This window comes from Aeromonas eucrenophila (assembly GCF_000819865.1).
Lineage (GTDB): Bacteria > Pseudomonadota > Gammaproteobacteria > Enterobacterales > Aeromonadaceae > Aeromonas > Aeromonas eucrenophila.
Genome location: NZ_CDDF01000005.1, coordinates 426,206 through 483,476 on the forward strand (window position 1 = coordinate 426,206; position 57,271 = coordinate 483,476).

At 60.0% G+C, this 57,271-nt stretch carries 50 protein-coding genes, 2 tRNA genes and 2 pseudogenes (1 of these 54 only partly in view); 34 read left to right on the forward strand and 20 right to left on the reverse strand.

Features of this window, described 5'->3' with window-relative positions:
- Positions 1–57 precede the first annotated feature (57 nt).
- The 6 genes from trpA to BN1124_RS05980 form a co-directional block, all read right to left on the reverse strand.
- Positions 58–864, reverse strand: coding sequence for a tryptophan synthase subunit alpha (trpA, locus tag BN1124_RS05955; protein WP_042640047.1), 807 nt, complete (start codon positions 862–864; stop codon positions 58–60).
- On the reverse strand, positions 861–2,054 hold the full coding sequence (gene trpB / locus BN1124_RS05960; RefSeq protein ID WP_042640049.1) for a tryptophan synthase subunit beta: 1,194 nt from the start codon (positions 2,052–2,054) through the stop codon (positions 861–863). The genes trpA and trpB overlap by 4 nt, the downstream gene beginning before the upstream one ends.
- Positions 2,055–2,127: 73 nt before the next feature.
- The gene (gene trpCF, locus BN1124_RS05965; RefSeq protein WP_378051295.1) at positions 2,128–3,549 is read right to left on the reverse strand and encodes a bifunctional indole-3-glycerol-phosphate synthase TrpC/phosphoribosylanthranilate isomerase TrpF; all 1,422 of its coding nucleotides are present in this window, start codon (positions 3,547–3,549) and stop codon (positions 2,128–2,130) included.
- 62 nt (positions 3,550–3,611) lie between these two features.
- Positions 3,612–4,625 carry an anthranilate phosphoribosyltransferase gene (trpD, locus tag BN1124_RS05970; protein ID WP_042640052.1) on the reverse strand — a complete coding sequence of 338 codons (1,014 nt, stop codon included), beginning with the start codon at positions 4,623–4,625 and terminating at the stop codon, positions 3,612–3,614.
- Between the two features lie 10 nt (positions 4,626–4,635).
- Entirely contained in the window at positions 4,636–5,235 is a 600-nt protein-coding gene (locus tag BN1124_RS05975; RefSeq protein ID WP_042640053.1) for an aminodeoxychorismate/anthranilate synthase component II, read from the reverse strand.
- A complete protein-coding gene (locus BN1124_RS05980) occupies positions 5,228–6,880 on the reverse strand; it encodes an anthranilate synthase component 1 (protein ID WP_042640054.1) in 1,653 nt (550 codons plus the stop codon). Before BN1124_RS05980 ends, BN1124_RS05975 begins: the two co-directional genes overlap by 8 nt.
- 424 nt (positions 6,881–7,304) lie before the next feature.
- On the opposite strand from BN1124_RS05980, the gene rnm reads away from it, so the two are divergent.
- The 7 genes from rnm to BN1124_RS06015 all read left to right on the forward strand — a co-directional run bounded on the left by rnm (position 7,305) and on the right by BN1124_RS06015 (position 13,006).
- On the forward strand, positions 7,305–8,186 hold the full coding sequence (rnm, locus tag BN1124_RS05985; protein WP_042640055.1) for an RNase RNM: 882 nt from the start codon (positions 7,305–7,307) through the stop codon (positions 8,184–8,186).
- 134 nt (positions 8,187–8,320) lie between these two features.
- On the forward strand, positions 8,321–8,941 hold the full coding sequence (locus BN1124_RS05990; RefSeq protein WP_042640058.1) for an L-threonylcarbamoyladenylate synthase: 621 nt from the start codon (positions 8,321–8,323) through the stop codon (positions 8,939–8,941).
- Positions 8,934–9,818: a segregation and condensation protein A gene (locus BN1124_RS05995; protein WP_042640060.1), complete on the forward strand. Its 885-nt coding sequence runs from the start codon at positions 8,934–8,936 to the stop codon at positions 9,816–9,818. Before BN1124_RS05990 ends, BN1124_RS05995 begins: the two co-directional genes overlap by 8 nt.
- On the forward strand, positions 9,802–10,386 hold the full coding sequence (gene scpB / locus BN1124_RS06000) for an SMC-Scp complex subunit ScpB (protein WP_042640062.1): 585 nt from the start codon (positions 9,802–9,804) through the stop codon (positions 10,384–10,386). Before BN1124_RS05995 ends, scpB begins: the two co-directional genes overlap by 17 nt.
- Before the next feature lie 95 nt (positions 10,387–10,481).
- Positions 10,482–11,405: a 23S rRNA pseudouridine(2605) synthase RluB gene (gene rluB / locus BN1124_RS06005; RefSeq protein WP_033129894.1), complete on the forward strand. Its 924-nt coding sequence runs from the start codon at positions 10,482–10,484 to the stop codon at positions 11,403–11,405.
- Positions 11,406–11,659: 254 nt separating this feature from the next.
- Positions 11,660–12,532, forward strand: a complete 873-nt coding sequence (gene tesB / locus BN1124_RS06010) for an acyl-CoA thioesterase II (RefSeq protein ID WP_042640064.1) — start codon at positions 11,660–11,662, stop codon at positions 12,530–12,532.
- A 114-nt stretch (positions 12,533–12,646) separates the two neighbouring features.
- Positions 12,647–13,006, forward strand: coding sequence for a glyoxalase superfamily protein (locus BN1124_RS06015; RefSeq protein WP_042640066.1), 360 nt, complete (start codon positions 12,647–12,649; stop codon positions 13,004–13,006).
- A gap of 58 nt (positions 13,007–13,064) precedes the next feature.
- Here BN1124_RS06015 and BN1124_RS06020 read toward each other — a convergent pair whose 3' ends face one another.
- The 3 genes from BN1124_RS06020 to BN1124_RS06030 all read right to left on the reverse strand — a co-directional run bounded on the left by BN1124_RS06020 (position 13,065) and on the right by BN1124_RS06030 (position 15,810).
- Positions 13,065–14,246, reverse strand: a complete 1,182-nt coding sequence (locus BN1124_RS06020) for a dicarboxylate/amino acid:cation symporter (protein ID WP_042640068.1) — start codon at positions 14,244–14,246, stop codon at positions 13,065–13,067.
- Positions 14,247–14,441: 195 nt separating this feature from the next.
- Positions 14,442–15,008 carry a class I SAM-dependent methyltransferase gene (locus BN1124_RS06025; RefSeq protein WP_082041438.1) on the reverse strand — a complete coding sequence of 189 codons (567 nt, stop codon included), beginning with the start codon at positions 15,006–15,008 and terminating at the stop codon, positions 14,442–14,444.
- 160 nt (positions 15,009–15,168) lie between these two features.
- Complete coding sequence (locus tag BN1124_RS06030) at positions 15,169–15,810, reverse strand: TetR family transcriptional regulator (protein WP_042640070.1); 642 nt, start codon at positions 15,808–15,810, stop codon at positions 15,169–15,171.
- Positions 15,811–15,972: 162 nt separating this feature from the next.
- On the opposite strand from BN1124_RS06030, the gene BN1124_RS06035 reads away from it, so the two are divergent.
- The 19 genes from BN1124_RS06035 to BN1124_RS06115 all read left to right on the forward strand — a co-directional run bounded on the left by BN1124_RS06035 (position 15,973) and on the right by BN1124_RS06115 (position 35,916).
- The gene (locus BN1124_RS06035; RefSeq protein ID WP_042640072.1) at positions 15,973–17,166 is read left to right on the forward strand and encodes an efflux RND transporter periplasmic adaptor subunit; all 1,194 of its coding nucleotides are present in this window, start codon (positions 15,973–15,975) and stop codon (positions 17,164–17,166) included.
- 18 nt (positions 17,167–17,184) lie between these two features.
- Positions 17,185–20,334: an efflux RND transporter permease subunit gene (locus BN1124_RS06040; protein WP_042640074.1), complete on the forward strand. Its 3,150-nt coding sequence runs from the start codon at positions 17,185–17,187 to the stop codon at positions 20,332–20,334.
- Positions 20,327–21,742, forward strand: a complete 1,416-nt coding sequence (locus BN1124_RS06045) for an efflux transporter outer membrane subunit (protein WP_033129888.1) — start codon at positions 20,327–20,329, stop codon at positions 21,740–21,742. Before BN1124_RS06040 ends, BN1124_RS06045 begins: the two co-directional genes overlap by 8 nt.
- A gap of 340 nt (positions 21,743–22,082) precedes the next feature.
- A complete protein-coding gene (locus BN1124_RS06050) occupies positions 22,083–23,078 on the forward strand; it encodes a sulfate ABC transporter substrate-binding protein (protein ID WP_042640076.1) in 996 nt (331 codons plus the stop codon).
- Positions 23,079–23,525: 447 nt separating this feature from the next.
- A complete protein-coding gene (locus BN1124_RS06055) occupies positions 23,526–24,878 on the forward strand; it encodes a tyrosine-type recombinase/integrase (RefSeq protein WP_042640077.1) in 1,353 nt (450 codons plus the stop codon).
- 139 nt (positions 24,879–25,017) lie between these two features.
- The gene (locus tag BN1124_RS06060) at positions 25,018–25,518 is read left to right on the forward strand and encodes a hypothetical protein (RefSeq protein WP_042640079.1); all 501 of its coding nucleotides are present in this window, start codon (positions 25,018–25,020) and stop codon (positions 25,516–25,518) included.
- Positions 25,519–25,725: 207 nt separating this feature from the next.
- Positions 25,726–25,998, forward strand: coding sequence for a helix-turn-helix domain-containing protein (locus tag BN1124_RS20685; protein WP_082041440.1), 273 nt, complete (start codon positions 25,726–25,728; stop codon positions 25,996–25,998).
- 19 nt (positions 25,999–26,017) lie between these two features.
- Positions 26,018–26,527, forward strand: a complete 510-nt coding sequence (locus BN1124_RS20525; RefSeq protein WP_052445575.1) for a replication protein — start codon at positions 26,018–26,020, stop codon at positions 26,525–26,527.
- The gene (locus BN1124_RS20465) at positions 26,524–26,964 is read left to right on the forward strand and encodes a hypothetical protein (RefSeq protein WP_156128089.1); all 441 of its coding nucleotides are present in this window, start codon (positions 26,524–26,526) and stop codon (positions 26,962–26,964) included. Before BN1124_RS20525 ends, BN1124_RS20465 begins: the two co-directional genes overlap by 4 nt.
- Positions 26,964–27,626: a replication protein P gene (locus BN1124_RS06070; protein WP_048822929.1), complete on the forward strand. Its 663-nt coding sequence runs from the start codon at positions 26,964–26,966 to the stop codon at positions 27,624–27,626. The genes BN1124_RS20465 and BN1124_RS06070 overlap by 1 nt, the downstream gene beginning before the upstream one ends.
- A gap of 212 nt (positions 27,627–27,838) precedes the next feature.
- On the forward strand, positions 27,839–28,144 hold the full coding sequence (locus tag BN1124_RS06075; RefSeq protein WP_042640081.1) for a hypothetical protein: 306 nt from the start codon (positions 27,839–27,841) through the stop codon (positions 28,142–28,144).
- A 280-nt stretch (positions 28,145–28,424) separates the two neighbouring features.
- Positions 28,425–28,494 (forward strand) — tRNA-Ser (locus BN1124_RS06080).
- A gap of 213 nt (positions 28,495–28,707) precedes the next feature.
- The gene (locus BN1124_RS06085; protein ID WP_231553604.1) at positions 28,708–30,921 is read left to right on the forward strand and encodes a nuclease-related domain-containing protein; all 2,214 of its coding nucleotides are present in this window, start codon (positions 28,708–28,710) and stop codon (positions 30,919–30,921) included.
- Between the two features lie 198 nt (positions 30,922–31,119).
- Positions 31,120–31,719, forward strand: coding sequence for a recombinase family protein (locus tag BN1124_RS06090; protein ID WP_231553605.1), 600 nt, complete (start codon positions 31,120–31,122; stop codon positions 31,717–31,719).
- 145 nt (positions 31,720–31,864) lie between these two features.
- Positions 31,865–32,218 (forward strand): BON domain-containing protein, encoded by a 354-nt coding sequence (locus BN1124_RS06095; RefSeq protein WP_042640086.1) that lies wholly within the window; start codon positions 31,865–31,867, stop codon positions 32,216–32,218.
- Between the two features lie 153 nt (positions 32,219–32,371).
- On the forward strand, positions 32,372–33,505 hold the full coding sequence (locus BN1124_RS06100; RefSeq protein WP_042640088.1) for an ABC transporter permease: 1,134 nt from the start codon (positions 32,372–32,374) through the stop codon (positions 33,503–33,505).
- 1 nt (position 33,506) lies between these two features.
- A complete protein-coding gene (locus tag BN1124_RS06105) occupies positions 33,507–34,298 on the forward strand; it encodes an ABC transporter ATP-binding protein (protein ID WP_042640090.1) in 792 nt (263 codons plus the stop codon).
- Positions 34,295–35,248 (forward strand): MlaD family protein, encoded by a 954-nt coding sequence (locus BN1124_RS06110; protein WP_197066168.1) that lies wholly within the window; start codon positions 34,295–34,297, stop codon positions 35,246–35,248. Before BN1124_RS06105 ends, BN1124_RS06110 begins: the two co-directional genes overlap by 4 nt.
- Positions 35,245–35,916: an ABC-type transport auxiliary lipoprotein family protein gene (locus BN1124_RS06115; protein ID WP_042640092.1), complete on the forward strand. Its 672-nt coding sequence runs from the start codon at positions 35,245–35,247 to the stop codon at positions 35,914–35,916. The genes BN1124_RS06110 and BN1124_RS06115 overlap by 4 nt, the downstream gene beginning before the upstream one ends.
- Before the next feature lie 62 nt (positions 35,917–35,978).
- On the opposite strand, the pseudogene BN1124_RS21200 reads toward BN1124_RS06115, so the two are convergent.
- Positions 35,979–36,116 (reverse strand): annotated as a pseudogene (locus tag BN1124_RS21200) (IS5/IS1182 family transposase); the annotation flags it as partial.
- A 202-nt stretch (positions 36,117–36,318) separates the two neighbouring features.
- Here BN1124_RS21200 and BN1124_RS20690 point away from each other — a divergent pair.
- From BN1124_RS20690 to BN1124_RS06125, 3 genes are read left to right on the forward strand one after another with little or no spacing between them, the layout of a single operon-like run.
- Positions 36,319–36,471, forward strand: a complete 153-nt coding sequence (locus tag BN1124_RS20690; RefSeq protein ID WP_197066169.1) for a DUF3309 family protein — start codon at positions 36,319–36,321, stop codon at positions 36,469–36,471.
- Positions 36,472–36,512: 41 nt separating this feature from the next.
- Positions 36,513–36,929, forward strand: a complete 417-nt coding sequence (locus tag BN1124_RS06120) for a BON domain-containing protein (RefSeq protein WP_042640094.1) — start codon at positions 36,513–36,515, stop codon at positions 36,927–36,929.
- 28 nt (positions 36,930–36,957) lie between these two features.
- Positions 36,958–37,245, forward strand: a complete 288-nt coding sequence (locus BN1124_RS06125) for a sll1863 family stress response protein (protein WP_042640096.1) — start codon at positions 36,958–36,960, stop codon at positions 37,243–37,245.
- A 281-nt stretch (positions 37,246–37,526) separates the two neighbouring features.
- Here BN1124_RS06125 and BN1124_RS06130 read toward each other — a convergent pair whose 3' ends face one another.
- From BN1124_RS06130 to BN1124_RS06140, 3 genes are all read right to left on the reverse strand, one after another.
- Positions 37,527–37,937: a low affinity iron permease family protein gene (locus BN1124_RS06130; protein ID WP_042640098.1), complete on the reverse strand. Its 411-nt coding sequence runs from the start codon at positions 37,935–37,937 to the stop codon at positions 37,527–37,529.
- Between the two features lie 33 nt (positions 37,938–37,970).
- On the reverse strand, positions 37,971–38,426 hold the full coding sequence (locus tag BN1124_RS20695; protein WP_082041446.1) for a VOC family protein: 456 nt from the start codon (positions 38,424–38,426) through the stop codon (positions 37,971–37,973).
- Between the two features lie 164 nt (positions 38,427–38,590).
- Positions 38,591–38,842 (reverse strand): GlsB/YeaQ/YmgE family stress response membrane protein, encoded by a 252-nt coding sequence (locus tag BN1124_RS06140; RefSeq protein ID WP_042640103.1) that lies wholly within the window; start codon positions 38,840–38,842, stop codon positions 38,591–38,593.
- 24 nt (positions 38,843–38,866) lie between these two features.
- Between BN1124_RS06140 and BN1124_RS21205 the strand changes: the two are divergent.
- A pseudogene (locus tag BN1124_RS21205) lies at positions 38,867–39,020 on the forward strand (IS66 family transposase); the annotation flags it as partial.
- 217 nt (positions 39,021–39,237) lie between these two features.
- Entirely contained in the window at positions 39,238–39,555 is a 318-nt protein-coding gene (locus tag BN1124_RS06145; protein WP_042640877.1) for a BON domain-containing protein, read from the forward strand.
- A 182-nt stretch (positions 39,556–39,737) separates the two neighbouring features.
- On the opposite strand, the gene BN1124_RS06150 is transcribed toward BN1124_RS06145, so the two are convergent.
- The gene (locus BN1124_RS06150) at positions 39,738–40,046 is read right to left on the reverse strand and encodes a hypothetical protein (protein ID WP_042640104.1); all 309 of its coding nucleotides are present in this window, start codon (positions 40,044–40,046) and stop codon (positions 39,738–39,740) included.
- A 525-nt stretch (positions 40,047–40,571) separates the two neighbouring features.
- On the opposite strand from BN1124_RS06150, the gene BN1124_RS06155 reads away from it, so the two are divergent.
- On the forward strand, positions 40,572–41,228 hold the full coding sequence (locus BN1124_RS06155; protein ID WP_231553606.1) for a Crp/Fnr family transcriptional regulator: 657 nt from the start codon (positions 40,572–40,574) through the stop codon (positions 41,226–41,228).
- Between the two features lie 58 nt (positions 41,229–41,286).
- Here the strand turns inward: BN1124_RS06155 and BN1124_RS06160 are convergent, their stop codons facing one another.
- The 5 genes from BN1124_RS06160 to BN1124_RS06180 all read right to left on the reverse strand — a co-directional run bounded on the left by BN1124_RS06160 (position 41,287) and on the right by BN1124_RS06180 (position 52,633).
- A complete protein-coding gene (locus BN1124_RS06160; RefSeq protein ID WP_231553607.1) occupies positions 41,287–49,863 on the reverse strand; it encodes a GH36-type glycosyl hydrolase domain-containing protein in 8,577 nt (2,858 codons plus the stop codon).
- A gap of 506 nt (positions 49,864–50,369) precedes the next feature.
- Entirely contained in the window at positions 50,370–50,750 is a 381-nt protein-coding gene (locus BN1124_RS06165) for a VOC family protein (protein ID WP_042640108.1), read from the reverse strand.
- A gap of 134 nt (positions 50,751–50,884) precedes the next feature.
- Positions 50,885–51,100, reverse strand: a complete 216-nt coding sequence (locus BN1124_RS06170; RefSeq protein ID WP_033131793.1) for a glycine zipper 2TM domain-containing protein — start codon at positions 51,098–51,100, stop codon at positions 50,885–50,887.
- 630 nt (positions 51,101–51,730) lie between these two features.
- A tRNA-Thr gene (locus tag BN1124_RS06175) sits at positions 51,731–51,806 on the reverse strand.
- Between the two features lie 86 nt (positions 51,807–51,892).
- Positions 51,893–52,633 (reverse strand): phosphatase, encoded by a 741-nt coding sequence (locus tag BN1124_RS06180; protein WP_042640111.1) that lies wholly within the window; start codon positions 52,631–52,633, stop codon positions 51,893–51,895.
- 461 nt (positions 52,634–53,094) lie between these two features.
- Here BN1124_RS06180 and BN1124_RS06185 point away from each other — a divergent pair, with 461 nt between their 5' ends.
- Both BN1124_RS06185 and BN1124_RS06190 read left to right on the forward strand, forming a co-directional pair.
- Positions 53,095–53,748, forward strand: a complete 654-nt coding sequence (locus tag BN1124_RS06185; RefSeq protein ID WP_042640113.1) for a TetR family transcriptional repressor PsrA — start codon at positions 53,095–53,097, stop codon at positions 53,746–53,748.
- Between the two features lie 47 nt (positions 53,749–53,795).
- Positions 53,796–56,120: an acyl-CoA dehydrogenase gene (locus tag BN1124_RS06190; protein WP_042640115.1), complete on the forward strand. Its 2,325-nt coding sequence runs from the start codon at positions 53,796–53,798 to the stop codon at positions 56,118–56,120.
- Between the two features lie 201 nt (positions 56,121–56,321).
- Here the strand turns inward: BN1124_RS06190 and pyk are convergent, their stop codons facing one another.
- A protein-coding gene (gene pyk / locus BN1124_RS06195) for a pyruvate kinase (protein WP_042640116.1) crosses the window boundary here: on the reverse strand, positions 56,322–57,271 show its 3' portion. 490 nt of this gene lie beyond the right edge of the window; only the last 950 of its 1,440 coding nucleotides appear in the window; its start codon lies beyond the right edge, outside the window; the stop codon is at positions 56,322–56,324.

Consider the following 57,271-nt stretch of genomic DNA (forward strand, 5'->3'; position numbering starts at 1 on the left):
TGGCTGGCTGGCTGGCTGGCCGGTCAGGGTCAACGGCATCTGACCCTATGCCTGTCCCTACTTATTGGTCGCCGCCTTCATCCCTTCCACAAACTCCTTGAGGCGAGTGAGCATATGCTCCGGGTTCTGGTGGTGGGTCTCGATGATCTTCACCACGGCGGAGCCGGAGATGGCACCGGCGGCGCCGGCCTTGATGGCGTCACGCACCTGAGCCGGCTCGCTGATGCCAAAGCCGAGCAGGGCGGGGGGCGCATTGAACTCGCGCAGGGTATTGATCAGCCCATCCACCGGCATGCCGGCCTTGGTCTCGGCGCCGGTGACGCCGGCGCGGCTCACCAGATAGGTGTAACCACTGCCGAGTTCCGCCACGGCCTTGAGGGTCTCGGCATCGCCGTTGGGCGGGGCGATAAAGATGCTGTCGATGCCGAACTTGTCGGCGGCGGCCTTGTAGGGCTCGCACATCTGCACCGGCACGTCTGCCACCAGCACGGAATCCACCCCCGCCTGCTGGCATTTCTCGTAGAAGCCGTCGATCTTGCGCACATAGACCAGGTTCGCGTAGACCAGCAGGCCAATGGGCAGCTGCGGGTACTTGGCGCGGATCCGGGTCAGCAGTTGGAAGCAGTCATCCGGGGTGGTATGGCTGGCAAACGCCCGCAGGGCCGCCCCTTGGATGGTGGGGCCGTCTGCCACCGGATCCGAGAAGGGAATGCCGAGCTCCAGGGCATCGGCGCCCCCTTCGACCAGGGCATCGACGATGGCCAAGGAGAGTTCGGGAGTGGGGTCACCCAGCATCACGAAGGGGACGAAGGCGCCCTGATTGGCAGCATCCAGCCGGGAGAAGAGTTGTGCGTAGCGATTCATGACAGGGTTCCTTCTTTTTCGAAGATGTCGGCGACGGTGAAGATGTCCTTGTCGCCACGACCGGAGAGGTTGACGATCAGCACCTGCTCTTTCTCAGGTTCGCTGCGCGCCATCTTGAGGGCATGGGCCAGGGCGTGGGAGGATTCCAGCGCAGGAATGATCCCTTCGGATTTGGCCAGCTCCTGGAAGGCGTCCAGCGCCTCCTTATCCGTGATGGAGACGTAGTCTGCCCGGCCGATGGCGGCCAGATGAGCGTGCTGTGGGCCGACGGAGGGGAAATCCAGTCCCGCCGAGACGGAGTAGGACTCCTGAATTTGGCCCTGCTCGTCCTGCATCAGGTAGGAGTGCATGCCAAAGAAGACCCCCTTGCTGCCGTGACCGAGCGGTGCACCGTGCTCGCCGCTCTCGATGCCGTGACCACCGGGCTCGACGCCGATCAGGCGCACCGATTCATTCTCGATGAAGTCCGCGAAGATACCGATGGCGTTGGAGCCGCCGCCGACGCAGGCGATCACCGCATCGGGTAGGCGCTCCTCCTTCTCGAAGCACTGGGCCTTGGCCTCTTCCCCTATCATCTTCTGGAATTCCCGCACTATCGTGGGGAAGGGGTGGGGGCCGGCGGCGGTGCCGAGCAGGTAGTGGGCGCTGTCGTAGTTCGCGGCCCAGTCCCGCAGTGCCTCGTTGCAGGCATCCTTCAGGGTGCTGGAGCCGGAATGCACCGGTATCACGGTGGCGCCCATCAACTTCATGCGGAACACGTTCGGCTTCTGGCGCTCGCAATCCTTGGCCCCCATGTAGACCCGGCACTTGAGGCCGAGCAGGGCGCAGGCCAGGGCGGTGGCGACCCCGTGCTGACCGGCGCCGGTCTCGGCGATGATCTCTGTCTTGCCCATGCGCTTGGCGAGCAGAGCCTGGCCCAGCACCTGGTTGGTCTTGTGGGCGCCGCCGTGCAGCAGGTCTTCCCGCTTCAGATAGAGCCGGGTCTTGGTGCCCTTGGTGAGGTTGCGCGTCAGGGTGAGGGGGGTCGGGCGACCGGCGTACTCGGTCAAGAGCTCCTCAAACTCGGCGACGAAGGCCGGATCTTCCTTGGCATCGACGAAGGCCTTCTCCAGCTGGAGCAGGGCGGGGATGAGGATCTGGGGTACATACATACCGCCAAACTCACCGAAGAACGGATTAAGCAGTGTCATGGTCTATTCCTTGTATCTATAGGCGAAAGCGATTCATCAATTTGGTGCATGTTCACAGGGCCGCAGGGCACTCTCACAGTTGGCGCAGGGCGCCAAAGGCCGCGGCGAGCTTCTGGGGATCCTTCTGGCCCGGGGCCGTCTCCACCCCGGAGTTGAAATCGAGGCCCAGACAACCGACTCGGGCGGCCTGCAGGGCGTTGTCGGGATTGAGCCCTCCCGCCAGCATCAGCCGGGATTTGTCGAGCCCCGCCAGCAGGGACCAATCGAAGGCCTGGCCGGTGCCGCCGCTCTGGCTGCCGACTTTGGTGTCCAGCAGCAGGCGATCCACCGGGTAGTCGAGGGCGGGCAGGGGCTCGCCGCTCGTGATGCCGACGGCTTTCCAGATCTGGCAGGCTGCGGGCAGCAGGGGGCGCAGGCTCTCGATATAGGCGGCGTCTTCATCCCCGTGCAGTTGTACCGCGGCGAGGCCGAGCGCCTCCACCGTCTTGGCGATGGTCGCAGGCTGGGCGTTGCGAAACACCCCCACATAGTTGAGCGGCGCACCCGCCATCAGGTTGCGGGCGGCGGGAATGTCCACGTAGCGCGGGCTCTTGGCGACGAAGATGAGACCGCCGAACACGGCGCCGGCCTCATGGGCGGCGGCGGCATCCTCGGGGCGGGTCAGGCCGCATACCTTGTTCTGGCCCAGCACCAACTTGCGCACCGCGGCGTCCAGATCGTCCTCTTCCATCAGGGAGGAGCCGACCAGGAAGCCCTTGGCGTACTGACGCAGCTCGGCCACCTGGGCGCGATTGCGGATACCGGATTCGCTGATGACAATGCGATCCGCCGGGATACGGACGGCCAGCTGGCCGGTGCGGGTGATGTCGACGCTCAAGTCCCGGAGATCCCGGTTATTGATGCCGATGACAGGGGCGCCCAGCGTAATGGCGCGCTCCAGCTCTTCTTCGTTGCTCACCTCGGTTAGCACCCCCAGACCCAACTCCTTGGCGACAGCGAACAGGGTGCGATAACCCTCGTCGGTGAGCACGGAGAGCATCAGCAGGATGGCGTCCGCCTGATAGTGGCGGGCCAGATAGACCTGATAGGGGTCGATCATGAAGTCCTTGCACAGCACCGGCTGTTTAACCCGGGCGCGCACTCTCGGCAGGAAGTCGAAATCCCCCTGGAAGAACTTCTCGTCCGTTAGCACCGAGATGGCGGTGGCGTATTTGCCATAAACATCGGCGATGGCCTCCGGGCTGAAGTCATTGCGGATCAGGCCCTTGGAGGGAGAGGCCTTCTTGCATTCGAGAATGAAGCGGGTAGAGCCTGCCCGCAGCTGTCCCTCGAAGTCCCGATCGCTTGGCACCAGAGCGCCCTGGAAGCTCTCCAGCGGCTGGGACTCCTTGCGGGCCTCAATCCAGCCCTGCTTGGCGGCCACTATCTTGCCGAGAATGGTCTGGTTGATGGAGGCCATGTTCAAAAAGCCGTTGGGGGAAATGACGTCTGACATCTCGTTATCCTTGCGAAGCTGGGGACTGCCTTGTGGGCGGCTCTCTTTGGTCGTGGTTGACATCATGCCTCCTGATGGCTCAGGGCGGCCAGCGCCGCGGCGAGGGCGCTGCACTCGCCGCTGGCAAGCTTGGCCAGCACCAGGGCGGCGGCTTGCTTGAAGTCCGGGGCCTTGCCCGCCATCACCAGCAGGGGGGCCACGTTGGCGGCGATGGCGGCGTTGTGAGCCGGGCTGCCTTTTCCGGCCAGGATGGCGGCGGTGATGGCACGGTTCTCTTCCGGCTCACCGCCCTGGATGGCGCTCACCGGGTAGGTCTCGAGGCCGAAGTCCGCCGGGGTGATCAGGTACTCGCGAATTTCGCCGTCCCGGATCTCCGCGACTTGGGTCGGGCCGTGGATGGCGATCTCGTCCAGGCCCGCGCCGTGTACCACCATACCGGTTTTCAGACCCAGCGCCAGCAGGGTTTCGGCGATGGGGCGCACCAGTTCCGGCGCATAGACCCCCATCAGCTGATAGCTGGGGCGAGCCGGGTTGATGAGCGGCCCCAAGACATTAAACAAGGTGCGGGTCTTGAGGGCCTGGCGCACCGGCATGGCGTGGCGCACCCCGGCGTGGTACTGGGGGGCGAACAGGAAGCAGATGCCGAGCTCGTCGAGGCAGCGGCGGGCTTGCTCGGGGCTCATGTCGAGCTTGATCCCCATCTTGTCGAGCAGATCGCTCGAGCCCGACTTGCTCGATACCGAGCGGTTGCCGTGCTTGGCGACTTTCAGGCCGCAGGCGGCGGCGACCAGGGCCGAGGTGGTGGAGACGTTGATGGTGTTGAGGCCATCGCCGCCGGTGCCGACGATGTCGCAAAACGCATAATCGGGGCGCGGGAAGGGGCGGGCCTCCGCCAGCAGCGCCTCGGCGGCGCCGGCGATCTCCTCCGGGGTCTCCCCCTTGAGTTTGAGGGCGGTGAGCAGGCTCGCGAGCACTATGGGATCCACTTCCCCGCGCACCACCTGGCCGAAGGCGTCGCGGGCGGCGTCGCGGGAGAGAGACTGTCCCTGATAGAGGGTATTGAGATGTTGATGCATGAGGGTCTCCTTACCGCACGGTGCTTTCGGGACGAGTCACATGGGCGAGGGCCTGGGTCAGCAGGCGGGCCCCTTCGCTGGTCATGATGGATTCGGGATGGAACTGGAAGCCGAGCACGCGCTCGCCGCTCTGCTCTATGGCCATGGGCATGCCCTGGTAGTGGGCAATCACCGTCAGCTCTTCGGGTACATAAGTGGCGACCAGGGAGTGGTAGCGGGCCACCGGCAGCGGGCTCGGCAGGCCGGCGAAGGCGCCGTGACCGTTGTGCTCGATGAGGGAGCGCTTGCCGTGGACTATTTCACCGGCGGCGCCGACGGTGCCGCCGTAGGCTTCGCACAGGGCCTGATGACCGAGGCAGATGCCGAGGATGGGCACCCGGCCCCGGGCCAGCTTGATGAGGTCGATGAGGCAACCTGCCTCATGTGGGGCGCCCGGGCCCGGGGAGAGCACCAGCACGGCATCGCCGCCCGCGGCCTCTATCTCGGCCATGATGCGGCTCGCCGGCAGGCTGTTGCGGTAGATGCGCACCGGGTAGCCCAGGGTGCGGAACTGGTCGACGAGGTTGTAGGTAAAGGAATCGAAGTTATCGAGCAGGAAGATGTTAGTCATGGCGCGCCTCCTTGTGCTTCTCTGACTGTTGTTCTTGCAGGCTGAGGGCCTGCAGGGAGGTGCCATGGCTGGCGGCGATGGCGGCCAGCACGGCGGCGGCCTTGGCGCGGGTTTCGTCCGCTTCCATCTGGGGCTTGGAGTCATAGACCACGCCGGCACCGGCCTGGACATGGGCCACGCCCTCTTTCACGAAGGCGGAGCGGATGACGATGCAGGTGTCCATCTCCCCCACGCCGTTGAGATAGCCCACGGCGCCGCCGTAGCTGCCGCGACGCTTGCCTTCCACCATGCGGATGAGCTCGCTGGCGCGCAGCTTGGGGGCGCCGGTCAGGGTGCCCATGTTCATGCAGGCCTGGTAGGCGTGCAGGGCGTCCAGATCGGCGCGCAGGGTGCCCACCACCCGGGAGACCAGGTGCATCACGTGGCTGTAGCGATCCACTTTGAGCAAGTCCTTCACGTAGCGGGTGCCTGGCTCGGAGATGCGGGCGATGTCGTTGCGCCCCAGATCCACCAGCATCAGGTGCTCGGCCACTTCTTTCTCGTCCTGGCGCAGCTCCAGCTCGATGCGGCCATCCAGGTCCAGATTGATGCTGCCATCGGGGTTGAGGCCACGGCGGCGGGTGCCGGCGATGGGGTACATCTCCACCTGACGGCTCTTGGCCTCGAACTTGACCGCGCTCTCCGGGGAGGCGCCAAACAGGGTGAAGCCTTCGTCCTGCACATAGAACATGTAGGGGCTGGGGTTGGTCTGCTTGAGGCGGCGATAGGCGGCGACGGGCTCGGGGCAGGGCAGGGAGAAGCTGCGTGACGGCACCACCTGGAAGATGTCGCCCCGGCGGATAAAGCCCTTGAGCTTCTCTACTTCGGCGCAGAACTGCTTGTCGTTCTTGTCGACGTTGAGCGCGCCGGTCAGCGGCTGAGTGCCTTGTGGCTTGGACTGTGGCTGCTGGCAGGCCAGCTTGAAGTGCTCCAGTCGCTCGAGCAGACGGGCATAGCGCTCATCTTGCTGGCCACTGTCCTGCTCGTCGCTGCCGCCGAAGAGGCAGGCCAGCAGCTGGGTGCTCTGCTTGATGTGATCTATGGTGATCAGGGTCTCGGCCACATAGAAGCAATAGTCGGGGCAGTCGTTGCTGCCCTCAGGCACCTCTGGCAGATCCTCGAAGGAGGCGATGAGGTCATAGGCGAAGGTGCCCGCCATGAACAGGGCCTCTTTGCCCTCTGAGCAATGCAGCTGCTGTTGCAGGGTACGCAGCACGTCCAGCACGCTGCTGCCCTTGAGGCGGCTGTCTTCGTCCAGCTCCCTATCGGAGCGCGGGAAGTCGAGGTGGAGCTCGTCATCCACCCGACTCTGACCGATGACGGCGGGCAGTTGCTCGGCCAGCAGGCGTTGCAGTCGGGCGCCGTTGTCATTGAGAGCGCGCACCCACACGGTATGACCGCGGCACTCGATGCGCAGGCAGGCGTCCACCAGCAGCAGGCTCTGGGTGCCGGCCTTGGAGTCAATTTCCACGGATTCCAGCAGCAGATTGTTGGGGCGGCCCAGGCACAGCTGGGTGTAGAGCGTCAGCGGGTCTGTCACATAGGGGGCGTTGAGCCGGATGGTATCGAATTCACCCAGGGATAACCGGGTCTTGTTGCCTGTCATGATGCCTTTCCTTGCCGCTGTTCTGTGTAACCGATGTTCATGATGTTGAGTCTCTTGAAAATGGATGGATTGGGTGCCTCAGGGGGCCCGCCATCGCCTCGTCGTCGTGCTTATCAGAATTCTCGGTTTCATCAGATGTCCATTTGCCGGATAATAAAAAAGCCCGCTGGGGTCAGCGGGCTTTTTCTCTGGGTTCTTAATTTGCTGTCAGATTACAGGTACAGCAACGACCACACGCCCGCATGTCAGGGAATGTGCCACCACCAGTTCTGGTTCAGGGTGATTGTCGTTTGCATGATAAAATCCTGTCACGTTCTGTTTGCAATTGAAGTGCCTACAGAAAACGATAAAGCCGCGGCCAAGTCAAGTCGCTTTTTGCTTGTCTCTTGCCAGACAGGCCCGTTGATGAGAGCGATACAAGCCGATGAAATTCGATCTTCACTGTCATACCACCGCCTCCGATGGGGTGCTGGCACCCCGGGATCTGGTGCGCCGCGCCGCCGAAAAAGGGGTCGAGGTGTTAGCGGTCACTGACCACGACACACTCGCCGGGCTTGATGAGATACGCGCCACCATTCAGGCCGAGCAACTGCCGCTGCGACTGGTGAGCGGGGTCGAGATCTCCACCGGTTGGGAGCATCACGAGATCCACATAGTGGCGCTGGGCGTGGATGAGCAGGAGCCGAAATTGCGTGCCTTCCTCGCCGCCCAGCTGGCTCGCCGAGAGGCGCGGGCCGAGGAGATCGGGCGTCGTCTGGAGAAGTGCCAGCTGCCCGGCACCTATGAAGAGGCCAAGGCCCTGGCCGGCGATGCCGCCGTGACCCGCGCCCATTTTGCCCGGGTGCTGATGGCGCGCGGGGTGGCCGACAACATGCAGAAGGTATTCAAGAAGTACCTGAGCCGGGGCAACAAGGGCTATGTCCCCGCCGAATGGCCCGAGATGGCGCTCGCCATCGAGGCCATTCACGGCGCCGGTGGGTTGGCGGTACTGGCCCATCCCAGTCGCTACGATCTCACCGCCAAGTGGATCAAGCGGCTGCTGGTGGCCTTCAAGGCCGCAGGGGGGGATGCCATGGAGGTCTCCCTGCCCCAGCAGAGCCCCCAGGAGCGCGCCAACCTCGGCCAGTGGGCGAAGGAGCACGATCTCTACATCTCGGTGGGGTCGGACTTCCACTTCCCCTCCAACTGGACCGAGCTGGGCCGCCATCTCTGGTTGCCCAAGGAGGGGATGCCGCTCTGGCTGGGCTACCCGGGCCACTTCGGCCTCAGCCCCGAGGAGCATGCCAGCCTGCTGGCCGCCCGCTAACGGCGGCGCCGGCCGGGAGGTTTGGCCTTTGGTGCGAGCGAGTCTGCGCCAAACAGGTTAAGGTAGTGTCATGGGCCACAGGGCCCGTGACCATGAAGCGGGCAGTCCTCTTGCCCCTATTGTGAGAGCAGCATATGAGTCAGCATTTCTACGTACATCCGGATAATCCCCAGGTCCGTCTCATCGGCCAGGCCGTGCAGATCCTGCAAAACGGCGGCGTCATCGTCTATCCCACCGACTCTGGCTACGCGCTGGGCTGCCAGATGGGCAACAAGGATGCGCTGGAGCGCATCTGCCGTATCCGCCGCATCGAGCCGAACCACGACTTCACCTTGGTGTGCCGTGATCTCTCCGAGATCGCCACCTATGCCAAGGTGGACAACAGCGCGTTCCGGCTGATCAAGAACAACACCCCGGGCGCCTACACCTTCATCTTCAAGGCGACCAAGGAAGTGCCGCGCCGGTTGATGAACGAGAAGAAGAAGACCATCGGCATCCGGGTGCCGGCCAACAACATCGCCCTCGCCTTGCTGGAGGAGCTCGGCGAGCCGCTGCTCTCCACCACCCTGATCCTGCCGGGTTCAGAGATGGCGGAGTTTGATCCCGAAGAGATCTTCGACAAGCTCGGCAAGCAGCTGGATCTGGTGGTCAACGGTGGCTACCTGGGCGAGCAGCCCACCACAGTGGTGGACTTCTCCGACGACGAGCCCGTGCTGCGTCGTCGTGGTGCCGGGGATCCCACGCCGTTTGAATAAGGCGGTAGACACAGTCCCCGCCGAGGGGACAGCGGCGAGCCTGGCGGGGGAGGTAAGCCTCCCCCTGCCCATCGCCAAGGTCCTGGGGCAGCCCTATCATGAGCTGCCCCAGGACTTGTTTATTCCGCCGGATGCGCTGGAAGTCTTCCTCGACACCTTCGAGGGGCCGCTCGATCTGCTGCTCTACCTCATCCGTCGCCAGCAGTTGGACATCCTGAACCTGCCGATCTTGCAGATCACCGCCCAGTACATGGAGTACGTGGAGCTGATGCAGGGGCTCAATCTGGAGCTGGCGGCGGAATACCTGCTGATGGCGGCCTGGCTCGCGGAGATAAAATCCCGCCTGCTGCTGCCCAAGGCGCCGGAGCTTGACGATGACGAGGAGGGGGAAGATCCCCGCGTCACCCTGATCCGTCGGCTGCAGGAGTACGAGCGCTACAAGACCGGCGCCGAGCGGCTCAATGCCCTGCCGCGGCTGGAGCGAGAGATCTTTGTCGCCAGCGCCTTGCCACCGGATTTTGGCGATCTCAAGCCATTGACCCCCGATGTTTCGCTGGTTGAGCTCGCCCTTTACATGCAAAGTGTGGTAAAACGCGCGACTCATTTCGAACATCACCAGATCCGCCGTGAGCAGATCCCGACCCGGGTGCGCATGGCGGAGATCCTCGCCCTGCTCTCCTTGGGCCAGACCCTGCGGCTGGATCAGGTGCTCAAGGCAGAAGAGGGGCGGATGGGGGTGTTGGTGACGTTTTTGGCGCTGCTGGAGCTGTGCAAGGAGTCCCTTATCTGGATCCTGCAGGCCGAGCCCCTCGGGCCCATCCATTTTGCCTTGGCCAGCCAGCCTGAAGAGGAGGCGTACCGTGGCGCTGCCCACTGAACGGCTCAAGACGCTGATCGAGGCGGCCCTGTTCGTGGCGGGACGCCCGCTGACGGTGAGCGAGCTCAAGGCCGGGGTGCTGGCGGATTACCCCGTCACCAGCCGCTATGTTCAACTGCTGCTGGCCGAACTCAGGCAGGAGTACGGCGAGCGGGGGGTGGAGCTCAAGGAGGTCGCCTCCGGCTGGCGCTTCCAGGCCCGCCAGGAGTATGCGGAAGAGCTCTCCCGGCTGTGGAGCGAGCGGGTGCCGCGTTATTCGCGGGCCGTGATGGAGACGCTGGGCCTCATCGCCTATCGTCAGCCCATCACCCGGGCCGAGATCGAAGTCATCCGCGGGGTGGCGGTATCGAGCCAGATCGTCAATACCCTCAAGGAGCGTGGCTGGGTGCGCAGCATAGGCCACAAGGAGGTGGTGGGGCGGCCCGAGCTGCTCGCCACCACCAGAGAATTTCTGGATTATTTCAACCTGCAGAGTCTGGAGCAGCTCCCCGAGCTGGATCCCGAGCTGCAGCAACCCTTGTCAGGTTTGATGGGCGAGGGCAGTGACGGCCAGTTTGTGCCGTCTTGAGTAACAAAGCGGTGGTGGTGCCTCGACGGCGTCGCCACAGGAGTCACAGTTGCCTGCGCTATGAGCGGGCAGCGATCAACAATCAGGTAAACCCGATGAGTGAAAAACTGCAAAAAGTGTTGGCCCGCGCGGGTCAAGGCTCCCGTCGTGAGATGGAGGCCCTGATCACCGCAGGTCGGGTCAGTGTGGATGGCAAGGCCGCTACGCTGGGGGATCGCGTCGAAGCAAACGCCGTGATCCGGGTGGATGGCCACCAGATCAAGACCCGTGCGGCTGAAGAGCAGATCTGCCGCGTGCTGGCGTATCACAAGCCCGAAGGGGAGATGTGTACCCGTCACGATCCGGAAGGTCGTCCTACCGTGTTTGATCGTCTGCCCAAGATGGACGGCGCCCGCTGGATCGCGGTCGGTCGTCTCGACGTCAACACCTCCGGCTTGCTGCTGTTCACCACCGACGGTGAGCTGGCCAACCGCCTGATGCACCCGAGCCACGAAGTGGAGCGGGAATACGCGGTGCGGGTGTTTGGCGAGATCACCGAAGCCATGCTGCAGCGCCTGCGCAAGGGCGTACAGCTCGAAGACGGCATCGCCAAGTTCAACAAGATCAAACCGGCCGGCGGTGAAGGCCTGAACCAGTGGTTCAACGTCACCCTGACCGAGGGTCGCAACCGTGAAGTGCGCCGCCTGTGGGAATCCCAGGAAGTGCAGGTGAGCCGTCTAATGCGGATCCGTTACGGCGACGTGACCCTGGATCGCGGCATCCCCCGCGGTGGCTGGAAAGAGCTCAAGCTGCCGGAGGTGAACTACCTGCGCGGTCTGGTGCACATGAACTACGAGACCGAATCCAAGGTCGATCTGCAACAGGATGGCAAGACCACCCGCCACAAGCAGGCCGCCCAGATCCGTCGCGCCGTCAAGCGCCACAAGGACATGCAGGGCATGGAGCCGCGCGCGCGCAGCACCACCGCCCGTCGCAAGCCGACCTCCTCGACCCGCAACTCGGGCACCGGCAGCAAGTAAGTTGATGCCTCCGGTCTGACGTTCTAGGTCTGGATCCATAAAAGCCCGCACCCTCTGGTGCGGGCTTTTTCGTTATGGGGCTGAGACGCTGATGCCGGCCTGCTCTGCTGCCTGGGAGTGTGCCCAGTTCATTAATCATACTAATGAATATTTATATCGATAAAATTTCCTGCTGAACTTGACCAGAATGAGGGAGAGGTTGCTCTGCCAGGGCTGGCTTGTTAGCCTTTCCCGCACTGATACAGGAGAGACGAATGAGCAAGGTACTGGATGAGCTGCTGGCGTTGCTGGCGCTTGAAAAAATCGAGGAGGGCCTGTTTCGGGGCCAGAGCCAGGATCTCGGATTGCGATCCGTGTTTGGCGGACAGGTGATGGGGCAGGCTTTGTCAGCCGCCAAGCAGACGGTCGCGGGCGATCGTCAGGTGCACAGTTTCCACTCCTACTTCCTGCGTCCAGGGGATGCCAACAAGCCCATCGTCTACGACGTGGAGAACATCCGCGACGGCCAGACCGTCTCCACCCGCCGGGTCAAGGCCATTCAGGGTGGCAAGCCCATCTTCTACCTCAACGCCTCCTTCCAGATCGAAGCCGAGGGGTTCGAGCACCAGGCGGCCATGCCAGAGGGCATCACCCCGCCCGAGCAGCTCAAGAGTGAGCTGGAGCTGGTGCGCCCCTACGAGCAACTGATCCCGCCAGCTCTGCGGGACAAGATCCTGTGCGAGAAGCCGCTCGAGATCCGCCCCGTGACCCTGGTCGACCCGATCCGCCCAGATGTGCACGAGCCCCTGCGTTACACCTGGTTCAAGGCCAACGGCCAGATGCCGGACGATCAGCGGGTACACAAATACCTGCTGGCCTATGCCTCGGACTTCCACTTCCTGTTCGCCGCCCTGCAGCCCCACGGGGTCTCCTACTGGGAGCCGGACATGCAGGTGGCGACCATAGATCACTCCATGTGGTTCCACCGGGACTTCCGGCTCGACGACTGGCTGCTCTACGTGGTGGACAGCCCGAGCGCCAGCGGTGGCCGTGGCCTGGTGCGCGGCCAGTTCTTCACCCGTGACGGCGTGCTGGTGGCCAGCACTGTGCAGGAAGGGGTGATCCGCCGCCGGGGTGCAGGTGCATGAACAGGTCAGGCGGCCAAGGGGTGAGCCTGTGATAGTGCCCATACTGCGCAGTTTCGATGAGACCAAGCTTTGGGGTTTCTACCTCGATGACTCAGGTGGCAGAGAGGGGACGTCGTGATCATCCCTATCCTGCGCAGCTTCGATGAAACCAGGCTACGGGGGTTTTACCTCGATTACCTGGGGTTTGTCATCGACTGGCAGCACCGATTTGCGCCGGGCATGCCGCTCTACCTGCAGATCTCCCGGGGGGACTGGGTGATCCACCTCTCGGAGCATCACGGGGATGCCTGCCCGGGGGCGGCCCTGCGGCTGTCGACCACGGAACTCGATGCGCTGTTTGCCGAGTGGCAGGGGCGCGGCTACCCCAATGCCAGGCCCGCCATCGAGACCATGCCCTGGGGTTGCCGCGAGCTGAGGGTGCTCGATCCCTTCGGCAACCGGCTCATCTTCACCGAGCCCTTGCCGGCCGCATAGGCGTTCAGCGCCCATAAAAAAACGGGAGCCACTGGCTCCCGTTTTTCATTGACGGCGTTTAGGCCGCATCCTGCTCCACGGCAGGGAGGCTGGTCTCACTGCCCTTGGCGAAGTGATCGGCCCAGAGCGCGATGACGCCGTCGCCGGTGACGTTGCAGGCGGTGCCGAAGCTGTCCTGCGCCAGGTAGAGGGCGATCATCAGGGCGATGGAGGCATCGCCGAAGCCGAGCATGGAGGTGAGCAGGCCCAGGGCCGACATCACGGCGCCACCGGGGGCACCCGGGGCCGCGATCATCACCACACCCAACATCATGATGAAGGGGAAGATCTCGAGCAGGCTGGGGATGGCCAGGTGCTCGGAGAGGAACATGACGGCGGTGGCGCAGGTCACCAGTGTGATGGTGGAGCCGGAGAGGTGGATGGTGGCGCACAGGGGCACGGTGAAGTTGGCGATGGCATCGCTCACGCCGTTGTTCTTGCTGGCCTTGAGGGCGACCGGGATGGTGGCGGCGCTGGACATGGTGCCGATGGCGGTGAAATAGGCCGGCAGCATGTTCTTGATCAGAGTGGCCGGGGAGCGACCGAGCGCCAGCCCGGTGCCGACGAACAGCACGGAGAGCCAGAGCCAGTGCATGACGATGGCCATCACCAGCACCACGCCGAAGGTCTTCAGGGTGGTGAAGACGGTGCCCTCGACCGTCATCTCGACGAAGACGCCGGCGATGTAGAACGGCAGCAGCGGGATGATCACCTTGGCCAGCAGCAGATCGATGATGTCACGACCCTGATCGGCCACGCTGCGCAGATCCCGCGCACCGGTGGCGGAGATGCCGATGCCGAACACGAAGGCGGCGGCCAGGGCCGACATCACCCCGAACAGCGGCGGTATTTCCATGGTGATGTAGGAGGCGAGCTTGGTGCCCTCCTGGCTGGTCATGGTGGCCTCGCTGGTCAGCAGCGGGATGAGCTGGCTGGCGACCAGGAAGGCCAGGGTGCCGGCCACCAGGGTGGAGCCATAGGCGAGGGCAACGGTATTGCCGAGCAGCCGGCCCGAGTTCTTCGGCAGGCTGGCGATGCCGCTGGTGATGAAGAACAGAATGATGAGCGGGATGGTGAAGCTGATCAGCTGACCGATGACGGTCTTGGCGGTGAACAGCACGCGTGCGATCCATTCCGGGGCGTAAAGGCCTAACAGGAGACCGGCGAGGATGCCGGCAATCAGTTTCAGGACAAGTTTCATGTGATGTTCCAGGTGTTGTTGTCGGTCTTATTATTTAATCTTGATTATATTGCTGCTTTTTAACACGACGGCCGCATCTTGTCTGCCTGATGATGGTTAATTCGGAGTTAAATATTGTTAAATGTGATCATGCCGACGTATGTCGCCAGTGGGGAAGGGGAGGGCAAAATTGATGATGAATTATACAGCGTCGATTCAGGGTTGCCGGAGCAGCAGGGCATGCAGCCAGCGGCCATTGACCCCGTCCTCGGCGCACCAGAGCCGTAGCGGCTCAAACGGCAGAGGGGCCAGGAGCGCCCTGAGCCCTGCCTCGTCGAGACAGACGCGCAGCGGGTAGTCGCCCTCGGGTGAGCCGGTGCTTTGTGCGCCATCGAGATGGGGGAAGGAGCAGTAGAGCGGCGCCCCGGGCTTGAGCAGACTGGCGAGATGGGTCAGCACGGGGGCGAGCTCCTGTTCGTGCAGGCAGGGCAGGGAGGCGCTGGCCCAGATGCCATCGAAGGGCACGACGCTGTGCATCTGGTTGAAGTGACAGACTCGCACCGGCTGGCCGCACAGGCGCGAGGCGGCGCTGGCCTGCTCCCGGCTGGCATCGAAGGCGGTCACCATGTACCCCAGCTCGCGGAAATAGTGCAGATCCTCTCCCGTACCGCAGCCGGCTTCCAGCAGATGGGCTCCCGTGCGCAGCCGGGTCAGGAAGGGCGCATGGGCCTCCCCTGTGCAAGCCGGGCGCTGGTTGTCGGGGGAGGGGGTGGAAGCGGGCATGGGGTCATCTCGAAAGCGGGTCGGGTGAGGGGCGCTATCCTAGCAAATTTTGTCGCCCACTTGATCGCCGATCCTGGCCTGCGTCGGGCCAAGGTCCCATGGCATGCCAGCTGGATGGCGCCGAAGGGCAGGGCGGGCCAGGTTACTGACCCGCTTCACTTTAGCTGCGCCGCACCGCCGGACCCTGCGGCTGGGCGATGAGGGCGAACAGGGTGTCGAGCAGGAAGTCGGCATCCCGGATCAGGTTGATGCGCTCCGGGAAGTGCAGCCAGTTGATGATGTAGCCGTCCAGGGTGCAGTGCATCAGAGTCGCGCCCCTGCGCAGATCGAGGTCCGCCGGCAACTGGCCGAGGCGCACCGCATTGGCCAGGGTGAGCTCCAGATCCTGAAAGAAGTTGAGGGACTGGGCGCGCATGTGCTCGCGCAGGGCGCTGGCTTCTCCTTCCAGCGACTCCAGATTGAACATGATGGTGAACATCTGCTGATGGGCGGGTTCGAGGCTTATCTTGTACATCACGTCTTTGAGGAAGACCCGCAGCTTGCCGAGGGGATCCGGCTCCTGCTCATCGACACAGGCGTCGAGCTGGTGGGATAGGGGAGAGCAGAGCTCCTCCCACAGGGAGATAAACAGCTCCTCCTTGTTCTTGAAATGCCAGTAGATGGCACCCCGGGTCAGCTCGGCGGCGTTGGCGATATCGGTCAGGCTGGTCTTGGCCAACCCCTGTTGGCAGAACAGATTCAGGGCCGTGCTCATGATGTGGCAGCGGGTCTGCTGCGCTTCTTCTTTGGTTCGTCTGGCCATCGGATCCATTCCTGTCTAAAAGGGTCAAAAGTTTCTTACATACATTTATGAATGTATGTATATTGCCTCATCTTTACGCTTTTACCAACAGGGACCCCATAAACCCTGTGGTTTTATTGACTTTTTTGTTTGAAACATTTGAAACAGAGGCTTAGAAATCTCATGCATAAACATATTCTCGCACGTTCAGTGGGCCTTGCCCTGCTGGCAAGCGGTCTGCTGTCCGGTTGTGGCGACAAGGGAGAAGCCCAGCAGGCCATGGGGGAGATGCCCCCTGCCGCCGTGGACGTGGTGACCCTCCATACCGCCCCGCTGCAACTCATGTCCGAACTCACCGGCCGCACCGCCCCCCTGCGCGTCGCCGAGGTGCGTCCCCAGGTTAATGGCATCATCCTCAAGCGCCTGTTCACCGAGGGCAGCGACGTCAAGGCCGGTCAGCTGTTGTACCAGATCGATCCCGCCGTCTATCAGGCCGCCGTCGCCTCGGCCAAGGCGAATCTTGCCAAGGCCGAAGCCAACGAGCGCAGCGCCCGCCTCAAGGCCCAGCGTTATGCCGAGCTGGTGAAGGTCAAGGCCATCAGCCGCCAGGAATATGACGACGCCGACGCCGCCTGGAAGCAGCAGGTCGCCGAGATAGGGGCCGCCAAGGCCGCCTTGCAGAGCGCCAACATCAACCTGGCCTATACCCGCATCACAGCTCCCATCAGTGGTCGCATCGGCAAGTCTGCGGTGACCGAGGGTGCCCTGGTCACCGCCCAGCAGGCCGACAGCCTCACCACCATCTCGCAGCTCGATCCCATGTATGTGGATGTGCGCCAGTCCACCGCCGATCTGCTACGCCTCAAGCGCCAGGTCGCCGCCGGCAAGCTGACCCAGGGTCAGCAGGATGGCGCCAAGGTCAGCTTCCAGCTGGAAGATGGCAGCCAGTACGGCGAGCAGGGTGCATTGCAGTTCTCCGATGTGACCGTGGACGAGACCACCGGCATGGTGACCCTGCGGGTGATAGTGCCGAACCCGGATCGACTGCTGCTGCCCGGCATGTTCATGCGCGCGACCCTGCAAGAGGGTGAGCGTCCCGAGGGGCTGCTGGTGCCACAAACCGCCGTGACCCGTACCCCGAACGGGGGCGCCACCGTCATGGTGGTGACCGCGGACAACAAGGTCGAGCTGCGCAACGTGCAACTCAGCCGCGTCGTCGGCGACAGCTGGGTGGTGGAGTCCGGTCTCAATGCTGGCGAGAAGGTGATCGTTGCCGGTCTGCAGAAGGTCAAACCCGGTGCCCAGGTCGCGCCCGCTGAACGCAAGAGCGACAACGCCGCCGCCAATAATGCCCAGCAGACCCCGGCCAACAAGTAAGGATGGAGTAGTCGCCTCATGGCACGATTTTTCATAGACAGACCCATTTTCGCCTGGGTGATTGCCCTGGTGATCATGCTGGCCGGGACCATGGCGATCATCGGCTTGCCGGTCGCCCAGTACCCGACCATAGCCCCGCCCGCCGTTGGCATCTCCGCCAGCTACCCGGGCGCCTCCGCTAAAACCGTGGAAGACTCGGTGACCCAGATCATCGAGCAGAACATGACGGGGCTGGATCACCTGCTCTACATGTCCGCTCAATCTGATTCTTCCGGCAACGTCAGCGTGACCCTCACCTTCCAGCCGGGGACAGACCCCGACATCGCCCAGGTGCAGGTGCAAAACAAGCTGCAGCAGGCCATGTCGCTGCTGCCCCAGGAAGTACAACAGCAGGGGATCCGGGTTCAGAAGACCTCCAGCAGCTTCCTGATGGTGGCCGCCTTCATCTCCAGCGATGGCAGCATGACCAACGATGACCTCGCCGACTACGTGGTGAGCAACATCAAGGAGCCCCTGAGCCGTCTGGACGGGGTGGGTGACATCACCCTGTTCGGCAGCCAGTACTCCATGCGTATCTGGCTGGATCCGCACAAGCTCAACCGGGTGCAGATGACCCCAGGGGACATTCAGGCCGCCATCAAGGCGCAGAATACCCAGGTGGCGTTCGGCAAGCTGGGGGGCACTCCTGCGGTGAGCGATCAGCAATTTACCGCCACCATCATGGGGCAGACCCGCCTCTCCACCCCGGAGGAGTTCAATAACATCCTGCTGCGGGTGAACCAGGACGGCTCCAAGGTGCTGCTCAAAGACGTGGCTCGGGTCGAGCTCGCCGGTGAGAGCTACGACGCCTCGGCGCTCTACAACGGTCAGGCCACGGCGGCGCTCGCCATCAAGCTGGCGACCGGGGCCAACGCCCTCAACACCGCCGCCGAGGTGCGCACCAAGCTGGGTGAACTCTCCGAGTACTTCCCGGCCAACATGAAGATCGTCTACCCCTACGACACCACGCCCTTCGTGAAGATCTCCATCGAGGAGGTGGTGCAGACCCTGGTGGAGGCCATCTTCCTGGTGTTCTGCGTCATGTATCTGTTCTTGCAGAACTTCCGGGCGACCTTGATCCCGACCATCGCGGTGCCCGTGGTGCTGCTCGGAACCTTCGGCGTCATGGCGGCGTTTGGCTTCTCCATCAACACCCTGACCATGTTCGGCCTGGTGCTGGCCATCGGCTTGCTGGTGGATGACGCCATCGTCGTGGTGGAGAACGTGGAGCGGCTGATGAGCGAGGAGGGACTCTCCCCGCTGGAAGCCACCCGCAAGTCCATGACCCAGATCACCGGCGCCCTGGTGGGGATCGCCCTGGTGCTGTCGGCGGTGTTCGTGCCCATGGCCTTCTTCGGCGGCTCGACCGGTGCCATCTATCGCCAGTTCTCCCTGACCATCGTCTCGGCCATGGTGCTCTCGGTGCTGGTGGCGCTGATCCTGACGCCGGCCCTGTGTGCCACCCTGCTCAAGCCGATGCAACATGGCGAGTTTGGCGCCAAGCGCGGCTTCTTTGGCTGGTTCAACCGCTTCTTCGACGCCAGCGCCAACCGCTACCAGAGCAGCGTGCGCAAGGTGATCAAGCAGGGTACCCGCTACAGCGTCATCTATGTCGCCATGCTGGCGGTGCTGGCCATCCTGTTCATGCGACTGCCCACCTCCTTCCTGCCGGAAGAGGATCAGGGGGTCATCATGTCCATGGTGCAACTGCCGGTCGGGGCGACCAAGGAGCGTACCGAGGTGGTGCTGGCGCAGATGCGCGACTACTTCCTCGAGACCGAGAAGGACAATGTCGATTCCGTGCTGACGGTGGCGGGCTTCAGCTTCGCCGGTAGCGGTCAGAACAGCGGCATGGCCTTCATCAAACTCAAGGACTGGAGCGAGCGTAAAGGGGAGGAGCGCAGTGCCAACGCCATCATAGGCCGCGCCATGGGCTACCTGTTCAGCATCAAGGAGGCCCAGGTCTTCGCCTTCAACCTGCCTCCGATCCCGGAGCTCGGTACCGCCACCGGTTTTGACTTCTTCTTGCAAGATCGCGGCGGCCTTGGCCACGAGAAGCTGATGCAAGCCCGTAACCAGCTGCTCGGCATGGCGGCGCAGGATCCCAACCTGGTGCGGGTACGCCCGAACGGGATGGAAGACACGCCCCAGCTCGACATCAAGATCGACTACGAGAAGGCGCTGGCCCAGGGCCTCTCCATCACCGACATCAACAACACCCTGTCGGCGGCCTGGGGCTCGTCCTATGTGAACGACTTCGTCGATCGCAGCCGGGTCAAGAAGGTCTATCTGCAGGCGGATGCCCAATTCCGGATGAACCCGGAAGATCTCAAGCTGTGGTATGTGCGCAACAGTGCGGGTCAGATGGTGCCTTTCTCCGCCTTCGCCAGCACCGACTGGAGCTTTGGTTCACCTCGTCTCGAGCGCTACAACGGCGTCTCCGCCATGGAGATCGTCGGCGAGGCGGCCCCCGGCAAGAGTACAGGTGACGCCATGGCAGCCATCGAGCAGATGGTGAAACAACTGCCGGAAGGGGTTGGCATCGAGTGGACCGGTCTCTCCTTCCAGGAGCGTCAGGCGGGTTCCCAGGCGCCGGCGCTGTACGCCATCTCCCTGCTGGTGGTGTTCCTCTGTCTGGCGGCGCTCTATGAGAGCTGGAGTATTCCGTTCTCGGTCATGCTGGTGGTGCCGCTCGGGGTACTGGGTGCCATCCTGGCGGCGACCATGCGGGGCCTGGAGAACGACGTCTACTTCCAGGTGGGCCTGCTCACCACCATAGGGCTCTCGGCCAAGAACGCGATCCTGATCGTGGAATTTGCCAAGGAGCTCTATGACAAAGGCATGGGGCTGGGGGAAGCCGTGGTCGAGGCGGCGCGCCTGCGCCTGCGTCCGATCCTGATGACCTCGCTCGCCTTCATCCTCGGCGTGCTGCCGCTGGTCATCAGCTCGGGCGCCGGCGCCAGCAGCCGTAACGCCATCGGTACCGGCGTGATGGGGGGGATGATCAGTGCGACCGTGCTGGCCATCTTCTTCGTGCCGCTGTTCTTCGTGCTGGTGATGCGTTACTTCACCAAGCACCAGTCCGCCGAAGAGCGCGTGGCTCATGCCAAGGAGATCAAACATGACTAAGACCCTGGTCGCCCTGAGCGTGACCCTGCTGCTGGGGGCCTGCTCCATGGCCCCCGACTACCAGCGCCCGGAGCTGCCGCAAGGCGCCTCCTGGCAGGACAACCTCGCCGCCAAGGGGGATACCGCCCCCTGGCAGCAACAGTTCCTCGATCCGGCCCTGCAGAAGCTGATCGGCACTGCGCTCGACAACAACCGGGATCTGCGGCTCGCGGCTCTCAACGTCGAGGCCTATGAGGCCAGATACCGGATCCAGCGGGCGGCCCAGTTGCCGACCCTGGCCGCCAGCGGCTCTGGCACCCGTCAGCAGGGATCCGACGATCTCAGCGCTACGGGGCAGGGCAGGATCAGCAGCCAGTACGGCGCCGACATCGGCATCACCGCCTACGAGCTGGACCTGTTTGGCCGGATCCAGAGCCTGAAAGATCAGGCGCTGGAGAATTATCTGGCGCAAATCGAGACTCAGCGCAGCACCCAGATCGCGCTGGTCGCCTCGGTGGCGAATGCCTATTTCACCCTGCTGGCGGATCAGGAGTTGCTGGCCCTGAGCCAGGCGACCTTGGCCACCGAGCAGGAGAGCTACGCCCTGACCCAGCACAAATATCGGTTGGGGGCCGCCTCCGAGATGGAGCTGGCGCAGGGACGCACCGCGCTCGAGAATGCCAGGGTCAGCCAGGCGCAATACCAGCGCCAGGTGAAACAGGACAGAAATGGCCTGGCCCTGCTGCTCGGCACCGAGGTGCCGGTGCTGGAAGGGCAACCCAAGACCCTGGATGAGGTGCAACTGGCGGCCATCCCGGTGGGCGCCCCCTCCAGCCTGTTGCAACAGCGGCCGGACATCCTGGCGGCGGAGCACAGCCTGAAGGCGGCCAATGCCAATATAGGTGCGGCCCGCGCGGCCTTCTTCCCGACCATCTCGCTCACCGCGACGGCGGGCACCGCCAGCAACCAGCTGAGTGGCTTGTTTGACGGCGGCACCGGCACCTGGACCTTCATGCCCCAGATCAACCTGCCCATCTTCGACGGTGGCAAGCGGGTGGCCGATCTGGACGTGGCCGAAGTGGGTACCAAGCAGGCGGTGGCGAGCTACGAGAAGAGCATCCAGACCGCCTTCAAGGAGGTTGCCGATACTCTGGGCGCCCAGGCCGATTATCAGCAACAGCTGCAGGCCCAGCAGGATCTGGTGGATGCGAACCAGACCTACTTCAAGCTGGCGGAGTTCCGCTATGAGCAGGGGGTGGACAGCTATCTGACCCGCCTCGATGCCCAGCGATCTCTATTCAGCGCGCGGCAGGGGCTCATCAGCACCCGCTTGGCCCAACTCAGCAACCAGGTCGCGCTCTACAAGGCGGTCGGCGGTGGCTGGCAGGCCCCCAAGGAAGCCCCATCGGCAGCTGAAGGGCAGGGCTAGTCTCTCTCCAGTCGTTGACACAGTGGCAGCAACAGGGCGAACCATTGGGTTCGCCCTGTTTTTATATGTGATGACACCAACCCATATGGGAGAGTTAGAGATTTACTCGCCAAACATGGGATCAGCCAGCACAAGTGCTACCGATGATATGCATCAGCCTCTCCTGCCTTCATCTAGCTGCGAAAACCGGTAGCCTAATCACTGCCACCATCCATCTCATCCACTGAACCCAGCCAGAGTCATGCCACAAATTGCATAAGCTGCGAACTTATTATTCTTTCAAAGAATAATTGAGGGAATCATATAGTTGGTCACTCGACACTCATTCCAAGGACGTGCAATGAAACGACTACTGCCCGCCACCCTGCTCGCCGCAGGCCTGGCCCTCGCTCCACTGGCCCAGGCTGCTACCCTGCTCAACGCCTCCTACGACGTGATGCGTGACTTCTACAAGGACTACAACGCAGCCTTCCAGAAACACTGGCAGGCAGAAGGCGGTCAGCCGCTGCAGATCAATATGTCCCACGGCGGCTCGAGCAAGCAGGCGCGCGCCGTCATCGAGGGCCTGCCCGCTGACGTTATCACTATGAACATGGCCACCGACATCAACGCCCTCGCCGAGCATGGCGGCCTGGTGCCGAAAGATTGGGCGACCCTACTGCCGGACAACAGCGCGCCCTTCACCTCGGCCACCGTGTTCATCGTGCGCAAGGGCAACCCCAAGGGCTTGAAGGACTGGCCCGATTTGCTCAAAGAGGGCGTGCGGGTGATAGTGCCCAACCCCAAGACCTCGGGTAATGGCCGCTATACCTACCTGTCGGCCTGGGGCTATGTACTGGAGAAGGGGGGCGATGAGAAAGCGGCCAAGGAGTTCGTCGGCAAGCTGTTCAAGCAAGTCCCTGTGCTCGACACCGGTGGCCGCGCCGCCACCACTACTTTCATCCAGAACCGGATAGGCGACGTGCTGATCACCTTCGAGAACGAAGCCGAGATGATCGCCCGCGAGTTCGGCCGTGGCAACTTCGAGGTGGTCTACCCGAGTGTCACCGCCGTGGCCGAGCTTCCGGTGGCAGTGGTCGACAAGGTCGTCGACAAGCAGGGCACCCGCAAGGAGGCCGAGGCCTATCTGAAATACCTGTGGTCTGACGAAGGCCAGCGCATCGCCGCCAACAACTACCTGCGCCCGCGCAACCCGGCGATCCTCGCCGAATTTGCCGACCGCTTCCCGCAGGTCAGCTTCCTCAACGTGGTGAAGACTTTCGGTGAGTGGCCGCTGATCCAGCGCACTCACTTCAAGGAGGGTGGGGTATTCGACCAGATCTATGCGGTGCAGTAAGAGGCGTCTTGGATGAAAAATCCCGGCCAGGTGCCGTTATGCTGGAGCTGGCCGCCTATGGGGACCTCATTCCTTAACCGTTGTCCCAGTTGGCCTGTCAGGGATCCCATGGAAGAGCAGGCCATAACAGGCATGTGAAGGGGGGTTGGGCTCTGGCGTGATTAATCCGGGATCCCTGGCTGGGCCCAAATGACAAGAAGCACAAAGGGTTAACTTCTCGATGAAGTTAACCCTTTGTTTTATCTGGTGCCGGTAATAGGAGTCGAACCTACGACCTTCGCATTACGAATGAGAGAGTGTATGGATACCCTCGCATTTATTACCCTATGCGACTCTATACAAAATAATGCGTTAGGCCTAATCTTGCTTTCTGGGCTAACACGGAAATAGTCCAGATTTGTTCGCCCGTGTTAGCCCGGTGTTAGCCTGAGGGAGATAGGCAGGATCATGGAAAGGTTTAGATTCACCAAAACGGACCTATCGTCACTCACGCCACCTGAGCAGGGAAAGCGCTTAGCAGTATACGATACTGTAGTTCCAAAGCTGGCAATGCGGATCACCGCAGCGGGCGCTCGCTCCTTCTACGTTGTAAAGCGTGCCGGTGCCTCGATTGCTTGGATCAAGCTCGGTTCTTTCCCCGAAATGACAGTCGAACAAGCCCGTAACGAGGCGCAGAAGATTCTTGGCGAGTTTGCCACCGGTGCGAACCCCGCCGCTGCTCGTCGTGCAATTAGGGAAGAGCCAAGTTTTACTGAGATGTTCGAGCGGTTCTTGGTCGAGAAGCGCAAGCGCGATGGAACTCCCATCGGTGAGCGCACCAAGCGTGACTATAGCGACACCCTGCGCATGTATCTGGAGCCGATTAAGTCGAAGAAGTTGTCGCAAATCACTCGCTCAGATATCAAGGCAATCCACACCAAAACCACGAAGAAAAGTGCAGCCCAGGCCGACCGGGCGCTCGCCATCGTTTCGTCGGTGTTCAACTTCGCCGCCGACCTGGAGATATTCAGCGGTACCAATCCGGCAAGCCGCATACAAAAAAATCCGGCGCCTTCACGCGATCGTTTTGTTCAAGCGTCCGAACTACCATACCTGTTTGCTGCCATCAACGAATCGAGTCTTGCCGACTTCTTTTGGTTGTCGCTGCTGACAGGCGCCAGACGCTCCAACGTACAGGAGATGGTTTGGCGCGATATCGACCTTGATGCCCGCATCTGGCGGATCGGTATGACCAAGAACGGCACCCCACAGAACGTCACTCTATCACCCGAGGCAGTAACGGTTCTCGCTAACCGCAAGCATACAACCGGGCACGCCTCTTTCGTGTTTCCCGGCGAGGGCAAAACAGGGCATTTGGTCGAACCGAAAAAGGCATGGACGGCAATTTTAATTCGCGCCAGCCTGCGCCGTCTGCTCGACCATCTGGATGCGCTGGGCAAGCTCACCAGTGAGGAGCGCCAACAGGCGGAATTGCAAATAGCCCAAGCGCCAGTTGTCGCTGAGAGATGTTATCGCGCGTTGGCCGATGAGGTTGGAATAGACCCTGCGACCTATGACATGGCTGACCTGCGTATACACGATCTACGCCGTACCCTGGGGAGCTGGCAGGCCAAGACTGGCGCTTCGCTGTCAATTATTGGCAAGTCACTTAACCACAAAACACATCAGGCAACGACAATCTACGCCCGTCTGGATCTTGACCCCGTGCGCCAGTCCGTTGAGACGGCAACAAACGCAATGATGGAGGCGGCTGGGATCAAGCAATCAGCCGAAGGGGCAACCATCAAACGTCGGCAGTAGTTCGATCCGCAGCAATTTGCGTGAGACCGGGGGAACCAGAACCCAAGTAAGCAGTGGCCAGCCTAGCCCGATGGGCAAATAACAGAGTTCCCTCCTGCCTCGTTGGTCATCAAATTCGGTGGTACACAAGGAGAGATTGATGGATGAACAAAGCTGGAAGTTTGGGAAAGAGATCACTTCCGAGGAAGAATACCACAAACAAACAAGTGCATTGGCCGAGGAGCTTCAGAGGATCTACACCCCGGACCAAGTAGCGGAGATCGCTGCGCAGAATATGCTCTATGTTGACCTCCTGAACCGTGAACCTGCAATAGATAGGGGGTTTCATAGCAGCAATGATCATTACCGTTCTCTTGCAGAGCAAAATAATCTGCTTTCATTAAGAGTTAAGACTCTGGTGAGCCATATGGCAAGCATTATAAAATCGGGAGTTGATGGGGCATTACAGCGAGGGTCAAAAAAGGCTAACGATGAAAACCATAAAGCTAACCGAGACCGGAAGGCTGAGGCCCTGCAGGACTGGGACAAGAGTGGTCTCATCAATATGAGCGAGTTTGCCCGTCGTAACCACATAACATATGGGGTAACAGAGAGGGTCCTGTGCAAGTGGCTTTCCGATTATAAGAAGGCCAAGCGCTAAAATGCGGCGAAGCCACTTCAATCAATCGAAATGTAGAAGTTCAGATTTAAATGGCTTCGTTGGAGACACTTTTGGTCGGAAGGTGATCTCTACATCGGTTTACACTCTCCGCGGAGGATGTACAGTTTCCGCGGAGAGTGGTCTGTAATCGAGTCTCTCCAATACCTAACCTAACCCCGTCATATCAAACTGAACGAGGTTAGTTTCATGCACACTCCCCCCTCCACCGATATTGCCAATCTCAAGGCTGAGATTGCCGCGCAACTCGGTTTTGATCCCAAAAATCCTCCCGTTAACGTTGGCGACAAACTTGCCGCTGAGGTCCTTGCTGTGAAGGTATCGACGTTGGCCGTCTGGCGTTCTACCGGCCGTTACAACCTGCCCTATCTCAAGGTCGGTCGTCTGGTCAAATACCGGATCAGTGATCTGGCCGAATTCCTGGCCCGTCGCACTGCTCACCACACCGGTGAGGTTGCCTAATATGCAAGTGACTAGTGGCATGTTGAAGATGGCCGATTGTGGGGAAGGTTTTACCCGCATTGCCAATCAACTGCTTGATGCGCTGGTAGCGGCCAATTTGACCAAACATCAGTTCAAGGTGGCGCTGGCTGTGATCCGCAAAACCGATGGGTTTAACCAGCCCTACGATTGGATTAGCAACGGGCAATTGGCTGCCCTCACCGGGTTGCCGGAGACCAGGGTGAGCACGGCCAAGAATCAGTTGCTGACAATGGGGGTACTGGTGAGGAAGGGACATCAAATTGGTATTAATAAGGTCCTTTCTGAGTGGGAATGCAAGCTTCCCCGTTTTGTGGAAGAGTTCCCCGAAACAGGGAAAGGTCGTTTCCCTGAGTTGGGGAAAGGTACTTCCCCGAAACAGGGAAAGGTCGTTTCCCTGAGTTGGGGAAAGGTACTTCCCCGAAACAGGGAAACACAAAAGACACTAATCAAAAGACAAAAACAGAAAACACTAGCGTGGTGCCCGCAACAGCGGACTCCACGCAGGTGATGGTCGAAGGGACAATTGTTTCTCTTCCTGTCCTCTCGCCTGTTAACCAATTAGCCCAACCCGCACCTGCAGCCTCTGAGCGTACTCCTCCTACCGTACCGACTATCCCTGAAGAGCCCGTCATCATCGAGCTGCTGCTCAACACTGGTGCTACGTATCCGGTGACGGCAGAGTTCACTGCCCAGATGCAGACTCTGTACCCGGGGGTGGACTCGGTGCAGGAGCTGCGGGCTATGTGCGGCTGGCTGTTGGCCAATCCAACCAAGCGTAAGACGAAGGCGGGCATCACGCGGTTTATCAATTCATGGCTGAGTCGGTGTCAAGACCGGGGCAGCAGTACTCTCGCAAACCGCTCTGTACCCCGTGGTGTGGAGTGGGATCTGACCAAGACCATGAATGCCGAAAAACTCAATAACTTACTCGAGGGGTTGTTCTAATGACCATGAAATCTCTTACTGAAGTTTTGGCGAAGCTGCCCAGCGATGGGTCGGCATTACCTCCTGTGAAGCCCACTGCGCCCCGTGTGACGGAGCGCGACACTCAAGTGGTTTCTAAGTTGTTGGATCAGCTCAAGCTTATCTTCCCCGCCTGGAAACAAGCCTTCCCGACACCCGAGATGCAGCAGGGGGTATTGGCGGTGTGGACCAAGGCGCTGGTGGAGGTGAATTGCACCAGCCACCAACAACTTAGCCAGGGTATGAGGGTGGCGCGTAGCAAGGATTGCCCGTTTTTCCCTTCTCCCGGTCAGTTTATCCAGTGGTGTCAGATCACTCCGGAGGATCTGGGGCTGCCTAATATCGAGCAGGCACTGCGGGAAGTTCGCTGTCAACGCTACTCGCACCCGGTGGTGAAGCGCGCGGCTATGGCGACGAACTGGGAAAGGAAGACCCTCAGCCTTGATGCGTACCGCCCGGTGTTCGAACAGGCGTATATCCAGTTTGTACACCGGGTAATGGCCGGTGAGGACCTTGAGGCAGAACTGCATAAGGGGCTGCCGACTGGTGCCAATATCCAGCGCAGCCCAGAGGACAACCAGAAGGCCGGGCTGAAGGGCGTAGAGAATTTGAGGGCTCTGTTCAAGCCGAAAGGGGGAAAGTAATAAACCGAGTCAAAATGGATATTGAGTTGGATGTGCGGGAGGTGTCGTTATGCCTTGTGGGTATCTCTCCACTATTTCGGAGCTGGGTGGACCCAGGTCAATTTAACTTCGGGTAATAGGAGCTGAAGCCTGTAAAAAACAGAGAATTAACAGAAGCTGCTGTGTAAATGCACAGCATCCAGCTGCAATGTATCAGGTGTCAGGAGTGAAACATGAAATATCAACATGGGAAGTCTGGTAACGCTGCGGGTCGACCCAAAGGCGCACTTGGCAAGCGCAATCAGTTACCGGCCACGCTCACCGCCGAGGCACTCAAGCAACTCAGGCTTGCGGTTGATGCAGGGGATATTCATGCCGTGAAGTTGGTTATCGAGCGGGCATATCCAACGCTTAAACCTGTTACTCCTGAGGGTTCTATCGATGCCGAACTGTTAGCTCTCAAGATTCGCAGCCTGCATGACGTAGAAGAACGGTTAGCTGTACTTGAAGAATCTTTACTGCAAAAGGGGAATGTATGAATAGTCGCACTTTGTCCGGCCGCCTGGCTCGTCTCGAGCAATGTCTAGATCCCGATAAGCAACTAAAAGTAAGTATTAATTTGACTTATGTAGCGCTGGTTGATGCCGATGACCCCCGGTGCGGCACGTCGACCATCCCGAAGCAAGAAATAAGCGGGAACTCTACGGTTACTACCACAACCAGTTATTGGCCGAGACGTTACTCAGATTGATGTACTTAAAGACGAGTACCGATCACAACAGGCGCCTAGATTGTAACAATGTAGACCAGTGATTTCATCGGTGTATCCAGTGATGCAATCTCGTTCGGGACGAAGGGGTCGGAGGTTCGAATCCTCTCACACCGACCACATTCAACAAGGGCTTAGCTTCGGCTAGGCCCTTGTGCTTTTCCGGTCCCCCTGTTCTGTGGGGCATTTGTGGGGCATTTTGATTTGCTGCCCTGTTTACCATATCTGCAATCGCTAGCTCTTGGCTCCTTATCCGTTATTCCCCCCTTCAGGGAAACGTGTTAACTATTTCCTTCCATACAGATTGCCCGACTCGCCGTGGGTCTCAAATGAATGGTTAATTTCAATATCTTTGAATATCAAGGTTCAACGGCTGGAAAAGGATCACCAGATATGCAGGGCCAGGAGCGGCAATGCCAGGAATTTTACCAAATTCTCTTTGCTGGATATGCGCAGCAGCTTGCCCCATTCGTAGCACTTGATGAGTGCCTGCACGCCTTTTTGGATCAACGTCCGAGTGGCAAATATACCGCGCGCAATCGTGCTGCCGGACTAGCTGCCGCGACCTTCTGGTGGGAGCCAGCGAACTTGGAAGGTGCTCAGCTGGCAAGCTTGGCATTAGGGCGTATTTTGCATTGTGAGGATGCGATCAGTACTGCGTTGCTAGATCATCTGGCCGTTTGTCATCCTGGAATTCTTCGCTGGGCAATTCGCTATTCGAAGCTTTTTACGCGCACCGATTCAGCGCTCTGGCGGCATCTCCGGGACAATCTCGTCAGCGAGGATTGGTGCGAATTTTTCGGCGTCTGTGATCGCTTACTTGAGCAACTCGAACCATTCGACGAAGCAATTGCACTGGCTGAGACCCACTTGAAGTCGCTTTCGTTGCTAGAGCTGCTTTCCTATTTGAGCGTGATCGCTTATGGGCAACTTGGCGCCGCTAAGGGTAGAGACAGTTCTGCGGAAGATTGGGATGTCTATGATCGGCTCATCGCGCGCAAGCTGTCTAATTGCTCTGAGCGTGATTTTCAACTGACAGAGGAAGCTCTCGGCAGCTCTCTCAAGCGTCATTTGTCGCCAATCCTTTTTCCACAGTCAGGTGTGGGGCGAGAGAATGTTGCCAACCTCGAATCGGTCGCCTTGCTTATTGCCGCTATGCGCGAGCGAATCGACTACGAGAATTCCATCAATTGGTTCTGTTTTGACAGTGATTGCGGTTACCAGCTCAAACCGGGACAACCGGTCATCTTCAACAAAATAGATACGGGCTCACAGCGCTGGCAGCGTACCGAGCGAAAAAGCCGATTGCTTTGGCACTACTGGATGTACCGTGCCATTGACCAGTTTGCAGCTTCGGACATGGCTGGCAGGATCATCGGTAGACCAGAAAACCACGAGGCGAATCAGCTGGCCTGCATCAAGGCCATCCGTAGTCAGCTTTACCTGCAGACGATTTTCGGTCTGGGTGAGCGGGTCAGACTGAACGACGGAACGGAGGTAGCCCTGCACCACACGATATTAGCCAGTGAGCTGACTACAGTGTTTTTTGAGCAGGCGTTTCTTCATCCTTTTCTTCGCTATATGGACGACTCAGGTGTAGCAGCGAAAGCCCTTGGTCAATTAGCTCTGGAAGGGCTTATGCAAGGCGAGAATCGCTTTCCAATAACTTGGTCGGAACCGGAAGAGAAGGTCCGTCGTATTTGTGGTTGGACCGTCAGTCCTGAGCATCCCAAGGGCGACACCGAAGCGGCCAGTGCCATCCTGAAGTTCTGGACCAGTGATCTGCAGGCTCTATCCGCGCAGATGAGGCAAGCACCTAACATGCCGTCACCACGACTGTACGAGCGGCCCTTCTACAAGATTGGACGCTACAGCTTTCAGTTTCCCTGGGTTGCCGGTCAACAGAACAATCTGACCGCTGCGGTGAATAACCTGCGTCGTGTTGAACAACGCCGGCCAGCTTTGCGCAGTGAAACGGAGCGTATTGAACACACCCTCGCCGAAGCGCTAAGGCAGAGGGGGTTCAGCGTCGTCGTGGGCTACCAACCACCATTGAGTGACGAGCGCGATGCTGGTGAGGTGGACCTGCTCTGTCACTTGGATGGGGTAGTGTTGCTGCTGGAGGTCAAGTCGGGCTTCATCCGTTCAACTCGTCATGACGTCTGGCTGCATCGAACCAATACCCTGCGCAAGGCGGCGAGGCAGTTAAAGCGCAAGCAACCGGTTGTGCTTCAAGCCTTGCTAAATGACCAAGGGTTGCGTTCAGCTCTATTGCTGAGTGATTTCAGTCATCTGCCAGCCCTGCATGCCTGGGTTGTGGATACTTCGATTGAATTTGATGGTGAGGTCGTCGATGGTTTCCACGTCGTCTCCCGCGAGATCATGGAGATCGCTTTGCGCGATGAACCGCATTATCTGCGCTCGTTTGAACAGATGGGCGAGGCTGAGGTTGAGATCGAGGAGGAGACACTGTATGCCGACGGATTCAGTGCGCAAGCTCTTGTTAGGTTGATCGAGTCCGATGGGATCTGGCGTGACTTGCTTTAGGCTCCAACCATTTGACATGAACCAGAAATGGATAGCGAGCAACTTAATTGGTTAGGCTAGAACTGCCTTGGTCCTCTTTGCCGCTTTGTAGTGGCTCGCAACGTGTACCTTTTGACCCAGTCAGCCACTCCTCCCAAACCACTAGCTCAATAGTGTTGTTTTTTATATGAGCCACCCCTACATTTAGAGCCATAGATTATGAGCCAAGCAAAGGGACATACCATGGCGGTGATAGGGTATCTCAGGGTAAGTACGGGCGAGCAGAGCATTGGAGCGCAGCGTCACAGCATTGAGCAGACTCACAAGGTAGAGACCTGGTTTGCTGACGAGGGTGTATCTGGGGCAGTGAAGGCGCTACAGCGTCCAGGATTCGCCGAGCTGTTCAAGTTCATACGCAAGGGTGACACGCTGATCGTTCCCGCTGTCGACCGCCTTGGGCGCAATACCATCGACGTATTGAATACGGTTGAGGCACTGCAGGGTAAGGGTGTTTCAATCATCAGTCTGCGGGAGGGATTTGACCTGTCCACGCCCATCGGCAAAGCCATGCTCACCATGTTGGCCGCTGTTGCAGAGCTGGAGCGCTCGAACATCAAAACCCGTCAGATGGCCGGGATTGCCAAGGCGAAGGCAGAGGGCAAGACGCTCGGACGCGAAAAGATAATTGACGATGCTGCCGTCGCTACCTGGCGTAAAGAGAACTCAGCAAGCATTAAATTGACCGCCGAACACTTTGGGATCTCACTCGCCAGTGTAAAACGCGCTTGTCGGGTAGCAGCTCTTAATGGTGGGTCATAACGCCATGCGTTCTCCCCCACAGCCAGAGTTATGTACGATGCCGTACAGAACTTAGCGCAGCCTCGTGTTAAACCTTCATCACGGTGAACGGATTGCATTGGTGCTGCCGGGCGCGCGCTTTTCAACCTTCAGGGAAGGATCCATCATGAACCACAAACTCAGAGCCCCCTTGCTCCTAGCCGGCCTGCTGCTACCGGTAGCTGGCCATGCCGCCGAGACCTCCTATGGTGCCGATGCTGCGGCGTCGATGACAACCGAATCGACGGCAATGGAATATGTCGAGGATTCGGTCATCACCACCAAGATCAAGGCCGAGTTGGCCGCCGATCAAATCTCCAGCCTGGTCAATATCCATGTCGATACCGACCAGGCCGGGGCGGTTGTCCTGAGCGGTGGCGCGGCGGATCAGGCGGCGGTGGACAAGGCCGTCTCGATTGCCGAGGGCGTCGAGGGGGTGACCTCTGTCAAACATGACATCAGGGTCGAGGTCGACCAATAGGCAAGGGCTGCTATCCACAGCTATCTCGTGCAGTAGGTCCGCTGACCGTGGCGTGTCGGCGGGTCCTTTGCTCAGGCGAGTCAATCCATCTATGGTGGCGCGTTGGCGCGTCGCCTGTTCGGGTCACTCAAGCTATCAACAGGCGGGCGGACCATGATCCTGACTACGACCGCACCGGCTGCCATCACCCAAACGACACCGCAGGCACTGGTGCTATCGGGTGCGTGGACGGCGCGCGGTGTAGGCCGGCTCACCGGTGAGCTCGATGCGCTGTCGGTCCCGGCGGGTTCTGACTGGATCATAGACGCCTCGGGCATCGAGGCCTTCGATACGGTCGGTGCCTGGGTCGTGCAAAAACTGCTGCGTCGTCTGCGTGACGATTCGGCCGGCGTCGAACTGCGCCAGTTACGCCCCGAGTTCGCCCTGTTACTCGCGGTTCTAGACCAGGATCTGGACGTCAAGCAACCAGCTGTCCCGGCTCCCCCCCTTGCGCTTTCCCACCTCGCCAGCCTGGGTTGCCGCACCGTCGCCACCCTGGAACAGAGTCGTGCCCTGCTCGCCTTCATCGGCGAATACACGATCGCCTTTGGCGGCTGGCTGGCCCACCCGGCACGCATTCGCTGGCGCCCCATCCTCTACAACATACGCAGCGCCGGTTTCGATGCGTTGCCCATCGTCGGCCTGCTCTCCTTCCTGCTCGGCATCGTCGTCGCCTATCAGGGGGCCGACCAGCTGCGCCAATACGGCGCCAACATCTTTGTCGCCGATCTGGTCGGCCTCTCGATGTTGCGCGAGTTCGCCCCCTTGATCACCGCCATCATCGTCGCCGGTCGCTCGGGGTCGGCCTACGCGGCGCAGATCGGAACCATGGCGGTGACCGAGGAGATCGATGCCATGCGCACCATCGGCATACCGCCGCTCGACATGCTGGTCCTGCCCAAGGTGCTCGCCCTGCTGGTGGCGCTGCCCCTGCTCACTGTCTTCGCCGATCTGCTCGGTGTCCTGGGGGGCATGCTGATGGCACGGGTCCAGTTGGCCGTCGGCATAGCCGAATTCCTCGATCGCTTCGTCAAGACGGTCAGTGTCACTGACCTGTTGATCGGCATCGGCAAGGCGCCGGTCTTTGCCGCCATCATAGTGACGGTCGGCTGCTTCCAGGGGTTTCGCACCCATGGCGGGGCCGACAGTGTCGGGCGGCAGACGACGCGCAGCGTCGTCCACTCCATCTTTCTGGTGATCCTGGCCGACGCCCTGTTCTCGGTCGCCTTCAGTGCCCTGGATCTCTGAGATGAAGGGCCAAATTCTCAACCCCACCCCGGCCATCGCCATCAGCCAGCTGAAGACGCGCTTCGGTGAGCACATAGTGCATGCCGGGATCGATCTGGTCATCGACCGCGGCGAGATCTTCGCGCTCATCGGCGGCTCGGGCTCGGGCAAGTCGACCCTGCTGCGGGAGATCATCCTGCTCCAGCAACCCGAATCGGGCTCGATCCAGGTGCTGGGTGTCGATCTGAGCAATATTGCCGACACCGCGGCGCTCGCCCTGCGCCAGCGCTGGGGGGTCATGTTCCAGAGTGGCGGCCTGTTCGGATCCTTGACCGCCAGGGAGAACGTCGGCCTGCCGCTGCGCGAGCACACCGAGCTGGCCGATGGGCTGATCGACGAAATCGCCGACAGGAAACTGGCGATGAGCGGCCTTGAACCCGCCGCTGGCGCTCAGTATCCGGCCGAGCTGAGCGGCGGCATGATGAAGCGCGTCGCACTCGCTCGCGCCCTGGCCCTGGATCCGGAACTGCTCTTTCTCGACGAGCCGACCGCCGGGCTCGATCCCGAGAGCGCCGGCGAGATTGACCAGCTGATCCACAAACTGCGCGACCTGTTCGGCCTGACCATCGTCCTCATCACCCATGACCTCGATCTGCTGTGGCAGGTGGCCGACCGCGTCGCCGTGCTCGGCGATGGCAAGGTGCTGGGGGTTGGCTCTATGGCCGAGCTGGCGGACATCGATCTGCCGGCAATCCGGAAATTCTTTGACGGTCCACGCGGGCGGGCCGCCCAGCAACAGAGCAGGGCCACATGATGGAAACGAAAGTCAATTACACCCTGGTCGGCAGCTTCGTCGTCATCCTCGGCACCATGCTGATCGCCGTCATACTTTGGCTCGCCTCGGGCGGCGCCTTCCAGAAGACATACGATCTCTATCTCGCGATCTCTGAGGAGTCGGTCGCCGGCCTCAATATCGATGCGCCGGTCAAATACAACGGCGTCGATGTCGGCAAGGTGCGGCAGATCCAGCTCGACCCGGTCAATCCCGAGCGGGTCAATCTGCTCTTCGCCCTTGATCACGGCACGCCGATCAAGCAGGACACAGTGGCCGTCCTCAAGACGCAAGGTCTGACCGGCATCGCCTACGTCGAACTGAGCGGTGGTGCCAACGATCAGCCCCTGCTACAGGCCAGGGCCGGTGACGACTATCCGCAGATCCTCACCAAGCCCTCGCTCTCCGCACGCCTAGAGAACGTCCTGACCAGCGTGCTGGCCAAGCTGGACAGTACCTCGAACAACTTCAACGCCCTGCTCGGTCCGGAAAATCAGGCAGCCTTCAAGAGCACCCTGGCCGATCTCGCCCAGGTGGCGCATACCCTGGCCGCCCGCAACGAGAGCATCGATGCTGGCCTTATCGATGCCGCTCGGACAATGAAAAATAGTGCGCGGGCGAGCACCGAACTCGAGCCGTTGATCGAGCACATTGGCCAGGCGGCCGACGCCGTCGAGAAGATGGGCAATGAACTCGCCGGCACCAGCGCCAGCGCTGGTAAGACCATCAACGCAGTCGGTAGCGACATCAACCGCTTCACGGCGGAAACCCTGCCCCAACTGGAGCGCCTGATCGGCGAGCTCAGCGTGCTGAGCAGCTCACTGCGTCGTCTCAGCGAACAGACCGAGCGCAATCCCTCCGGGCTGCTGTTCGGCCGCAAACCGGTGCCGGATGGCCCGGGAGAAGCATCCGAGAGAGGCCGGAAGCCATGATCAGCCACACACGATTACCCTTGTTCAGGCTCGTCGTCGTCGCGCTGTTGCTGGCCCTGCTCGGCGCCTGCAGCATGTTTGGTGCGACCGAGGAGCCACCACCGGCCTTCTATTCGCTTTCCGGTGCCGGGCCTGTCCCACCGGTGACCGCCTTGCCGGCGGTTAGATCGAACAGGGCGCCGACGCTGATCGTCAATCCGCCGCGTGCAGCGCCCGGTTTCGATAGCCAGCACATCATCTACGTCCGCGAGCCATATCAGCTGGAGTATTTCGCGCACAGTGAATGGGTCGATACGCCGGCCAGGATGCTCGCCCCGCGCATCGTCGCCGCGCTCGAGGGCACCGGCGCCTTCCGCGCCGTCGTTCTGGCCCCCAGCGGGGCGGCCGGCGAGCTGCGCCTCGATGTCGAAGTCATCCGTTTGCAGCATGAGTTCGATCATTCGCCCAGCCGTACCCGCTTCACACTGAGCGCTTACCTGGTCGATAACGACAGTCGTCAGGTTCTGGCCTGGCGCGAATTCGATGAAGCGGTGGTGGCGGCCGAGGCCAATCCTTATGGCGGTGTGATGGCGGCTAATAGCGCCGTGCAGCAAGTCTTGCAGCGCTTGGCCAACTTTTGTGCCGAAGAGGCGGGTAACTGGCAATCGGCGCCAGGAACCCACCGCTGAACCGCAGAGGTACCAAAACGCGGCCAGAGAAGGGGCAGGTATAGAGCAAAGGGGGCGTCACTGGGATAGATGGACTCAATGACGGCCGGTGTCCTGGGGCAAGGGAGCAACGGCTTCATTCGAGATAGGAAAATTTCTTTGCGGGTCTGGCGGCGTTTACCGTTGAACTCGTCGTCAGCAAAGGTCAGTTGATGACTCACGTTGGTTCTCGTTCATGGTACCAAGAGAATCTTGTGAATTCACATTGAGGACTCTTTCGGGCTCCTTTTTGGCTCGATAGCAAAACGCATGCCCGGTCTGTGTGGTGGCGAACAGACCCGGTCGATGGACTCGTCGCACTATCGCCATGAAATGGGTCGTTTATATCACCCCATATGAAACGCTTAGGCGAAGGAAGTGACCATGGGAACCATTCTACTGATCGTGCTTGTCCTGTTATTGATCGGCGCGATTCCAAGCTGGCCGCACAGCCGGAGCTGGGGTTATACCCCTAGCAGCCTGATCGGACTGGTGCTGATCATCATGCTTATCCTGGTTCTGCTCGGCAAAATCTAGGCAGCCTAATCCAGGCAGCCTTGCACCGGAGAAATCAACACATGAAACCAAGCAAAACTATCCTTGCCATCTCGATGCTGCTCGCCTTCGGGATGAGCGGATGTGACAAACCGGGGTCGGCCGAACAGGCCGGCAAGAAAATTGACGAAGCGGTCAGCGACACCGGCAAAAAAGTCGACGAAACCGTCAACGAGTATGAGGGCAAGATATCGGAACAAAGTGACAAAAACGCCCAATCCTGGGAGGACACCGAAGTGACCGCCAAGGTCAAAGGCGCGCTCCTCGGTGAGCCCGGTCTGAAGTCGATGCAGATCAGTGTCGACACCGTCGGAGGTGTGGTCACGTTGACCGGGACGGTTGACTCACAGGCCAATAGCGACAAAGCCAGCGCGCGAGCGATAGCAATAGATGGCGTCGAGAATGTTGTTAATAAGCTGGTGGTTAGCTCGACCCAATAATGCCCCACCCGTAGCCAAGGAGAACATCATGGAAATGTACAAGGCATACAAGGAAAAGATGAACGCACAGCTCAGGGAGTGGAGCAGTCAGCTCAATCTGCTGGAAGCCAAAATGGACAACATGACCGCCGACATGAGAGTCCGGCGGGCGGAGGAGATCCAGTCCTTGCGCGTCAAGCAGTACGCCGCCACCGACAATATGGAAGAGCTCGGCAGGGCGAGCGGTGAATCCTGGGAGCAGATTAAGGTCACCGCCGACAAGATGTGGAGCGATCTGAAGACCGGTTTGGCCGAGGCCCAGTCGAAATTCAAGTAAGCACACAACCTTGCGCCTTTGGGTGTTGGATTCAGTAAGATGTAACGTTTCAAGGCGCAGGTTCCCACTAACACGAGAACCTGCGCCTTGAAACTTGGATACAGCCCATTGTGTTGGGCGAGCCACTCATCGAAGGTCTGCAGCACAAAATTCAGTTCCCGACTGGTGGCAAGGTTGCGGCAACCACAAAAAGCGTTATTAAAGCAGGCCAGCGTTGGCAAACACCGAAGACTGGGCCACTACACAGGAGTAAGTAATAAAACGATGAGAGGGATACTCTTTTATGGTTCAGGTGATCCCGTGTCCTTGTTACCCAGCGTCAGTTCCGATCGGGCGGCTGCGGCCAGTGCCTGGTACTTAATCTTGAACGCGTGCAGGTTCTCTTCTTCCAGCTCCTCGAGATCGAGGAGCGCGTTGTGCGCACCTTGAGTTGCCCGAATGAGTTCGTCCAACTTGATCTGAATGGCTTCGGTGTCCCGGTTTTGGGTGTTCTGGATGAGGAAGACCATTAGAAAGGTGATGATCGTCGTGCCGGTGTTGATCACGAGTTGCCAGGTGTCACTGAACCCGAACAACGGGCCGGTGACCACCCAAAGCAGAATAACCCCCACCGCGAGCGAGAACACTCGGGGTCTGCCGCAAAAGTGTGCGGCTGCTTTCGCAAAACGGGAGTACCAGGCAGCATTACGCATGAGGGCTTCCTTCTCGGCGGCTAAGGTTTGACATTAAGGGTGGCACCGGGCTTGGTGACCATCCTCTCGATGGAGGGAGCCAACCCCTGTCGATGCAAGCGCTTCCGCTATGTGCTGGTGCTCATAGGACGTTATCTCGAAAGGATTTCCGTCGGGATCGTTGAAATAGAGTGACCAGGCAAGATGGTGATCGACGGCCTTAACGTCATGGCCGAGGATGGCAGACAGATGGGCACGCCAGGCAAGGAACTCCGCGGCCGTGGTGCGAAAGGCGACGACGGAATGGCACTTTCCGACAGGACGCTCGAACAGTGCGAGGTGGACAGTCGCTGCAGCATTGCTTACGGTCAGTGGGCCGTGCTCTGACAGCCAGGGTTCAAACTCTGGCTGGCGGTGCAATCCCAGCACCCTTGCGTACCAGGCTTCCGACTGTGCACGGTTGGCGACATGAATATGGACATGGTCAAGACTGTCGAGACTGGGCATCATCACCGGCTCCCCCCAAGTTGTGAATGTGATCTAAGGCTATCGTGATTGGGCTCCATGCCAGTGTTCATCCGTACGCGTTGGGGAATACGTGATCACCAAGTTTGACGCAAGCAGAGAGCCGGTACGTCATTCAAAACCTCATCCCTACACATTGCTCGATGCGCCTAGGCACGTTTGATGATGCGCACGATCAGGAGTAGAACGACGGCCCCTATCGTCGCCACCAGGATGCTGCCGAGCAGGCCACCGCCCATGGAAACACCCAAGGTGGTGAACAGCCAACCGCCAACAAATGCACCGAGCACACCCACGACGAGATCTCCAATCAATCCGAAGCCTCCTCCTTTGACCAATATTCCTGCCAGCCAACCGGCCACCAACCCTACGATGAGAAACCACAGCATGTTCTCACTCATATCATTCTCCTTGTGCTTCGGTGATCTCATCACGGCGAGCTGTTTTACCAGCGCATCCTGTTGTTGGTGGAGACGAGCAAACGATTGGGCCGTTGCCCGCAGGAGTGGCTGCGAGCAGTGGTACGGGCCTGTCGAGAAGACGGATTATAAACTGATGCCGTCAGTCCCGTCCCGGTGAACAATTACCTACTTTGTTCGGCAGCGTACAGACGGGAGAGGCAAGCAAGGCTAGTTTAGGCGTGTTACCAGTATAGATAGGGTTGGGAGTCAATAGTTGACCCAGCGTTCGTCATATATCAATCACGGCCTATTTGGAGTGCCACTGCATGGGCAGAATTCTGTCCTCGTTATCTTGTTGATTGGCACACTACCGTCAAGTTGGAGTCATGCTTATCATGAAAAACGTCAACAGTATTGCCAGAAACTTTGCCGCAATAGCATTGCTATCAGCCGCGGTGGTTGGTTGTGCGTCAACAGCCAATAAGGAAGGAACCGGGGAGTATATTGATGACTCTGTGGTAACCACCAAGGTTATGTCTGCAATTTTTTCCGATCCAGACCTCAAGTCAGCTGAAATCAGTGTAGAAACCTTCAAAGGTGTAGTGCAGCTCAGTGGCTTCGTCAGTAAAGAGGCCAGTATTTCAAAAGCCGGTGCCGTAGCAAGTGGTGTCGAAGGTGTGACGTCAGTGAAGAACAATCTGCATCTTAAATAATAGAGACGGTTTATGTTATCTACAGCAGTAAAACACACCGTCCAGTCGGTGTGTTTTACTGCTGTATTTTATCGGTAATGTCATGAGTGGTCGAAAATGACTTTATATATGTGGGCATGTTGTAACTTTATTTTATGACTCCCTTGAGTCATGCCAAATCCGGTAAACGGGATACTGTATTATTAAATAAATATAAAACCCACCAGAAATCCGACCACGAGTGCCAGCATCATATAGCTCATGGGGTTGCTCTTGACTTGAACTCGTACTCTTTTGAAATACGAGTCCTTCGCTTCCTGTAAGTCCTTATTCTTGTCATTGAAGGTGGTCGTTGCCGAATTTACCGCATCGGCGAGCTTGTCGACGACCTTATGGGTACTCTGGGTCATCTGATCCACCGCCGGATGTGTTGCGCTAGCAGGGATGATGACGTCTGATTTGGGAGCGGCTTTCGTGCCGGTGGTGCCTCTACTCTTGTCGGATGTGATCATGATCGTTCTCCATATTCAATAAGATATATCTGCGGTATCAGGCTTCGTATATTCTGCGTTGGCCAATACCAAACGGATACTGGTGGTTTGGGTAGGACTGCTACCCACAATGTTATTTAGTGGTATAAGAAAAGCTGGTCCGGTCCCGCGATGATATTACTAATTGATAGCAAGATATTATCTTAGCCCGTGAGACCAAGGCTCTTCTTGTCACGTCATGTAATCCACGCCTATGCATTGCATCTGCAGTGAATATCCCTCAAGTCTGACGTATCGACTTTGTGATGTCGGTTCGCTGTAGCACATAGGCACGAGATTTTTTTCCCTACGAACAGGGGCGTCAACGTAGATAACTGATGTCAAAGAGACTTTATTGGCACTCTTGTAGTCTGTTTTTATCCATCCCGTAGTTTTTTGTATATTCTTGTTGGGTGAAAAAACAGCATGGTAAGAGATATGCCCGCACATCATCCACTGCAGAACCACTTACTGGCGGCCTTGCCTGCAGAGGCATATGAGCGTTTGTTGCCGCATCTTGAATATACCGCGTTACCGCTGGGTAAGGTGTTGTACGAATCTGGTGATACCTTGCGTTATGTCTACTTTCCCATAGATTGCATCGTCTCACTGCTATACGTGATGCAAGATGGCGCCTCGGCGGAGATCTCAGTGGTCGGCAACGAAGGCCTCATCGGGGTGGCGCTGTTTATGGGGGGGGAGAGCACGACGAGCCGGGCCCTGGTGCAGAGCGCAGGCCATGCCTACCGCCTCAAGGGGAACTTGCTGAAAACCGAGTTCAACCTGCATGGGGACATGTTGCATCTGGTCTTGCGTTACACCCAGGCACTGCTCACGCAAATGGCCCAGACGGCGGTATGCAATCGTCACCACACCATCGATCAGCAGCTCTGCCGCTGGTTGCTGCTGTCGCTGGACAGGCTGTCCGGCGATCAGCTCTCCATGACCCAGGAGCTGATTTCCAACATGCTGGGGGTGCGCCGGGAAGGGGTGACTGATGCGGCAGGCAAGCTGCAGAAGCTGGGGATCATCGAATACAGTCGTGGTCATATCACCGTGCTGGACAGAGTCAAGCTCGAGCAGCTCTGCTGCGAATGTTATGCCGTGGTGAAGGCGGAAACTGACCGCCTGTTGCCCTATCTGCCAAAAAGCCCCAAGTCCTGATGCCATCCCGATTGCGACATGCCATCTGCGAGACGCGCAGATGGCATGTTTTCGCATGTCAGGCCGCGTCCACCGCCTCGCGCGAGGTGGCATGGCATCCCAGGGTGATCTGAAGCCGATGTTGACCCCCATCCAGCGGCACTCGCAGGGGGCTATCACTTGGGGGGAGAGCGACCCCATCCAGTAGCGTGGTGCTGGTTTGTCGCTCCGACGGCTCCCCTATGTCCACCTCTATGCGGTAGTGGGTGGCATCCATCGTGATCTCGGCGCTAAATCCCGGCCAATGTCTGGGCAAGTGCGGGACTATGCGTAAGAAATGCCCCTCACGATGTATCCCCAATATGCCCTCAATGCCCGCCTGATACATCCAGCCTGCCGCCCCCGTGTACCAGGTCCAGCCACCGCGACCAATGTGCGGCGCGACAGAGTAGATATCCGCCGCCATGACATAGGGTTCCACCTTGTAGCGTTCAACGTCGGCGGCATTCTGGGCATGATTGATGGGGTTGAGCAGTGCGAACAGGTTGTGCGCCTTGGTGCACTCCCCGAGCCTTGAAAAGGCAAGGATGGCCCAGGTCGCGGCATGGGTGTACTGACCACCATTTTCACGCAATCCAGGGGGATAGCCGCGAATATAGCCCGGGTTTTGCGTCAGCTTGTCGAAGGGAGGGCTAAACAGCAGCGCCAGCGCCTCATCGTAGCGGATCAGGTATTTTTCCAGGGATTGCATCGCCGTCATGGCACGGGTGGGATCGGCGACCCCTGACAAGATGGCCCAGGACTGGGCGATAGAGTCTATCTGGCACTCGGGGCTATCTTTTGAGCCCAGCCAGGTGCCGTCATCGAAGGTCGCCCGACGATACCAGGCGCCATCCCAGGCTCTGCGTTCCAAGGCGACCCCCACCCGCTGGGCGTGGGCCTCCCAACGCTCGGCGCGCGGGTCCTGACGGGCGTGGGCCAAGGGGGCGAACAACATGATGGTGCGCAGCAGCAACCAGCCCAGCCAGACACTCTCTCCCTTGCCTTCGTTGCCGACCAGATTCATGCCATCGTTCCAGTCCCCTGAGCCGATGGGGGGCAGGCCATTGCTGCCAGTCAGCTCTATGGCTTGATCCAGTCCGCGAGCACAATGTTCAAACAGGGAGGCCGACTCGTCGGAGATGGCTGGCAGGAAGAAGGCATCCTGTTCGTCCAGGCCCAGTGGCGGGCCCTCCAGAAACGGAATGAGCTCATCGAGAATGGCTTCATCGGCCGTGTCGAGAATGTAGGTGGCCGTCGCGAAGGCCAACCAAATCCTGTCATCAGAGATCCGGGTGCGCACCCCTTGTCCGGAATGGGGAAGCCACCAGTGCTGGACATCCCCTTCAATAAACTGGCGCGCCGCGGCGCGCAGCAAATGTTGTCTGGTGGCCTGGGGCTGGGCAAAGCTGAGTGCCATTCCATCTTGCAGTTGATCGCGAAAACCATAGGCCCCGCCGGCCTGATAAAACGCCGAGCGCGCCCAGATCCGGCAAGCGAGTGTCTGATACAGCAGCCAGCCATTGAGCATGATATCCATGGCCCTGTCAGGGGTCTTGACCTGGATAGCTCCTAGCAGTGCCTGCCATTGACTGTCTACCTCGTCTTGCACCATATCGAGATCCTGACGATAGCGGCTGACAAGGGCACTGGCCTGCTCGGCCGAGCGTCCTTCACCGAGCAGGATGACAAGTTCCAGGCGTTGACCTGGAGCAAGCACGACCTGGGTCTGCAAGGCGGCGCAGGGATCCATTCCCGCACCCGTTCGGCAGGATAGCGTGTGGCGCCTTGTCAGCGCGGCGGGGGAGGATAACTGCCCGTGGTTACCGAGAAACTCTCTGCGATCGGCGGTCCAGCTGGTTTGCTGGCCACCGAGATCGAAGAATGCGACCTGGTTGGGGAAAACAGTACTCCAAGGATTCTGTGCCAGCATGGCACCGGTCTGGGCATCCATCCGGGTGGTGATATAAGGGGCCGTCAGGGTGCGGGATGCGCCCAAAATCCATTCCACATAACCGGTGACCGTGAGCCGGCGCGGGGTCCGAGTGAGGTTGTGCAGCCTCAGGCGAGAAATCTTGACGGGATCCGCGACGGGTACATATTGCAGCAGTTCGCTGTGGATCCCATGGGCCTGATGTTCGAAGCGGCAATAACCAAACCCATGGCGGGCGATATAGGTGCCACCATCGCGAATGGGTTGGGCGGTGGCGCTCCATAGCTCAAGCGTATCCTCATCACGCAGGTAAATGACTTCCCCGCAGGGATCCATCACGGGATCATTGGACCAGGCCGTCAGCTGGTTCTCTTTGCTGTTATCGCTCCAGGTGTAACCACTTCCTTCGGCGGAGACCTGGAAACCAAAGTGGGGATTGGCCACCACATTGATCCAGGGCGCCGGAGTCATGTGCTCATCGGTGAGCAGGGTGACATACTCGCGACCTTCTTTGGCAAAGCCACCCAACCCATTGAAGAACTCCAGCTCTGGATGATGTGGATGCTTGAATGGCACGGCGTGCCGTGGTTTGACGATCGGCCCGGGAGGTGGGAATGGCGGAGAGTCGGGCAGGCGGGCCAGCTGCTGTTGCAGCGATCCCCGGCGTGCCGTCAGCACGACACGCGCCGCCGCGAACAATAAATCGCGCACCTCGGGACTCATCAGATCGGTTCGAACCGTGTACACAGATCCTTGTGCCAGTTCCGCATTGAAGCGTGGCCGGGATTGACTGCTGCGTACGGCCGTCTCGATGCTGTTTTGCAGATCCTGCACATAGGTGGTGGCGTGCTCATTGATAATCACCAGATCGACGGCAAGCCGCTTCATGCGCAGATATTCATGGGCGAGCAGCAGCTCACGTACCTGAGCCAGGTCCTCGATATCGTCGATTCGCAGCAGCAGTATGGGCAAATCCCCCGAGATGGACTGTTGCCAGAGTACGGACTGGGGCGCCAGACCCTGCAGGATGGCGCTGGAGGCGGCGCGGAAACGGGGATCGGCGTAGAGCAAAGGGGCGGCCAGCCGCTGGAAGTTGGCCGCATCGGACGCCTGAATGTTCAGGTGGTTAAGCTGGACCTGTGCCTGGGTCCAGGCCAGCGTCTTGGCGCGTTCAAAGGCATGGCGATTGTGGTGCTGATCGATGAGGTCGAGCAGCGCCGATCGCGATGAGGCGACCAGGGTCCAGAAGGCCACATGAGTACTGCCGCCCGGCAGAACCTGCACCTGCTGGCGCAGCGAGAAGATGGGGTCGAGCACCGTGCCCGTGGTATCTGACAGCAGGGCCCCTCGCTGCAAGGCCTGCGCCGAGGTGACGGTCCGGCCGCGGCCGATGAATCGGGCGCGATCGGATTCGTATTGGAGAGCCCCCACGGATTGGCCCTCGACGATGATGAAATGTGCCGCCCACACCTCGGTCTCCTCGGGTGACCTAGGTCGCCGGGTAGCAATCAGCGCCCCTGTCTCCGGCACGTATTCGGTGACCACAAAGAGCTTGGCAAAGGCGGGATGGGCCCGATCGGTCTCCGCGGTGGTCAGCACTATCTCGGCGTAGGAAGTGAGCTCGATCTCGCGGCGGTGGCGGCCTCGGTTGGTCAGCGAGACACGCCGTACCTCGCCATCCCCCTCACCCGATACCAGCACCTCCATGCTGGTGGTCAGACGGCCATTCTGATGGAGGAAGTGGGCGCGATCCTCGGCAAACACGACCTCCTCCTCGTTGGTGGTGCGGCCCAGAGGCTGTGCGCAAGGAGACCAGGTCTCGCCACTTTGGACATCCTGCAAGAACAGGAAGTAGCCCAGGTGGTCACGGGTGCTGTCCGCCTGCCAGCGGGTGATGGCGATGTCGCGCCAACGGCTGTAGCCCGCACCCGCACTGGTGAGCATGACGGAGTAACGGCCATTGGAGAGCAGATGAGTCACTGGCGTGCCGTGGACCGAGGACAACAACCGCCGAACCGCGCTGACGTCCTGGCGGCTCTGGGTCTGGGACGCCTTTATCTCGGCGCCACGCGTCCGGATGATGGTCATGTCCTGCGGTATCCGCTCCTGTAACAGCAGCTCACAGGCTTGAATGATGGGCTCTTCATGCAAGCGGGCGCGCATTCGCCCCCCTTGCAGCGCGTTGGCAATGGCCACCACCGTCATCCCCTGGTGATGGGCCATGAAGTTCTGCACGATGGCGACCTGCTGGTCGTCGGGCAACCGCGCCCGGGTGAAATCCAGCGCCTCGTAAAAGCCGTAACGTCCAGCCCCTCCTAGCATGGCCAGTTGCTCGAAATTCTTCAGTGCCGCGCCGGGGTTGACCATGGTTGCCAGCGCGGTGGCGTAAGGAGCTATCACGCGATCTTCCGCTAGCCCACGTTTGAGGGCCAAGCGAGGGATACCAAAGTTGGAGTATTGATAGGTGAACTCCAAGTCCCTGGCGTTGTACGCCGACTCGGATATTCCCCATGGAATGCCAAGCGCACGGCCATAGCGGATCTGCAGCGCGACGATCAGGCGGTTGGTTTGCTCCAGCTGTGAACCGATCGGGGCCTGCATGACCAGCGAGGGCATCAGGTATTCGAACATGGAGCCAGACCAGGAGATCAGCACGGTGGCCTGCCCCACCGGGGTGACAGCTCTGCCCAGACGAAACCAGTGACGGGTGACGATATCACCCTTGGCGATGGCAAACAGACTGGCGAGCCTGGCCTCGGAGGCGAGCAGATCGTAGCAGCTGGCATCGAGCCGGTTGTCGGTAAGGGAGTAACCGATGGAGAGCAGTTTGCGCTGTGAATTGAGCAAGAATGTGAAGTCCATTCCCATAGCCAGCGCGCGCGCCGCGTCGGCTATGGTCTGCAACCTCAGTCGCAATGATGGCGGAAGTTGGGAGAACGACCGCTGATCCTCCGCATGCTCAGTCACCGCCAGCTTCAGCGCATCCAGCCAGAAGGTAAGCTCAGCGCCAGCGTGTTGATCTCCGCTGCGGCAAAAATGGTGTGCCATGCTGGCGGTTTGTGCCGTCAGCTTGGCGAGTATGGGCAGCAGCTGCGCCATCGGTTGCTGGCCGAATAGCTGGTGGTGGATCTCGCCCAGATAGGCGGTGATCGCTTGCTGTGGCATGTTGGACTGTATGGTGTAGGGCTGGGCGAGATAGGCGTACAGGGCCTGCTCGGCCAGCAGACAGGTATCCTGCAAGCCGCTTCGGACGGCGCCATAGCCGGATTGCTGTTGCCAGTGTTCGCAGGCATTTGCGACGACCAGCAGATGGCCAGCCAGGTTGCCACTGTCAACCGAAGAGACATAGGCGGGTTCCAGGGTTAGCAGGCTTTGGGTGTCATACCAGTTGAAAAAATGGCCCTTGAAGCGAGGCAAGCGTTGCATCACTGCCAGGGTGGCTTCCAGTCGCTTGAGTGTAGCTCCGAGCCCGGCCCAGCCGAAGTCGTTGGCCGCCAGGGTGGCGAGCAAATAGAGCCCCATGTTGGTGGGAGAGGTGCGATGGGCAATGACCTGTTCGGGGCTCTCCTGCACGTTGTCCGGTGGCAGCTGGTTGTCAAGGTCGGTGACGAAGGTCTCGAAATAGCGCCAGGTCTGGCGGGCTATCAGCCGCAGTGCCACGGCCTCCTTCGCACTGCAAGTGAGCGTCTTGGCCTGACAGGAAGGCCGACTCGTCCAGTACGCGGCCAGCGGTGCCAGCAGCCAGAGCCCCCCAAAGGGAAGCACCAGGGGCCAGGCGGTAGGGATACTGAGCAGCGTCATGGCGCTCGCGCCCATCCCCAGCACCACCCCCGCCGCCATCAGCCGATAAAACCCTACGCAGGCTAGGCGGGGTGACCCGGCAGTTTGCGCCGCCGTGGTCCACTCCAACAGGTGACGATGGGAGAAAGACAAGCGAAACAGGGTGCGCACTATGGCATCTGTCATGCGCCAGGCCTGATCGACCAGAAAGGCCAAGCTGAGCAGCAACTGCATGGCGGCACGTTGCAGGTTGTTGCCTATCTTGCCCAGGTGATGGCGCCATAAAATATCCCGCCTGCGGGGAAGCAGCTCGAAGAGCAGCGGCACGAAGATCGGCAGCGCCAGCCCGGCAAGGAGCAGCAGCGTCGCCGTGATGCCGGTATCCAGTGGCAGTTGCCAGGCCGCGAGCAGCGCCAAAAAGGTGCTGGGAGGCAACAGCGAACGACAGAGGTTATCAAACAGCTTCCAGCGCCCGACGAGGGGCAGGGCATCCGATCCGCGTCTGACATGGTAGATCCAGGTCAGCAGTTGCCAGTCGCCTCTTGTCCAGCGGTGTTGGCGCTTGACACTGACGTCATAGCGGGAGGGGAACTCCTCGACGACCTCGATATCGGTTGCCAGGCCCGCCCGTGCGAAAATCCCCTCGAACAGGTCATGGCTCAGGTGGCTGTTCTCTGGCACACGCGCCTCCAGGGCTGCACCGAAGGCATCGACGTCGTAGATGCCTTTCCCGGTGAAAGAACCTTCTCCAAACAGGTCTTGATAGATGTCCGAGGAGGCGGCGGCGTAAGGGTCCATGCCACCGGGCCCTGAGTAGATCCACTGGTAATAGGAGCCATCCTGTTCCATTGGCAGCGAGGGGGTGACCCGTGGCTGGAGAATACCGTACCCCCGAGTGACACGTTGGTGACCCGCATCCAGGCAAGCCCGGTTGAGAGGGTGAGCCATCTTGGCAATCAGCCGACTGGCGGTATCCCGGGGCAGGCGAGTGTCCGCATCCAGAGTGATCACATAGCGCACTGCGTCCGGGACTGCGGGTGGCTGCCCATCGGGTGCCATGAAGCTGGTATCGGTGGCGCCACGCAGCAAGCGGTTCAGTTCATGGAGTTTGCCCCGCTTGCGCTCCCACCCCATCCAGCAGCCCTCTCCTGGGTTGAACCGGCGCTGGCGATGGAGCAACAGGAAACGCTCGCCAGCAGGCCCTGGGCCATGTTTGCGGTTCAACTCGGCAATGGCCTGACGGGCGTTGGCCAGCAGGGCTTCGTCATCGGGCATGCTCTCTTGGTCGGCATCCATACCATCACAGAGCAGGGCAAAAGTGAGGTCGCCACCGATCCCTGACAGATGATGCACCTCCAGTTGGGCGACCTGAGCCTGCATATCGGCCTGAGAGGTTAACAGGGTGGGGATGACCACCAGGGTACGCAACGAGGAGGGCACGCCGTGGTGGAGATCCATGGCGGGTAAGGGCCTTGGCACCAGGTGACCGCCCAGGAGACTGTTGATCAAGGCGATGGCCGCCCCCTGCGCGGGCAGGCATGCGAACAGGATGAAGAGGATGAGCCAGAGGGAATCGCGCTCTGGCCCCCTGAGGAGGCCATAGGTGAGTGCCAGCAAGGAGATTGTCAGCAGGGCGATGATGCCGATATAGCCCACAATGCCGAGTCTGGCGTGGATGCGGTGCAGGCGAAGCCTTGGTGGCGGGCGAAAATCCAGCGTGTTTTCCAACGCAAACCGCCCTTCGGCAATCAGGTGATAGCCGGGATCCTGTGCTCTTCGCTGGATGTCGTCCGGGGTGGCATGGGCCGCCTGCGCAGTGGCGGCCAAGACGCTGGCTGTGACGGCCAACTCGTCATGGGGAGAAAACCGGGCCAACTGCTCGATGGCACAGCGATAGAGATTGCGGGTGGCGAAATCCATGCTGGCAAAGTCACTGCCACTCCGTAGCTGCTGGTCTACCAGGCTCATCTCCTCAAACAGATCGCTCCAGTCGATGTCCGAGATGAGGCGCATGCTGGTGATGATGTTGCGGACAGTGACGTTAGAGGCCCCCTGTCGCTGTTGTGCATGCCTCACCACCTTTTCCACTGAGGATCCTTGCTGAGCGAGTCGCTCTTCCAGCCAGCCGAGGGCAGGGGTGGTCAATGGATCCTGATCCCGTAATTGTTTGGCCAACTGGGCGGCAAACAGCTCAGAGAGAGGGCTGTCGGCGCGTGCGGCAATATTTTCGTTGAGTGCGGATAAGGCGGAGGCAGAGACAAGGAGCCGTGAACAGAGCGCATCTGCATCGGCTCTGATGCGCCGTGCGAGCGTGATCTGCTCGGCGAGACGGCGCAGGTTCTCGATAAGGACGATCCTGAGGGTGATGGAGACGGCCCACAGCTCGCCTATGGTCAGTGGTTGTACCCGTTGATAAGCCTGGATGAAACGGCTCAGGATCTCGGGGTCGAAGTGACTGTCATTGTGTGCAACGAAAGCCCAGGCAATCCCGAAGACCCTGGGGTAACCGGCCAGTGGCCCTGCTGCCAGCTTTGGCAGTTGGCGGTAGTAAGCGCGGGGAAGACTGCTGCGGACTTCCTGGATCTGGGTTTCGACCAGATGATAATTATCGAGGAACCACTCAGCCGCATGAGTCAGTTCGCGGCCCTGCTCCAGCTCGGCCGCGCTGGCCTGGTAGGCGGCGAGCAAGACAGTCTCATTTTCTTTCAAACGACGATGTAGCGGTTGCACCGCAATGGGCTGGGTCGTGACAGCTTGCGCTGCTGCCAACGTCATGGCGTGGAGTTCCAACCGCTCGATACCGAACAGCTCTTCACGGATTGGCACATCATTCTGCCAAAGTGCTTGATGGCCAAACAGCTTGGCGAGCCAGCTACTCATCGGGCTGCCCTCGAGGGCCATCATGAGGCATCAATTCGCTCTGTTCCCGGTTTGAAATATGCATGCTTGCTCCATTGTCTGCAGCTCGCTGAAGAGGCATGAAGGCTCATGATTTACCTGCCAAGGCATCATGAAGGGGTCAGGGACGGGCTCTCTTGCAATCGAGGTTTCTGCAAATACGGAGACTATGAAGGGCAGGTAGACGGTTGTCGGTTCGCTAAGGCACATATAAAAATGAATGACGATAAGGGGGCTATTTTTCTGCTGTCACTGTGTTCTGGTTTCTATTTATGCTGGCGGGTTGTTTGAACCGCCCCGGGTTTTCTGCTCACGGCTGGCCCCTGCTGCCTATGGGAGGGATTCATTATATCCCTGACAAGATCTGGGCCAATGAAGCTAACGAGGTAGTACTCCTTCACTGATCCGCAGAGTGTCAGCTTTCCTGTGGTAACAGGGCTGGAATCAGGCGCTCACCACGGTGGCTGATCACGCCGCTTGCTTAGGGTGGCGATATCGGGGGCAGGCCTTTGTCATATGGGCTTACCAGAGGCATGGCTGGAGAAGAGGGTGAGCAGATGGCCGGCGGGCTCGATCAGGGTAAATGCCTCGTGGCCGATGGCGGGGCGAGCCTCGATGGGCGAGGGGGCTAGCCCCAGGGCGCTCAGGCGCCGGTGGGTTTCATGCAGATCGTCGACCATCAGATCGAAGGGGGCTGCTCCCGCCTCGATCTGGTCGCGGCGCATCAGTAGCAGGTGGGGGCCGCCGCGCATCTCCAGGACTGAGATCTCGGGTCCCTCGAAGAGGAGCCTCATGCCGAGTCGGCGCATAAAGCGGGTGGAGTCCTGCATCCGGTCGGTCGGCAATACGACATGGGCCACCCCAATAGGTGGTCTTTGATCATCCAGCTCCATCTGCACGCCTCCTGAAAAACCTGTCGGTGCCCGGCCCCGTATTTCTCGACCCCACACCACATTATGGGATAGCGGCCCATGGATATAACAACGCCCGGTGAACCGGGCGTTGGGTGATGAGGGGTAAGGGAGTCCTACTTCTTGATTTCATGGCCAATTACGCCACCGACGACGGCCCCACCCACGGTACCAACCGCACTGCCTCCGGTCAGCACCGAACCACCGACGGCGCCAATACCGGCTCCGATGGCTGTACTCTTGTCTTGTTGCGACATGCCGGAGCAAGCTGCCAAGCCAAACAGCATGACCATTGCCACAGCGCCTCGTGCTAAACCATGGATCTTCTTCATGGGATTACCTCTTGATACTGATCAATACGTCAGAGTGTCTTCAGTCATCGGCCATGAGGCTGCGACTGATCCCGACCCGGTCCCCAACGCGTAAGCCCGGATAGTTGTTGCTCGACGGCAGAGCTGGCGACATATCCAACGACTGCTCCATATATCAGACGGGCGCTCTGTTAGCCGCTGGTCTGTTATGGCGACCATCTTCCTCCGGCTCCGCGAGCCTGTCTGTACGCTAACGCTTATAGGGGGCCTTTTTGATGCCACAGCGGCTGCTCCTCGCCGAGTGGTTGGGGGCCGCGTTCATGGGCTGCGTTTGTTGCACTCCGCGGACTTTCCCAGCCGCTCCCCCTTAGATGTGACAACTCACGATCAACGCCGACACGCACCCGTTGTTGCGACAAATGCACAAGCCAGGGGATAAGAAGCGGAGTCTGGTGATAGTGCCCATGCTGGATTGTGACGCCTGGCTGGGGTGCCGGGATCCTGAGTTGGCGCGAACTTACCTTATACAGCAGGCCACTGAGCTGCTAACCGGATTACCGATGCTACTTGCACGCCGGGGTTGACGTTAGCCCGGTGTTAGCCAGCCTCAAAAATGAATAAGGCTCGCATCGCTGCGAGCCTTGCTGTATCTGGTGCCGGAAACAGGAGTCGAACCTGCGACCTTCGCATTACGAATGCGCTGCTCTACCAACTGAGCTATACCGGCGTGGGACTAGATTCCCGAAAATAACGGGGCAAGTCAATGAGTCTGAATCTACTTTATGAGTCAGGTCATGGGGTTACAGGCACACGTCAGAGATCGACAAACTCCGGGATGTGGGCTCGGCCGCGGCTTTCGAGAAACGCGAGCAGGGCGCGAGGGGAGCGCGCCAGGATCCGCTCCTCGGGGAAGCCGGCCTCCGTCACCAGTCGGTGGCAGTGGTCGAAATCCCCCAGGCTGAAGGCAACGTGGGAGTCGGAGCCGAAGGTGAGATAGGCCCCCAAGTCGCGCGCCGCTTCGACGATGGCGCGGCAGTTGCCCTCGCTGCCGGGGCGGGAGTGGCTGAAGGAGGAGTTGTTGACCTCCAGCGCCACCCGGTATTCGGCGGCGGCCTTGACCACGGCCTGGATGTCGATGGGGAAGGCGGGGTTGCCGGGGTGGCTTATCATGTCGACCCGGCCGCTCTTGATGGCGTTGATCATGGCCTGGGTATGGGTGGCCTGATCGCAGGGGGGGAACACCGGCTCGTGGAAGCCCGCCATTATCATGTCGAGCCGCGACTCGTAGCGCTCGGGGAAGTCGATTTCACCGGCCAGGTTCTTGATGTTGGCCTCGATGCCGCGCAGTATGCCGACCCCGTCCACGACTCTGGGCAACACATGCAGATTGACGAAGTGCCAGAAATGGGGGGCGTCGGCCATGTCGGGGCCATGATCCGTGGTGGCGAACAGCTTGATCCCCTTGGCCTTGGCGATGGGCAGGTAGTCATGAATGGTGCTGTAGGCGTGGGTACTGGCGACGGTGTGGGTGTGGGTATCGACCGTATACTTCATCTTTTCTCCCCTCTGGCATGAGGCGCCAGCATAGCAAGATTGGCGGGGACGGGCCATGTTGCGGCTTGCCATACTTTGTCACAAATTACGGCGGGACTGACAAAGTCTGAACACCTTTGCCTGCGAGGATAGCCTCATCGATGCAAGCCTGAACACCCATCGATGAGTTGGATCTGGATGACTGACTCAATTTTCCCCACCGTCGCCCCAGCGACGGTTTTTTTTCGCCGCGGTCTTTGCCAACGAGCGGACAAAAAAATGCCCAACTAGCATGGCGCAGGTTGGGCGAGACTTAATGTTTAATTGCAGTGGCATAGATATAGAGTTCCGTTTCCTGGCTAAGTTCCCACCTCATTCCCTCTTTTTGATTAAAAACATTTCGCCAACACTTGTTCACATTCCCTTGACATGTCTGAGCGTGAAACGTACTTTTTAAACATTCGTTTTAAGTGGGGTGTCCAGTGAGTAAAGTCGATACCAAAAACCGTATTCTCGATGCCGCCGAGGTGTTGTTTGCCGAGCGGGGGTTCGCCGATACCTCCTTGCGTCTGATCACCAGCGAGGCCGACGTCAACCTGGCCTCGGTCAACTATCACTTCGGCTCCAAGAAGGAGCTGATCCAGGCGGTGCTCGATCGCTATCTGAGCCTGTTTATGCCGGAGGTGGACACCCGCTTGTCCACCCTGATGGCACAGGATCAGCTGACCCTGTTGCAGGTGTTCGAAAGCTTCGTCGAACCGCTGATGAAGCTGGTGGAGGTTCGCACCAACGGGCCTGCGCTCTTCATGCAACTGCTGGGGCGCGGCTACATCGACAGCCAGGGCCACCTGCGTCGCTTCATCACCACCCATTACGGCGCGACCCTGCAGCGGATCACCCAGGCTATTTCCAAGGCCAATCCGGCCCTGTCGCCGGCGGATCTGTTCTGGCGCCTGCACTTCACTCTGGGCACAGTCGTGTTCACCATGGCTTCCGCCGATGCGCTGCGCGACATCGCCCAGGCCGACTTTGGCCAGCAGCTCGATGTGGAAGGGCTGGTGCGCAATGTCATTCCTTATCTGGCGTCCGGTGTCGGGGCGCCCGTGGAGTCGACCAGGCTATCCCTGGCCGTGTAATTGCTAACAATAATCAACGGAAACAGTGAAATAAAAGGAACTTTCGTATGATCACATTGCTTGTCCTGCTGGTGCTGGCGATAGCCGTCGTGCTCGGCGTGCCCTCCATCCGTAAAAAGGTGGTGACTCGCCCGGTGTTTGGCATCTTCAAGAAGATCTTGCCGCCGCTGTCGGCCACCGAGCGGGAGGCCATGGAGGCCGGCTCCGTCTGGTGGGATGGCGAGCTATTCCGCGGCAACCCCGACTGGAAAAAACTGCATGGCTACGGTAAGGCGACCCTGAGTGCCGAGGAGCAGGCCTTCATCGACAATCAGGTCGAGACCCTGCTCGCCATGGTGGACGACTTCAAGATCGTCAACGAGACCAAGGATCTGCCGGAGCCCGTGTGGGACTACCTGAAGAAGGAAGGCTTCTTCGCCCTGATCATCCCGAAATCTTACGGCGGCCGCGAGTTCTCGGCGATTGCCAACTCCACCATAGTCACCCGCATCGCCACCAAGAGCCTGAGCGTGGCGGTCACCGTCATGGTGCCGAACTCCCTCGGCCCGGGTGAGTTGCTGATGCACTATGGCACCCAGGCCCAGAAGGATTTCTGGCTGCCAGGACTGGCCAATGGCAAGGAAGTACCCTGTTTCGCCCTGACCGGTCCCGAGGCGGGTTCCGACGCGGGCGCGATTCCGGACAAGGGGATCGTCTGCAAGGGTCTGTACAAGGGTGAGGAAGTGCTCGGCATCCGCCTGAACTGGAACAAGCGCTACATTACCCTGGCACCGCGTGCCACCGTGCTGGGCCTGGCGTTCAAGATGTACGATCCGGACAAGTTGATGGGTGACAAGGAAGAGCTCGGCATCACCTGCGCCCTGATTCCCACCAGCCACCCGGGTGTGCGGGTCGGCGATCGCCACTACCCCATGGGGTTGGCGTTCCTGAACGGCCCTACCTACGGCGAGGATGTGTTCATTCCGCTGGACTGGATCATCGGTGGCCCCGAGTTCGCCGGTCGTGGCTGGCGCATGCTGGTCGAATGTCTCTCCGCTGGTCGCGGCATCTCCCTGCCGGCGCTCGGCACCGCCTGTGGTCACATGGCGAGCCGCACCGTGGGGGCTTACTCCTATGTGCGCAAGCAGTTCGGCATGTCCATCGGCAAGTTCGAAGGGGTGCAAGAGGCGCTGGCCCGCATCGGTGGCCTGACCTATCAGCTGGAAGGGGCCCGTCGCATGACCGCCGGCTCGCTGGATCTGGGCCAGGCTCCGGCCATCGTCACCGCGATTTCCAAGTACCACATGACCGAAATGGCGCGCCAGGTCATGGATGATTCCATGGACATCCACGCCGGCCGTGCCATCCAGCTCGGTCCGAAAAACTACACGGGTTACGCCTACATGGGTATTCCGGTGGCCATCACGGTGGAAGGAGCCAACATTCTGACCCGCAACCTGATGATCTTCGGCCAGGGGGCGACCCGCTGCCACCCTTACGTGTTCGCTGAGCTGGAGGCTGCGGCCGACACAGACGTGGAGCGCGGCCTCGAGAAGTTTGATGCCCTGCTGATGAAGCACATCGCGTTTGGTACCGGCAACTTCTTCGGCGCCCTGTTCCAGGGGCTGACCCTGGGTCAGTTCAACGGCTCCCCGGTGGGTGGCGAAACCGCGCGCTACTACAAGCAGCTGTCACGCATGAGTAAGGGGCTGGCGCTGTGTGCCGACGTTTCCATGCTGATGCTGGGTGGGGATCTGAAGCGCAAGGAGATGATCTCCGCCCGTCTGGGCGACGTGCTGAGTCACCTCTACCTCGCGTCTTCTACCCTCAAGCACTACGAGGATCAGGGCCGCATGGTCTCCGATCTGCCGTTCGTGCAGTATGCGGTGGAGCGCAACCTCTATCTCATCGGCAAGGCGTTTGAGGGCTTCTTCCAGAACTTCCCGAACAAGGTGGCGGGTGCCGTGCTCAAGCGGGTAGTGTTCCCGTTCGGCGTCGGTTACAAGATGCCGACCGACGATCGCTGCCACGCCATCTGTCTGGCCATGATGACCCCGGGCGAGTTCCGCGACCGTCTGACCGCCCTGTGCTATGTGGGCAAGGATGATGCGGATCCGGTTGGTCTGATGGAGCGCGCCTTCCAGGCCATGGTGGCGGTGCAGCCCATCGAGAAGAAGCTGGTGCAGGCCCAGAAAGAGGGTCGGCTGCCACGCAAGATGGCATTGCCCGAGTTGGTTGCTGCAGCCTTGTCCCAGTCCATCCTCAGCCAGGATGAAGCTGGCAAGCTACTGGCTGCCGACGCCCTGCGCTACGAAGCCATTCAGGTGGACAACTTTGCCCCGGGCGAGTTGGAGGGATTGTCTCAACCCGCTCCTGCGGTGCACGCTGCCTGAGCTTGAAATAAAGAGCCCTGAAATAGAGCGCTCTGACATGAATAAAAAAACCGGCCCAGTGGCCGGTTTTTTTATCGGTATATCAAAGAGGTACCGGGCTAAGGCTGATGACGTTGGGCGGCGAGGGGGAATGACGGCGCCGGGATTAACTATAAAAAACGGCTCCCGTGGGAGCCGTTTTTGTCGATGTGACGTCAGTGCTTACTCGACCATCATCACCTTGCAGGTGTTGGTACTGCCCACGGTTTCCATCTTGTCGCCATGAGTCAGCAGCACCATGTCGCCGCTCTGGACCAGGCCCTTGGCCTTGAGTGCGTCCAGCGCCTCGCGGCAGACCTCGTAGACAGGTTTGCTCTCGTCGCCGTCGAACAGCACAGGGGTGACGCCGCGGTAGAGGTTGGTCCAGGCCAAGGTCTTGTTGTGGGGAGACATGGCGAAGATCGGCAGGCCGGAGCTTATGCGGGACATCAGCAGCGGGGTGGTGCCGGATTCGGTCAGTGCCACGATCGCCTTGACCCCTTCCAGGTGGTTGGCGGCATACATGGTGGACATGGCCACGGCTTCTTCCACCGAGGTGAAGGTGTAGTTCATGCGGTGGTTGGAGACGTTCAGGCTGGGGTGCTTCTCGGCGCCCACGCAGACGCTGGCCATGGAGGTCACCGTCTCGATGGGGAACTGGCCGGCGGCGGTCTCGGCGGAGAGCATCACCGCATCGGTACCATCCAGCACGGCGTTGGCCACGTCCATGACTTCGGCACGGGTCGGCAGCGGAGCGTTGATCATGGACTCCATCATCTGGGTAGCGGTGATGACGACGCGGTTCAGACGGCGGGAGTGACGGATCAGCTTCTTCTGCACGCCGACCAGCTCGGGATCGCCGATCTCGACGCCCAGATCGCCACGGGCCACCATGACGGCGTCGGAGCCGAGGATGATGTCTTCCATAGCCTCATCGCTGGCAACGGTCTCGGCGCGCTCGACCTTGGCCACTATCTTGGCGTTGGAGCCGGCTTCGCGGGCCAACTCGCGGGCGTAGCGCAGATCATCGCCGTTACGGGGGAAGGAGACGGCCAGATAGTCCACGTTCATGCGGGCTGCAGTCTTGATGTCTTCCTTGTCCTTCTCGGTCAGGGCCGGGGCGGAGAGACCGC

What these genes read in the sequence shown, in the direction of transcription:
- trpA (WP_042640047.1), bottom strand. Translation starts at nt 864, where the DNA reads ATGAATCGCTACGCACAACTCTTCTCCCGGCTGGATGCTGCCAATCAG.
- trpB (WP_042640049.1), bottom strand. Translation starts at nt 2,054, where the DNA reads ATGACACTGCTTAATCCGTTCTTCGGTGAGTTTGGCGGTATGTATGTA.
- trpCF (WP_378051295.1), bottom strand. Translation starts at nt 3,549, where the DNA reads ATGTCAGACGTCATTTCCCCCAACGGCTTTTTGAACATGGCCTCCATC.
- trpD (WP_042640052.1), bottom strand. Translation starts at nt 4,625, where the DNA reads ATGCATCAACATCTCAATACCCTCTATCAGGGACAGTCTCTCTCCCGC.
- BN1124_RS05975 (WP_042640053.1), bottom strand. Translation starts at nt 5,235, where the DNA reads ATGACTAACATCTTCCTGCTCGATAACTTCGATTCCTTTACCTACAAC.
- BN1124_RS05980 (WP_042640054.1), bottom strand. Translation starts at nt 6,880, where the DNA reads ATGACAGGCAACAAGACCCGGTTATCCCTGGGTGAATTCGATACCATC.
- rnm (WP_042640055.1), top strand. Translation starts at nt 7,305, where the DNA reads ATGAAATTCGATCTTCACTGTCATACCACCGCCTCCGATGGGGTGCTG.
- BN1124_RS05990 (WP_042640058.1), top strand. Translation starts at nt 8,321, where the DNA reads ATGAGTCAGCATTTCTACGTACATCCGGATAATCCCCAGGTCCGTCTC.
- rluB (WP_033129894.1), top strand. Translation starts at nt 10,482, where the DNA reads ATGAGTGAAAAACTGCAAAAAGTGTTGGCCCGCGCGGGTCAAGGCTCC.
- tesB (WP_042640064.1), top strand. Translation starts at nt 11,660, where the DNA reads ATGAGCAAGGTACTGGATGAGCTGCTGGCGTTGCTGGCGCTTGAAAAA.
- BN1124_RS06020 (WP_042640068.1), bottom strand. Translation starts at nt 14,246, where the DNA reads ATGAAACTTGTCCTGAAACTGATTGCCGGCATCCTCGCCGGTCTCCTG.
- BN1124_RS06025 (WP_082041438.1), bottom strand. Translation starts at nt 15,008, where the DNA reads ATGCCCGCTTCCACCCCCTCCCCCGACAACCAGCGCCCGGCTTGCACA.
- BN1124_RS06030 (WP_042640070.1), bottom strand. Translation starts at nt 15,810, where the DNA reads ATGGCCAGACGAACCAAAGAAGAAGCGCAGCAGACCCGCTGCCACATC.
- BN1124_RS06035 (WP_042640072.1), top strand. Translation starts at nt 15,973, where the DNA reads ATGCATAAACATATTCTCGCACGTTCAGTGGGCCTTGCCCTGCTGGCA.
- BN1124_RS06040 (WP_042640074.1), top strand. Translation starts at nt 17,185, where the DNA reads ATGGCACGATTTTTCATAGACAGACCCATTTTCGCCTGGGTGATTGCC.
- BN1124_RS06045 (WP_033129888.1), top strand. Translation starts at nt 20,327, where the DNA reads ATGACTAAGACCCTGGTCGCCCTGAGCGTGACCCTGCTGCTGGGGGCC.
- BN1124_RS06050 (WP_042640076.1), top strand. Translation starts at nt 22,083, where the DNA reads ATGAAACGACTACTGCCCGCCACCCTGCTCGCCGCAGGCCTGGCCCTC.
- BN1124_RS06055 (WP_042640077.1), top strand. Translation starts at nt 23,526, where the DNA reads ATGGAAAGGTTTAGATTCACCAAAACGGACCTATCGTCACTCACGCCA.
- BN1124_RS06060 (WP_042640079.1), top strand. Translation starts at nt 25,018, where the DNA reads ATGGATGAACAAAGCTGGAAGTTTGGGAAAGAGATCACTTCCGAGGAA.
- BN1124_RS20685 (WP_082041440.1), top strand. Translation starts at nt 25,726, where the DNA reads ATGCACACTCCCCCCTCCACCGATATTGCCAATCTCAAGGCTGAGATT.
- BN1124_RS20525 (WP_052445575.1), top strand. Translation starts at nt 26,018, where the DNA reads ATGTTGAAGATGGCCGATTGTGGGGAAGGTTTTACCCGCATTGCCAAT.
- BN1124_RS06070 (WP_048822929.1), top strand. Translation starts at nt 26,964, where the DNA reads ATGACCATGAAATCTCTTACTGAAGTTTTGGCGAAGCTGCCCAGCGAT.
- BN1124_RS06075 (WP_042640081.1), top strand. Translation starts at nt 27,839, where the DNA reads ATGAAATATCAACATGGGAAGTCTGGTAACGCTGCGGGTCGACCCAAA.
- BN1124_RS06085 (WP_231553604.1), top strand. Translation starts at nt 28,708, where the DNA reads ATGGTTAATTTCAATATCTTTGAATATCAAGGTTCAACGGCTGGAAAA.
- BN1124_RS06090 (WP_231553605.1), top strand. Translation starts at nt 31,120, where the DNA reads ATGAGCCAAGCAAAGGGACATACCATGGCGGTGATAGGGTATCTCAGG.
- BN1124_RS06095 (WP_042640086.1), top strand. Translation starts at nt 31,865, where the DNA reads ATGAACCACAAACTCAGAGCCCCCTTGCTCCTAGCCGGCCTGCTGCTA.
- BN1124_RS06100 (WP_042640088.1), top strand. Translation starts at nt 32,372, where the DNA reads ATGATCCTGACTACGACCGCACCGGCTGCCATCACCCAAACGACACCG.
- BN1124_RS06105 (WP_042640090.1), top strand. Translation starts at nt 33,507, where the DNA reads ATGAAGGGCCAAATTCTCAACCCCACCCCGGCCATCGCCATCAGCCAG.
- BN1124_RS06110 (WP_197066168.1), top strand. Translation starts at nt 34,295, where the DNA reads ATGATGGAAACGAAAGTCAATTACACCCTGGTCGGCAGCTTCGTCGTC.
- BN1124_RS06115 (WP_042640092.1), top strand. Translation starts at nt 35,245, where the DNA reads ATGATCAGCCACACACGATTACCCTTGTTCAGGCTCGTCGTCGTCGCG.
- BN1124_RS20690 (WP_197066169.1), top strand. Translation starts at nt 36,319, where the DNA reads ATGGGAACCATTCTACTGATCGTGCTTGTCCTGTTATTGATCGGCGCG.
- BN1124_RS06120 (WP_042640094.1), top strand. Translation starts at nt 36,513, where the DNA reads ATGAAACCAAGCAAAACTATCCTTGCCATCTCGATGCTGCTCGCCTTC.
- BN1124_RS06125 (WP_042640096.1), top strand. Translation starts at nt 36,958, where the DNA reads ATGGAAATGTACAAGGCATACAAGGAAAAGATGAACGCACAGCTCAGG.
- BN1124_RS06130 (WP_042640098.1), bottom strand. Translation starts at nt 37,937, where the DNA reads ATGCGTAATGCTGCCTGGTACTCCCGTTTTGCGAAAGCAGCCGCACAC.
- BN1124_RS20695 (WP_082041446.1), bottom strand. Translation starts at nt 38,426, where the DNA reads ATGATGCCCAGTCTCGACAGTCTTGACCATGTCCATATTCATGTCGCC.
- BN1124_RS06140 (WP_042640103.1), bottom strand. Translation starts at nt 38,842, where the DNA reads ATGAGTGAGAACATGCTGTGGTTTCTCATCGTAGGGTTGGTGGCCGGT.
- BN1124_RS06145 (WP_042640877.1), top strand. Translation starts at nt 39,238, where the DNA reads ATGAAAAACGTCAACAGTATTGCCAGAAACTTTGCCGCAATAGCATTG.
- BN1124_RS06150 (WP_042640104.1), bottom strand. Translation starts at nt 40,046, where the DNA reads ATGATCACATCCGACAAGAGTAGAGGCACCACCGGCACGAAAGCCGCT.
- BN1124_RS06160 (WP_231553607.1), bottom strand. Translation starts at nt 49,863, where the DNA reads ATGATGGCCCTCGAGGGCAGCCCGATGAGTAGCTGGCTCGCCAAGCTG.
- BN1124_RS06165 (WP_042640108.1), bottom strand. Translation starts at nt 50,750, where the DNA reads ATGGAGCTGGATGATCAAAGACCACCTATTGGGGTGGCCCATGTCGTA.
- BN1124_RS06170 (WP_033131793.1), bottom strand. Translation starts at nt 51,100, where the DNA reads ATGAAGAAGATCCATGGTTTAGCACGAGGCGCTGTGGCAATGGTCATG.
- BN1124_RS06180 (WP_042640111.1), bottom strand. Translation starts at nt 52,633, where the DNA reads ATGAAGTATACGGTCGATACCCACACCCACACCGTCGCCAGTACCCAC.
- BN1124_RS06190 (WP_042640115.1), top strand. Translation starts at nt 53,796, where the DNA reads ATGATCACATTGCTTGTCCTGCTGGTGCTGGCGATAGCCGTCGTGCTC.